This is a genomic window from Aquimarina celericrescens, assembly GCF_042682765.1.
GTDB classification, from domain to species: domain Bacteria; phylum Bacteroidota; class Bacteroidia; order Flavobacteriales; family Flavobacteriaceae; genus Aquimarina; species Aquimarina celericrescens.
The window spans coordinates 1-57,671 of the sequence record NZ_JBHUHY010000009.1; the positions used below are offsets into that span (position 1 = coordinate 1).

General features: G+C 34.1%; 54 protein-coding genes and 1 tRNA gene (1 of these 55 running past the window's edge). 23 read left to right on the top strand and 32 right to left on the bottom strand.

The features are described from left to right. Positions 1 to 433: 433 nt before the first annotated feature. From ACFSJT_RS10320 to ACFSJT_RS10330, 3 genes are read right to left on the bottom strand one after another with little or no spacing between them, the layout of a single operon-like run. Entirely contained in the window at positions 434 to 784 is a 351-nt protein-coding gene (locus ACFSJT_RS10320) for a hypothetical protein (RefSeq protein WP_378320180.1), read from the bottom strand. Between the two features lie 10 nt (positions 785 to 794). Beyond that, a complete protein-coding gene (locus ACFSJT_RS10325) occupies positions 795 to 3,485 on the bottom strand; it encodes a hypothetical protein (protein ID WP_378320181.1) in 2,691 nt (896 codons plus the stop codon). Positions 3,486 to 3,509: 24 nt separating this feature from the next. Further along, positions 3,510 to 5,102, bottom strand: coding sequence for a T9SS type A sorting domain-containing protein (locus ACFSJT_RS10330; protein ID WP_378320182.1), 1,593 nt, complete (start codon positions 5,100 to 5,102; stop codon positions 3,510 to 3,512). 1,427 nt (positions 5,103 to 6,529) lie between these two features. On the opposite strand from ACFSJT_RS10330, the gene dnaG reads away from it, so the two are divergent. Continuing rightward, positions 6,530 to 8,491 (top strand): DNA primase, encoded by a 1,962-nt coding sequence (gene dnaG, locus ACFSJT_RS10335; RefSeq protein ID WP_378320183.1) that lies wholly within the window; start codon positions 6,530 to 6,532, stop codon positions 8,489 to 8,491. Here the strand turns inward: dnaG and ACFSJT_RS10340 are convergent. Together ACFSJT_RS10340 and nadE are read right to left on the bottom strand one after the other, a co-directional pair. Further along, complete coding sequence (locus ACFSJT_RS10340) at positions 8,488 to 9,120, bottom strand: response regulator (protein ID WP_378320184.1); 633 nt, start codon at positions 9,118 to 9,120, stop codon at positions 8,488 to 8,490. The two genes, dnaG and ACFSJT_RS10340, sit on opposite strands and share 4 nt — an antisense overlap. 141 nt (positions 9,121 to 9,261) lie before the next feature. Then, positions 9,262 to 10,050, bottom strand: a complete 789-nt coding sequence (gene nadE, locus ACFSJT_RS10345) for an NAD(+) synthase (protein WP_378320185.1) — start codon at positions 10,048 to 10,050, stop codon at positions 9,262 to 9,264. A gap of 173 nt (positions 10,051 to 10,223) precedes the next feature. Here nadE and gldB point away from each other — a divergent pair, with 173 nt between their 5' ends. Next, complete coding sequence (gldB, locus tag ACFSJT_RS10350) at positions 10,224 to 11,192, top strand: gliding motility lipoprotein GldB (protein WP_465252807.1); 969 nt, start codon at positions 10,224 to 10,226, stop codon at positions 11,190 to 11,192. Further along, positions 11,192 to 11,530, top strand: coding sequence for a gliding motility protein GldC (gldC, locus tag ACFSJT_RS10355; RefSeq protein ID WP_378320187.1), 339 nt, complete (start codon positions 11,192 to 11,194; stop codon positions 11,528 to 11,530). Before gldB ends, gldC begins: the two co-directional genes overlap by 1 nt. Positions 11,531 to 11,723: 193 nt before the next feature. Here gldC and yihA read toward each other — a convergent pair whose 3' ends face one another. Together yihA and ACFSJT_RS10365 are read right to left on the bottom strand one after the other, a co-directional pair. Then, entirely contained in the window at positions 11,724 to 12,329 is a 606-nt protein-coding gene (yihA, locus tag ACFSJT_RS10360) for a ribosome biogenesis GTP-binding protein YihA/YsxC (RefSeq protein ID WP_378320188.1), read from the bottom strand. A gap of 12 nt (positions 12,330 to 12,341) precedes the next feature. Further along, positions 12,342 to 13,112, bottom strand: a complete 771-nt coding sequence (locus ACFSJT_RS10365) for an alpha/beta fold hydrolase (RefSeq protein WP_378320189.1) — start codon at positions 13,110 to 13,112, stop codon at positions 12,342 to 12,344. 302 nt (positions 13,113 to 13,414) lie between these two features. Between ACFSJT_RS10365 and mraZ the strand changes: the two genes are divergently transcribed. The 17 genes from mraZ to ACFSJT_RS10450 all read left to right on the top strand — a co-directional run bounded on the left by mraZ (position 13,415) and on the right by ACFSJT_RS10450 (position 31,502). After that, a complete protein-coding gene (gene mraZ / locus ACFSJT_RS10370; protein ID WP_378320190.1) occupies positions 13,415 to 13,882 on the top strand; it encodes a division/cell wall cluster transcriptional repressor MraZ in 468 nt (155 codons plus the stop codon). 66 nt (positions 13,883 to 13,948) lie between these two features. Next, positions 13,949 to 14,854 (top strand): 16S rRNA (cytosine(1402)-N(4))-methyltransferase RsmH, encoded by a 906-nt coding sequence (rsmH, locus tag ACFSJT_RS10375; RefSeq protein WP_378320191.1) that lies wholly within the window; start codon positions 13,949 to 13,951, stop codon positions 14,852 to 14,854. Between the two features lie 83 nt (positions 14,855 to 14,937). Beyond that, the gene (locus tag ACFSJT_RS10380) at positions 14,938 to 15,249 is read left to right on the top strand and encodes an FtsL-like putative cell division protein (RefSeq protein ID WP_378320192.1); all 312 of its coding nucleotides are present in this window, start codon (positions 14,938 to 14,940) and stop codon (positions 15,247 to 15,249) included. Between the two features lie 5 nt (positions 15,250 to 15,254). Further along, the gene (locus ACFSJT_RS10385) at positions 15,255 to 17,249 is read left to right on the top strand and encodes a penicillin-binding protein (RefSeq protein ID WP_378320193.1); all 1,995 of its coding nucleotides are present in this window, start codon (positions 15,255 to 15,257) and stop codon (positions 17,247 to 17,249) included. Further along, positions 17,246 to 18,709, top strand: a complete 1,464-nt coding sequence (locus tag ACFSJT_RS10390; protein WP_378320194.1) for a UDP-N-acetylmuramoyl-L-alanyl-D-glutamate--2,6-diaminopimelate ligase — start codon at positions 17,246 to 17,248, stop codon at positions 18,707 to 18,709. Before ACFSJT_RS10385 ends, ACFSJT_RS10390 begins: the two co-directional genes overlap by 4 nt. Before the next feature lie 44 nt (positions 18,710 to 18,753). Further along, positions 18,754 to 19,986, top strand: coding sequence for a phospho-N-acetylmuramoyl-pentapeptide-transferase (gene mraY, locus ACFSJT_RS10395; protein WP_378320195.1), 1,233 nt, complete (start codon positions 18,754 to 18,756; stop codon positions 19,984 to 19,986). Positions 19,987 to 20,020: 34 nt separating this feature from the next. Further along, positions 20,021 to 20,374, top strand: coding sequence for a four helix bundle protein (locus tag ACFSJT_RS10400; RefSeq protein ID WP_378320196.1), 354 nt, complete (start codon positions 20,021 to 20,023; stop codon positions 20,372 to 20,374). Then, complete coding sequence (murD, locus tag ACFSJT_RS10405) at positions 20,371 to 21,726, top strand: UDP-N-acetylmuramoyl-L-alanine--D-glutamate ligase (RefSeq protein WP_378320197.1); 1,356 nt, start codon at positions 20,371 to 20,373, stop codon at positions 21,724 to 21,726. Before ACFSJT_RS10400 ends, murD begins: the two co-directional genes overlap by 4 nt. A 74-nt stretch (positions 21,727 to 21,800) precedes the next feature. Continuing rightward, on the top strand, positions 21,801 to 23,003 hold the full coding sequence (locus ACFSJT_RS10410) for an FtsW/RodA/SpoVE family cell cycle protein (protein WP_378320198.1): 1,203 nt from the start codon (positions 21,801 to 21,803) through the stop codon (positions 23,001 to 23,003). Further along, the gene (murG, locus tag ACFSJT_RS10415) at positions 23,000 to 24,100 is read left to right on the top strand and encodes an undecaprenyldiphospho-muramoylpentapeptide beta-N-acetylglucosaminyltransferase (protein ID WP_378320199.1); all 1,101 of its coding nucleotides are present in this window, start codon (positions 23,000 to 23,002) and stop codon (positions 24,098 to 24,100) included. Before ACFSJT_RS10410 ends, murG begins: the two co-directional genes overlap by 4 nt. A 14-nt stretch (positions 24,101 to 24,114) precedes the next feature. Then, positions 24,115 to 25,461 (top strand): UDP-N-acetylmuramate--L-alanine ligase, encoded by a 1,347-nt coding sequence (gene murC / locus ACFSJT_RS10420; protein ID WP_378320200.1) that lies wholly within the window; start codon positions 24,115 to 24,117, stop codon positions 25,459 to 25,461. Then, a complete protein-coding gene (locus ACFSJT_RS10425; RefSeq protein ID WP_378320201.1) occupies positions 25,458 to 26,177 on the top strand; it encodes a cell division protein FtsQ/DivIB in 720 nt (239 codons plus the stop codon). Before murC ends, ACFSJT_RS10425 begins: the two co-directional genes overlap by 4 nt. 7 nt (positions 26,178 to 26,184) lie before the next feature. Then, positions 26,185 to 27,534 carry a cell division protein FtsA gene (gene ftsA, locus ACFSJT_RS10430; RefSeq protein ID WP_378320202.1) on the top strand — a complete coding sequence of 450 codons (1,350 nt, stop codon included), beginning with the start codon at positions 26,185 to 26,187 and terminating at the stop codon, positions 27,532 to 27,534. Positions 27,535 to 27,611: 77 nt separating this feature from the next. Beyond that, positions 27,612 to 29,579, top strand: coding sequence for a cell division protein FtsZ (gene ftsZ, locus ACFSJT_RS10435; protein WP_378320203.1), 1,968 nt, complete (start codon positions 27,612 to 27,614; stop codon positions 29,577 to 29,579). 100 nt (positions 29,580 to 29,679) lie between these two features. Then, positions 29,680 to 30,129, top strand: a complete 450-nt coding sequence (locus ACFSJT_RS10440) for a GatB/YqeY domain-containing protein (RefSeq protein WP_378320204.1) — start codon at positions 29,680 to 29,682, stop codon at positions 30,127 to 30,129. A gap of 181 nt (positions 30,130 to 30,310) precedes the next feature. Further along, positions 30,311 to 30,384 (top strand) — tRNA-Arg (locus tag ACFSJT_RS10445). Between the two features lie 962 nt (positions 30,385 to 31,346). Further along, positions 31,347 to 31,502, top strand: coding sequence for a hypothetical protein (locus ACFSJT_RS10450; RefSeq protein ID WP_378320205.1), 156 nt, complete (start codon positions 31,347 to 31,349; stop codon positions 31,500 to 31,502). A 544-nt stretch (positions 31,503 to 32,046) separates the two neighbouring features. Here ACFSJT_RS10450 and ACFSJT_RS10455 read toward each other — a convergent pair. The 11 genes from ACFSJT_RS10455 to ACFSJT_RS10505 form a co-directional block, all read right to left on the bottom strand. After that, complete coding sequence (locus ACFSJT_RS10455) at positions 32,047 to 32,247, bottom strand: hypothetical protein (RefSeq protein ID WP_378320206.1); 201 nt, start codon at positions 32,245 to 32,247, stop codon at positions 32,047 to 32,049. Between the two features lie 61 nt (positions 32,248 to 32,308). Next, a complete protein-coding gene (locus ACFSJT_RS10460) occupies positions 32,309 to 32,665 on the bottom strand; it encodes a DUF4160 domain-containing protein (protein WP_378320207.1) in 357 nt (118 codons plus the stop codon). Between the two features lie 11 nt (positions 32,666 to 32,676). Continuing rightward, the gene (locus tag ACFSJT_RS10465; protein ID WP_378320208.1) at positions 32,677 to 33,345 is read right to left on the bottom strand and encodes a hypothetical protein; all 669 of its coding nucleotides are present in this window, start codon (positions 33,343 to 33,345) and stop codon (positions 32,677 to 32,679) included. 22 nt (positions 33,346 to 33,367) lie between these two features. Then, entirely contained in the window at positions 33,368 to 33,697 is a 330-nt protein-coding gene (locus ACFSJT_RS10470; protein WP_378320209.1) for a hypothetical protein, read from the bottom strand. A 69-nt stretch (positions 33,698 to 33,766) separates the two neighbouring features. Beyond that, a complete protein-coding gene (locus tag ACFSJT_RS10475) occupies positions 33,767 to 34,549 on the bottom strand; it encodes a Swt1 family HEPN domain-containing protein (protein ID WP_378320210.1) in 783 nt (260 codons plus the stop codon). A 52-nt stretch (positions 34,550 to 34,601) separates the two neighbouring features. Next, entirely contained in the window at positions 34,602 to 35,060 is a 459-nt protein-coding gene (locus tag ACFSJT_RS10480) for a hypothetical protein (RefSeq protein ID WP_378320211.1), read from the bottom strand. A 4-nt stretch (positions 35,061 to 35,064) separates the two neighbouring features. Next, positions 35,065 to 35,334, bottom strand: coding sequence for a hypothetical protein (locus ACFSJT_RS10485; RefSeq protein WP_378320212.1), 270 nt, complete (start codon positions 35,332 to 35,334; stop codon positions 35,065 to 35,067). 44 nt (positions 35,335 to 35,378) lie between these two features. After that, a complete protein-coding gene (locus tag ACFSJT_RS10490) occupies positions 35,379 to 35,735 on the bottom strand; it encodes a hypothetical protein (RefSeq protein WP_378320213.1) in 357 nt (118 codons plus the stop codon). Between the two features lie 86 nt (positions 35,736 to 35,821). Continuing rightward, the gene (locus tag ACFSJT_RS10495; RefSeq protein ID WP_378320214.1) at positions 35,822 to 36,772 is read right to left on the bottom strand and encodes a tetratricopeptide repeat protein; all 951 of its coding nucleotides are present in this window, start codon (positions 36,770 to 36,772) and stop codon (positions 35,822 to 35,824) included. A 7-nt stretch (positions 36,773 to 36,779) separates the two neighbouring features. Continuing rightward, positions 36,780 to 37,034, bottom strand: a complete 255-nt coding sequence (locus tag ACFSJT_RS10500) for a hypothetical protein (protein ID WP_378320215.1) — start codon at positions 37,032 to 37,034, stop codon at positions 36,780 to 36,782. Positions 37,035 to 37,055: 21 nt separating this feature from the next. Continuing rightward, entirely contained in the window at positions 37,056 to 37,325 is a 270-nt protein-coding gene (locus tag ACFSJT_RS10505) for a hypothetical protein (RefSeq protein WP_378320216.1), read from the bottom strand. Between the two features lie 971 nt (positions 37,326 to 38,296). On the opposite strand from ACFSJT_RS10505, the gene ACFSJT_RS10510 reads away from it, so the two are divergent. Both ACFSJT_RS10510 and ACFSJT_RS10515 read left to right on the top strand, forming a co-directional pair. Then, complete coding sequence (locus tag ACFSJT_RS10510) at positions 38,297 to 38,974, top strand: zinc-dependent peptidase (RefSeq protein WP_378320217.1); 678 nt, start codon at positions 38,297 to 38,299, stop codon at positions 38,972 to 38,974. Positions 38,975 to 39,177: 203 nt separating this feature from the next. After that, positions 39,178 to 39,879, top strand: a complete 702-nt coding sequence (locus ACFSJT_RS10515) for a Bax inhibitor-1/YccA family protein (RefSeq protein WP_378320218.1) — start codon at positions 39,178 to 39,180, stop codon at positions 39,877 to 39,879. A 36-nt stretch (positions 39,880 to 39,915) separates the two neighbouring features. Here ACFSJT_RS10515 and ACFSJT_RS10520 read toward each other — a convergent pair whose 3' ends face one another. From ACFSJT_RS10520 to rpsO, 11 genes are all read right to left on the bottom strand, one after another. Then, complete coding sequence (locus tag ACFSJT_RS10520; protein ID WP_378320219.1) at positions 39,916 to 40,908, bottom strand: YpdA family putative bacillithiol disulfide reductase; 993 nt, start codon at positions 40,906 to 40,908, stop codon at positions 39,916 to 39,918. 151 nt (positions 40,909 to 41,059) lie between these two features. Then, positions 41,060 to 42,820, bottom strand: coding sequence for a T9SS type A sorting domain-containing protein (locus tag ACFSJT_RS10525; protein ID WP_378320220.1), 1,761 nt, complete (start codon positions 42,818 to 42,820; stop codon positions 41,060 to 41,062). A 177-nt stretch (positions 42,821 to 42,997) separates the two neighbouring features. Continuing rightward, positions 42,998 to 44,131 carry a helix-turn-helix domain-containing protein gene (locus tag ACFSJT_RS10530; RefSeq protein WP_378320221.1) on the bottom strand — a complete coding sequence of 378 codons (1,134 nt, stop codon included), beginning with the start codon at positions 44,129 to 44,131 and terminating at the stop codon, positions 42,998 to 43,000. Between the two features lie 9 nt (positions 44,132 to 44,140). Then, on the bottom strand, positions 44,141 to 44,803 hold the full coding sequence (gene rpe, locus ACFSJT_RS10535; protein WP_378320222.1) for a ribulose-phosphate 3-epimerase: 663 nt from the start codon (positions 44,801 to 44,803) through the stop codon (positions 44,141 to 44,143). Between the two features lie 50 nt (positions 44,804 to 44,853). Next, positions 44,854 to 45,261 carry a BLUF domain-containing protein gene (locus ACFSJT_RS10540; protein WP_378320223.1) on the bottom strand — a complete coding sequence of 136 codons (408 nt, stop codon included), beginning with the start codon at positions 45,259 to 45,261 and terminating at the stop codon, positions 44,854 to 44,856. 236 nt (positions 45,262 to 45,497) lie between these two features. Beyond that, on the bottom strand, positions 45,498 to 46,361 hold the full coding sequence (locus ACFSJT_RS10545; RefSeq protein WP_024772554.1) for a sigma-70 family RNA polymerase sigma factor: 864 nt from the start codon (positions 46,359 to 46,361) through the stop codon (positions 45,498 to 45,500). A 243-nt stretch (positions 46,362 to 46,604) separates the two neighbouring features. Continuing rightward, the gene (locus tag ACFSJT_RS10550; protein ID WP_378320224.1) at positions 46,605 to 48,026 is read right to left on the bottom strand and encodes a hypothetical protein; all 1,422 of its coding nucleotides are present in this window, start codon (positions 48,024 to 48,026) and stop codon (positions 46,605 to 46,607) included. Next, positions 48,019 to 48,573 (bottom strand): RNA polymerase sigma factor, encoded by a 555-nt coding sequence (locus ACFSJT_RS10555; protein WP_378320225.1) that lies wholly within the window; start codon positions 48,571 to 48,573, stop codon positions 48,019 to 48,021. The genes ACFSJT_RS10550 and ACFSJT_RS10555 overlap by 8 nt, the downstream gene beginning before the upstream one ends. Positions 48,574 to 48,841: 268 nt before the next feature. Continuing rightward, positions 48,842 to 49,897 (bottom strand): hypothetical protein, encoded by a 1,056-nt coding sequence (locus tag ACFSJT_RS10560; protein ID WP_378320226.1) that lies wholly within the window; start codon positions 49,895 to 49,897, stop codon positions 48,842 to 48,844. 162 nt (positions 49,898 to 50,059) lie between these two features. Next, positions 50,060 to 52,246, bottom strand: coding sequence for a polyribonucleotide nucleotidyltransferase (locus ACFSJT_RS10565; RefSeq protein ID WP_378320227.1), 2,187 nt, complete (start codon positions 52,244 to 52,246; stop codon positions 50,060 to 50,062). Positions 52,247 to 52,468: 222 nt separating this feature from the next. Continuing rightward, a complete protein-coding gene (rpsO, locus tag ACFSJT_RS10570; RefSeq protein WP_201918398.1) occupies positions 52,469 to 52,738 on the bottom strand; it encodes a 30S ribosomal protein S15 in 270 nt (89 codons plus the stop codon). 166 nt (positions 52,739 to 52,904) lie between these two features. Between rpsO and ACFSJT_RS10575 the strand changes: the two genes are divergently transcribed. Next, positions 52,905 to 53,732 (top strand): hypothetical protein, encoded by an 828-nt coding sequence (locus tag ACFSJT_RS10575; protein ID WP_378320228.1) that lies wholly within the window; start codon positions 52,905 to 52,907, stop codon positions 53,730 to 53,732. An 81-nt stretch (positions 53,733 to 53,813) separates the two neighbouring features. On the opposite strand, the gene accD is transcribed toward ACFSJT_RS10575, so the two are convergent. The 3 genes from accD to tamL form a co-directional block, all read right to left on the bottom strand. After that, a complete protein-coding gene (gene accD / locus ACFSJT_RS10580) occupies positions 53,814 to 54,671 on the bottom strand; it encodes an acetyl-CoA carboxylase, carboxyltransferase subunit beta (RefSeq protein WP_378320229.1) in 858 nt (285 codons plus the stop codon). Between the two features lie 62 nt (positions 54,672 to 54,733). Next, on the bottom strand, positions 54,734 to 55,801 hold the full coding sequence (gene fbaA, locus ACFSJT_RS10585; protein WP_378320230.1) for a class II fructose-bisphosphate aldolase: 1,068 nt from the start codon (positions 55,799 to 55,801) through the stop codon (positions 54,734 to 54,736). 196 nt (positions 55,802 to 55,997) lie between these two features. After that, a protein-coding gene (gene tamL / locus ACFSJT_RS10590; RefSeq protein ID WP_378320231.1) for a translocation and assembly module lipoprotein TamL crosses the window boundary here: on the bottom strand, positions 55,998 to 57,671 show its 3' portion. The gene runs 906 nt beyond the window's last position; 1,674 of the gene's 2,580 nt are visible here — the last part of the coding sequence; its start codon lies off the right edge, out of view; it ends in the stop codon at positions 55,998 to 56,000.

The window sequence follows — 57,671 nt, forward strand, 5'->3', positions numbered from 1 at the left end:
TGAAAAAAAATCTAAGGATCATCTCTAGAAACTTAAAAATCTTAGGTAATTTCTCTTAAATAAGTAGAAACAAATCTAAATTTACTTAGACCTACGGATTTAAGGCATAGACTAGCGGGAGCGCGGGAGCGGGGCATAAAACAATAGGCATAGGGTTCCATTCCTTTTTTTGCTCTGCAATACTCAATACTACTAGCAAGAATGGATAGGTATCGCTCTCTGGTAAATACATCTATCCAATACACTATAGCAAAGCTAACAAAGTATAAACCAGATTTGTTGTGAAATTTATAATTCCTGCTCATCGTATAGCAAAAATACAACAAGCCAATTTCATTTTTTGAAACTGGCTTGTTGTTCTCTTTCTTACTCTTACCGCCACTAGTCATAGACTAGCGGGAGCGGGGCGAAGTAGAGCTCAGCTTATTTAAAATTATGAAAATTTTAATGGTTCATTTTTCCATTCACTTAATATAATACGTGCATCAAAAGAACAGTGAGGAATATTTTTCTTCCCGATTTCTTCTAAGATAGTAATAGCGATATCTTCATAAATTGGTAACAAAGATTTTGCCACCCAAACCCTCACTTTTTCATTTTTGTGATCGAGTAAATCTTTCATTTCTTCAAATCCATAGTTTTTATCAATAAAATCTAGAGTTGATAAAATGATATCCGAATTTTTATTACCCTTTTTATGATCACCAGCCAAAGCCGCTTCATGATGTTTCTCAATAGCACTGATCAATTTTTTTTTTGCTTCTGTGACATTTTTGAATTTCATATTGATAATTTTAATCAAATATACCTAATATTCCATCCCATCCATTATCTCTTAACACTTGAAGTCCAAATTCATACTGCTCCTGAAAACTTTTATCACTTAACCATTCTCTCACAGTTTTTCCATTCGTAAATGCAGGTTTTGATTGATAATAACTAGTAACTTTTTGATGTAAACTTCCTGAGCCTGTAGGAATATCTATGATATTCTTGGTGTTGTGAATATTTGATTTACCAAACTTTTGTTGATTTAAACCCCTATGACCGCCTTGCTCAACTATATGATGAAGTGCGTTGCCTGAAGAAGCGTTACCTTCTATTCTCTTAAACGCATCAAAAGATCTATATCCTCTACCACCTGCCAAAGTTGTTCTTGCAATATCTTTCAATCTTGCTAAATATGACCTCATGGTAGCAGCTGTTATACGACCACCACCATTTACTGCCAAATAAGCTCCACCACCTCTGGATGGTGATAAAATAATCATAACATCTAAGGTTGCAAAACCTAGATCAATCAGATTTTCGACAAAACCACTTTGGTACTCAATAACCAATCTTCTATCTCTTTTTCTTAACTGATATAATTCTCCTAAAGTTTTATTATCAATATCGCTACCAACATCGACCCCCATCTTTTCTAACATTTTTCGTATGAGTTCTCCCTCAGACCCATCTCCAACACCATAATCTATAAAGGCAATCACTAAATTACCAAACCCATCAATCAAGGCATTTACAAGATCGATACCTAATTCACGACCATAAAGAGGGTCATTCATTATAAAAGGGTCATCAGGACAACAAGAGCCTTCCACCGTAAATCCCGTCTCTAAGAATTGCTCATTTTGAATAAATGGAGCTATGTCAAAATCTGAACTAGAATTTAATGAGGTTAGCATTGTGCTAACTATCTGCTGAGCTAAATCCACATCAACATTAGCAACACCAAAATTTGCAATTTCGGTGGCCAAAGTACTTACATTTGCAGGCACTTGGTTGTTATCCAAATTATTTTGAATAAGAATATTTAACAACTCTGCTTGATCTTTATGCCCAACCAACCAATCCTCCTGTGCTTGACTTAAGTTAAGAGTGTTAACAAGGTTATATACTCGAATATAGTGTTCTGCTGTAGGTAGATCACTATCAGCCATTGATAATGCACTTTGAAATAACAGTTCACTCTGAAAAAATTCAGTTTGGCTAAAACCATTATTTTTTAATTCCTGCCCAATATTATCTTCAAAAGCTAGCTGCCCAAAGGGATAAATGCCAGATAGATCAAAACCACTGAGATCAAAAATATTGGCTAAATTTTCATTCGTATATAAAGAATCATCCCAAGTTATATTTTCTCTATATAAAGCTCGCCGTATAAGGCTGCCTTCCGTATTTGGGTGTAGTGTTCCTTCAAACGCATCTGTAACATCAAAAAAACTATCCATTGGGTCTTCTGAGATTTCGTTAGATATATTCCATGTTCTGACAATACTCCCATCTAAACTGGCACCCGTGTGCCATAAAAGAATAGGATGGCCTGGTGGATATCCACCAAAATGAGAAAAAACTAATCTATCATTAACCATTGGACTACCCTGTACATGAGCGGTCATTAGATCCTTAACCATATCCATAGCCTCCTGAGAATATTTATTCTCTTCAAAATACTTTTTTACTACAGACTTAAATTGATTACTTTCTCTATAAATAAAATCACGTGCTATTGTTGGTAAAGAATTTAATGCTAGATCAAACAATACTTTGTTGTCATCTGGATCGGGGAAAGTACGTGGAGTATATCCTTCCATCAAAGGGCCATCACCCATGGCTCTAAACATCAAACTAGAGATGTCTTCAACTTCATCTTCTTCAAGGGTATAAATATTATCGGGATTACCAAATGGAAGAGATAATATGTGTCTATCTTGTTCATTAACCCAGACCATATACCGGGTCATAAATCGTATAGATCCTTCGTAACTTAGGGAGACATAATGCCTTACATGATTATTTGCTAATCGTCTGGCGATATATCCATCGGTAAGCATTCGTTCTAGACGGCTGTGTCTTTCACCATACAAAACGGCAGTCCCTCGATTGGCGTCTCTTATATTCAATTGTTCATTTAATAAATTGTCGATTTCTGAATTGGATATATCTCGAAGATATCTTCCCTGATATTTCAGATCGCCATACGAAGAAGTATTGGTAGTACCTTCACGTTGTCTTATGCTTAAAATGTCAGCGTTTCTGGTCGCGCTTTGTAAAGCTACTTCATCATATCCATCTGTTTTAAGAAGCTCGTCTACTTTATCAAAATAATCAAAAGCTAAGGCATTAGTCTCTACGTTTTGAAAATAATTTAATTGTATTTCAGTAAAATTATAATCACTTGGTAATCCAAAAGGACTATTATACATATCAAAATATGCTATTCCCGTTATGGCAGTAGCTAACAAGAGCTCTTGTTCATATAGCCATTTGTCTTTTAGCGATCCCCCAAAGTTTGATATTTCATTATTAAATATTCCTAACTGAAAAGGGGCGAAACATAAACATGATCTTTCACCTCCTGCTTTCTCGTCGCAATCTATACAACTTTTTGTTCCATCCTCAGAATATTGTACGATCTGGGCGTGGTTCAAGTTTGATACCAGGCATAATAAGCCAAGCATTATTATTTTATATATGGTTTTCATATTTTCTTAATTTGTGTGGTTAGTTTACTCTTTGATGACCATTTTACTATAGTGGGCACCGTTTACTGTCATCTGTATGATATAGGTGCCGCTAGACAACCCAGAACTATTCACTGTAATAGTTTGTGTAGCCTCTGCAGTACTTTTTTGGGTAGGAACCTGTATCCTTTGCTGCCCAAAGAAATCGTAAATCCCTACTTGTACCTCTGCTTCTTGATCCAGGGTATAGGTAATGGTAAATTGATCACTAATGGGGTTTGGTGCTATGGTGGCAAAGTTTTTGTCTATCTCTGATCCAGTACTTTGAGTATTGTTGATCATCAAGTTTTGTTCTGTTAAACTCGTTGGAACTTCTGGATAAAGAATCATAGAGAAAGGACTGCGAAGTTGCTCATGAAAATCAGTTATTAAAAGACCGGACTGCCAGGTTGTGCGGGCTACTAGTGCAGATTTTCCATCTATGACCGCCTGTTTAAGTTGCATTGATTTTATGGAATAGGTGAGTGAATCCAGATCGTTATGATCTCGCATTAAATTTTTTACCGGCAAATCAAGTTCTTTATAATTATTGCTGAATACAGCAAAGCTTATTGTCTCAAAATCGGAATTAGTATTACTTATCCATCCGGTTCCTGAACTTATTTTTTCATTCATAATAAGTTCATATACAAATTCGTCTTTATTGTACAATTCATTCGTTCTTGTAATAGAAAATGTAATAGGGATAAGCCTTTTGACACCTTTGACGAGCCAATCAAACTCTAAAAAATAGCCATTAAAAGTAGTTTTTATATTCCTGTCTCCAATAAGGGTTGTTGCAGGATCAAGCATATTAAAATTTTCTACAGTAGCTAGACGCTCCTCTGCAGAGATAGGAATCCAGTTGTTATTTTGATTTTGAAGATTTTGTAATAAATTTCTGCTGTTGTATATATCACTAGCAGATAACATTTGTAACCCTTTGGCTCGGTCTAGAGGAACACCATAGCCGAAGTAATGCATAATAGCCAACCAGTGTTTCGCCATAGGATGGTTACTACTTTCAAAATGCATTTTAGCTTTATTAGCTTGCGTTCCGCTAGTAAAATCCTCTCTTGTAGCCAAATTTTTCAGGCTCAAATAGCCTAAAATATAATGTACAATATCACTTTCGAAGCCTTGTGTAAGTAACTCCTCGAAATCTTCCGCAACATCTTGGTATTTGGGTGTTTTCTTTATACGATAAACGTTAGATAATTCATTTATGCCTCGGGCTAACATTCCTGGAGGATATTTATAATATGCTGATCTATTAAAGTAAAATGAAGACGCATCTTGAGGGTTACTATTAGGGTAAGGGTAAAAAACATCTCCTTTTTGTAAGTGAAGTAAGGCTTTGGCGTACGCGGACTTCGGACTTACTCGAGAATAATCAAGATCTGCACATGGAGTAATATAATTAATCATCGCATCAATATCTGCCCTGGGTATATGTGGCAAATATTGTTCGGCTTGTAAGATAAAATCTGCCTTTTGATCGCAGATCTCTTTGGTAAGTTCTTCCTCTTGTGAATACCCCGAGGTATACACCATACAAAGGGCCATAAATAATAAACCCCAAAAATTTGATTTGTTCATAGTTATATATATTAAATGGTTATTGATTTTTTAAAAAGTGTGGTTATCAAGCCTGCCAGAAAAAAGGCAAAACAGGTCTGGTTCACTACCTCTGGATAAGTCCATAAGGTGTGGGATTGAGATCATTTAGATTTCGAAACAAGCCTTTGGCTCACTTCAAATCTCTATTATCGGGTAAAAAGAAATCATTTTCTTTTTAAGTCATGTAGCCACAAGCTCAAAAAAGACAATGTTAGTGTACATACATGGGTGTCTCTCTTGATAAAAGTGTGTGGCTTATGTTACGGTGAAAGATGTTGGTTTGTAATCATAGTGCTATAGTTAGGTTTTAAAAATTGATATTTAGAGCTGTAAAAGTATAACACACCAGTTTCATTTTTCGGGACTGAGCTCACTTTTTTGTTAAAGTTTTACTAATGAACTATTGAACGTAAAGAAGTACTACGTTTATGTAGGAAATGAATATTCAAAAGAAAAACAGACGTTAAGCAAGAAAAAATAATAACAATCATAGGTTAGGTTTAAGAATTTATTATGGTTTGTTTAGTTTAAAAATACAAGTATCTCTCCAAGAAAAAAATTGTCTTACATAAAAAATTTGTTAATAACATTTGATAATCATGTGGTTACGGTTTCCCGTAGTTCTGGTTTAATAGAACGCTGATGTTTTTAACTATACATCTTTCATCCCATCCCAATCCTTCCCAAAGGGCTACCGTGTGTAAACAAAATTAAATACTTCAAAATAACTATATACCCCTCTCCTAAATCCCTGCCTGACGGCAAGGCAGGCTCTCCCCAACGGGGAAGAGGACTTTAAGCTTCCCTCCTTAGGAGGGATTGAGGGAGGATAGCATACAAAATAAAACTCATAAAGGATGTGTACACACGGTAGACCAAAGGGAAGATAGCAAAAAGTCCTTCCTTCTGGAAAGGATTTAGGGTAGGAGATATATTCCTATTGATCAAGTAAATAAACATCTTACAATTAGCAACGCCACGTTAAACTACAGCCTTTTCCGTAAGGTTTTTTCTTTATAATCAGCGGGCTATAATTTTAAGAGTTATTTTATTGTTTTAATCATGAAGTCTTTTAGTTTTGTCCATTGAACATAGGATCGACCTCAACTTATAGAGGCTTTATGTAAAAAAAGAAAGAGCCATTGGTACTCTAACATATTGTGCTACAAATCACAAAAACCGAAGCTTGGGTAAGAGGCTTCGGTTTTTGGTTATAGCGACCAATAAAAAACCGAAAATAATAAAAGAGAAATCGCAATTTGTACTTCAAAAAACATCGCTTACCAATCAAATGTTTAAGAATATCTTATTTTAGCATAAAAAATCAAGTAAAAGCAAATTTTAGTGTTTAATCGAGCAATCGAGTCATCCAAAAATCTAATAATCCAACAATCCAAGAACGACAAATGATCCATAAATCCACCATAGATGCTGTTTTTGATGCCGCTCGGTTAGAAGAGGTTATTGGTGATTTTGTACAGTTAAAAAAGGCGGGTAGTAATTTTAAAGGCCTTAGTCCGTTTAGCGACGAGAAGACACCTTCATTTATGGTGTCGCCAGTCAAACAGATCTGGAAAGATTTCTCGAGTGGAAAAGGGGGTAATGTCGTTGCTTTTTTAATGGAGCATGAGCATTTTACCTATCCCGAAGCCATAAAATATTTGGCCAAGAAGTATAATATCGAAGTTCAGGAAACCGAACAAACAGACGAACAAAAACAACAGGCAGATGAGCGCGAAAGTATGTATTTGGTAAGCGAATTTGCCAATACATTCTTTCAGAATTCGTTACACAAAACAGAACAAGGTAAAGCCATAGGATTATCTTATTTTAAAGAACGTGGATTTACAGAGGAGACTATCAAAAAATTTGGATTAGGATATTCTCCAGACTCCTGGGATGCGTTTACAACCGAGGCCATAAAGAAAGGATACCAATTAAAATATCTTGAAAAAACAGGCCTCACTATTGTAAAAGAAGAAAAACAATTTGATCGATTCAAAGGTAGAGTTATGTTTCCTATACAGTCGATGTCTGGTCGTGTACTTGGTTTTGGCGGAAGGATATTAACGAATGAGAAAAAAGCGGCAAAGTATCTTAATTCTCCAGAAAGCGATATCTATCATAAGAGTAAAGTCTTATACGGAATTTATCATGCAAAACAATCCATAGCCAAGGAAGACAATTGTTATCTTGTAGAGGGATATACAGATGTTATTCAGTTTAACCAGACGGGCGTGAATAATGTAGTTTCTTCTTCGGGAACTGCATTAACCTCAGATCAAATTCGACTTATAAGTAGGCTTACCAAAAATATCACGGTACTTTTCGACAGTGATGCGGCAGGTATGAGAGCCTCAATAAGGGGGATAGATTTGATTCTGGAGCAGGGAATGAATGTTAAAGTGTGTAGCTTTCCAGAAGGTGAGGACCCCGATAGCTTTGCAAAGCAAAATACGCTGGAAGAGTTAACCTTGTATCTCGAAGAAAATGTACAAGACTTCATTAGTTTTAAAGCTTCTCTATTACAAAAGGAATCTAAGAACGACCCCATAAAAAAAGCAGAACTTATTCGGGATATGGTGACCAGTATTTCTAAAATCCCAGATGTGATCAAACGTGAAATATACGTAAGAGAGTGTTCGCGAATTATGGATATTTCAGAAGATGTACTTTTTGATACCTTGGCACAAATACGCAATATTGATGTAAAAGATCAGCGCAAACAACAAAAGCAAGAAAAGAAATCTCTTGAGATAGTTACATCAGATGCTGCCAAATCACCAAAGGTTGATGAGCAATATGAGCTGGAGCGTAAAATCATAGAGATATTGTTGCTTTATGGTCAACGAGAAGAAGAGTTTGAAGATTTAATTCTTAAAGAAAATGACGACGGCGAACTTGTTTTAGAACCAGAGATTTATACGACAAAGGTTTTTGAGAAAATCTATCTTGATTTGCAAGACGACGAAATTGAGTTTACCAGTAACGTTTTTATGCAGGCATATTCTATTTTGATAGAGCGATTGCATCAGGAGGAAGATTTTAAGATAGAAAGTTTTATTAATCACATTCCTTCTGAAATGGCTTCAGAGATTACTGCAATTATGATGAATGAAGAGCGATATTCTTTACATCGTTGGCACGATATGGAAATTCACGTAAAGCAAAAAGAGTATACGGTTTCTCAATATGTAAGTGATATTATCTTGAATTTAAGAAGGTTTTTAATCTCCCAAAAAGTAGAAGAGCTCTCACAAGAAGTGAAAGCTCAGAATACCGATGATAACCAAGAATCCATTCAGGATATAATGGATTATCTTTCTTTAAAAAGGATTTTATCTGAAAAGCTTAATAGGGTTGTTTAGCTAATATGCAAAAGTCTTGACTGATGTATTAGATCAGCAAGGTTGTCTACTTTTAGTTTCTTAAGTAATCTCGTTTTATAAGTACTTACCGTCTTTTCGTTAATAGACAGTGTAGTAGCAATGTCTTTATTTCGCTTGCCAGATGATAAAAGATTAAGAACTTCAATTTCTCTTGATGATAGTTTTTTATACTTCACAACCATATTATTCTCACTAGCATTTCCGTTTGCTAATTGTTGTGTGAGGTTGTCGTTTAGATAAATTCCTCCGCGTGCAACACGTTCGATAGCTTTTTTTAAGGTTTTGGTAGCTACGGTTTTAGATAAATATGCAGAAGCTCCAGCTTTTATGGCGCTCAAGGCATACATTTCTTCTGGATGTGAGCTAAAGATAATCACTTTTATTCCGGCGAATTCTTTTTTTATGGTTCTTAAAGCCATTATCCCGTTAATTTGGGGAAGATCCAACTCCATAATAAGTACATCTGGAGTGTTAGCTTTCAAAACGTCATACATTTCGTTTCCATTACTTACTTTGCCTATAATCTCATAATCTTCAGAGTGGCGAAATAAAGAAACGATCCCTTTCCTAGTAATTGGATGATGATCAGCGATTAATACGGTTGTCATTCTTGTTTACGATTGTTAATATTAGTTTAAATTTTAGATTTTAACATCTGTTAGGCTAGGGGTAACTTTTATCTTGATGCAAAATTACTAAGAACTAGCCGTCGTAAACTTTTTTTTATTCGATTATCGATAAAGTGTTGATTATAATAGATTAACGGGTATTTTACACACTGGAATCGGGTTCATTTTATGTTGGTTTACGGTATTTAGACGGATAAAAATTTCAAATACCTTTTGTTGTCTTCCTACAAAATCATCGATATTCTTACCTTGGTCTTTCATTTTCATAGCCCATTCTAATTCATCATAACTAGCCCCGATTTGATCCTCGTCGCTTCTACTGTCTCCAAATAATCCATCGGTTGGTGCTGCAATTAGTATAGAATGTGGTACTTCAAGTGCTTTTCCTAAAGCATAAACCTCACTTTTCATTAAATCTGCTATTGGACTTAAATCTACACCACCGTCTCCATATTTAGTATAAAAACCAACTCCAAAATCTTCTACTTTGTTTCCAGTCCCTACTACCAGATATTTGTGCAAACCCGCAAAATAATAAAGTGTGGACATTCTTAATCGTGCCCTGGTATTTGCCAGAGACAAATCCAACTGTTCACTAGATGGTGTTTTGGGAACAGCTAATTTGAATTCTTCAAAAACCGGAGTAAGATTAACACGAACATCAGTAACATTAGCAAATCGCTTTTTTAATTGCAAGATATGCTCTTGTGCTCTTGTGACTTGACTTTGAGCCTGATGTATTGGCATTTCTACACAAAGAGTTCGTAAACCAGTATTTGCACATAACGAAGAAGTAACAGCGCTATCTATTCCTCCACTTACCCCCACCACAAAACCTTCTATATTGGCTTTAATTGCATAATCTTTTAGCCAATTTGTAATGTGATCTATTACTTTTTTCGTTTGCATATTCTAGTGTTTATTATTTCAGTTGAAAAGAATAACCTTAATTCTTTCGATTATGTTATTTTTAAATTCACGATTCGTAATTCGTTGCATTATCTTTGCGACCATAAAATTAATAAAAAAAGATGGCGTTCTGTAGCAATAGAAATTATTTGAACATATATTGTAATTTAATGATGAATAGTGCTAAATTGTTAAAATGTGTAGTGATTTTTTGCCTTTTATTTTCTTGTAAGAATGAAAGTAGCGTAGAAAAAGAAATAGCTAACATTCCTGTTGAAATAGAAATTGAACGGTTTGATCAACTATTTGCCAGATTGACTCAGGAAAACCTACCCGATCTAAAAACCAAGTATCCCTTTTTGTTTTCAGAGAAATATGCAGACAGTATATGGGTTAAAAAAGCTAAAGACACTATTCAGGTTGAATTGAACGAAGAAGTAGGAAAAGTTTTTGCAGATCTTTCTAAAGAAAAAAAACAATTAGAATCTCTCTTTCAACATATAAAGTTTTATTTCCCTGAAATTAAAGAGCCAAGGGTGGTTACCATTACTTCTGATGTAGATTATAGAAATAAAGTAGTAATCGCAAAAGATCTGCTGATAATTTCACTGGATACATATTTGGGCGAGGACCATCACTTTTATGAAAGCATTCAAAAGTATTTAAGACAAAATTTTAAAAGAGAACAAATACTGCCCGATGTAGCTTCAATGTATGCAAAGAATCTAGTTGGACCCATACGAGAACGAACGTTTTTGGGTAATCTTGTTTCTTTTGGAAAAGAGCTATATTTCAAGGATTTATTCTTGCCAAATTTTAGTAAAGCTCAAAAAATAGGATACACACAGGATCAATATACATGGGCCGAAGCCAACGAAGAACAAATCTGGAGATATTTTGTAGATAGACAATTATTGTACAGTACAGATAGCGATCTTTTGCCTAGATTTTTGTATCCTGCACCTTTTTCGAAGTTTTACCTTGAAGAAATTGATAAAGAAGCACCCGATAGAATAGGTCAATTTATAGGATGGCAAATTGTAGCTTCCTATATGAAAAATAACAATGTATCTTTGCGGCAATTATTATTGGCAGATGCTGAAACAATTTTTAATAAATCAAAATATAAACCCGCGCGATAATGGCAATTGAACATAAATCTGAAATTAAAATAGATATAGCACTAGACGAAAACCGTATTCCTGAGCAATTAAAATGGACAGCAAAAGACGGCGGCGTTGAAAATGAAGAAACAAAGGCAATGCTTTTGTCTGTTTGGGATAGCAAAAATAAGGAAAGTCTTCGTATAGATTTATGGACCAAGGATATGCCTGTAGACGAAATGAAGATCTTTTTTCATCAAACGCTGGTGGCTATGAGTGATACCTTTTATCGTGCTACACAGGACGAAAAAATGTCTGCAACCATGAAAGATTTTTGTGACTACTTTGCCGAAAAATTAGAGTTGAAGCAACAGTAACCAAAAAGTTTTTACAGTTCTTGGAACAAATTTTGAAAACAGGAATTATGAGTAAAATATTAATTTTTATATATAATACCAGTACTAATATTTGGAGTAAATGCTTAGGCTATATAAAAATGATAATCATATCTACTTATACTTATTGACTTTGTGGTCATCAAATTAATTAAAGAGCTCCAAAGCCAATGACTTAAGAGTTTTTTAACTGAGAGTTTATTTCATTGATATAATTAAGTAAATCATCTTTACCTAAACCCGTTGACGATGAAGTAATAAAGTAATTAGGCATTTCTTCCCAATATTTCAACATTTCCTCAATGTAACTATTAATTTGGATGGGTAACTTGTTTTTAGAAAGCTTATCTGCTTTAGTAAATATGATAGAAAAAGGTATTTGATTTTCGCCAAGCCATTGCATAAACTCGAGGTCTATTTTTTGAGGTTCGTGCCGGCAATCTACCAATACAAATGCAGAAACTAATTGCGTACGTTTAGAAAAATAAGCAGTGATAAATTTCTGAAATACTTTTTTTGCGGATTTCGATACCCGGGCATAACCATATCCTGGTAAATCGACCAGAAACCACGTTTTATTAATGATAAAATGGTTGATTAATTGTGTTTTTCCGGGTCGTCCAGAGGTTTTTGCCAGACTCTTACGACTAGTAAGCATATTGATTAATGAAGATTTGCCAACATTTGATCTTCCTATAAAAGCATATTCAGGTAGTTTATCCTTAGGACATTTGGTAACATCGCTGTTACTCATGACAAACTCAGCGCTGCTAATTTTCATGATAAATTATGATTAGAAATTACGTTCTTGTAGCCAGTTATGAAGTAAATTATTGAACTCTTCAGGATGTTCCATCATAGCGGCATGGCCACATTTATCGATCCAATACAAATCAGAATCTGGTAATAAACGGTCAAAATCATCTGCTACTTCTGGCGGCGTAACATTGTCATTTTTACCCCATATAATACATGTTGGAGTATGCATTTTCGGGAGATCTTTTGCCATATTATGACGTATTGCGCTTTTCGCAATGGCCAAAGTTCTTATCAATTTATTGCGATCATTAACAGTGGCGTATACTTCATCCACAATTTCTTTGGTGGCTATTGCTGGGTCATAAAATACATTCTCTGCTTTGGCTTTGATATAATCATAGTCACCACGTTTGGGATAACTTTCACCCATAGCACTTTCATAAAGTCCAGAACTACCAGTTATTACAAGTCCTTTTATTTTGTCAGGATACAATTTGGTACTTAAAAGAGCAATATGTCCTCCCAGTGAATTTCCCAGAAGAATTACTTCTTTGTTTCCATATCCTAAGTGATCAATAAAGTCTTTGAGGTATTTGGCATAGGTACTAACCTTAGTTTTTATTAATGGTAAAGTGTAGACAGGAAGTTCAGGAATCAATACTTTGTATCCATGTTCTGGGAAATAAGAACTTACACCTTCAAAGTTGCTTAAGCCACCCATCAATCCATGTAAAATGATGATTGGTGTACCGTCTCCTATATCTAGATAACTAAATTTTCCGTCTTTTTTTAATTCGTGCTCCATTAATACTTCTTACAAGAATTAAAAGCAAATATAGCATTTTCATAATAAGTTTTAAGATTTTTTATCAATACTACAGAATGATTTTTTATAATTCTTTTCCCTACAGATTATTTGATGCTCAAAGTGTTCGAACCATGGATTTTACAAGCTTTAGGTTAGCGCGCTGATAAACAATTTTTTAAAGTTTTTAAGTATTCGAGGTGTGTTTTTTGAATTACAACTTATTAACAATGTGGTAAATTGTGGTAAATTGTGGTAAATTTTTCAATATATTTGGCTAATTAAACGTTTAGGGAAACGAAGTGGTAAATCTAATCGGGACATATGAATGTAAGGCAGACGCAAAGGGGCGTCTCATGATGCCTGTGGCTTTTAAAAAGCAACTTTCACCTGTGCTACAAGATGGTTTTGTATTAAAAAGATCAGTATTCCAGACATGTTTGGAGCTGTATCCAATGGAAGAATGGAATCTTTTGATGCAAAAAATCAACAAACTTAACCGCTTTAAGAAAAAGAACAATGATTTTATTAGAAGATTTACTGCGGGTGTAAAAGTTGTAGAAATAGACAGTGCTGGCCGTCTTTTGATACCTAAAGATTTAATCAGCTTCGCAGGTATTACCAAAGAACTGGTGTTATCCTCTGCTGTTAATATTGTTGAGATTTGGGACAAAAATCAATATGAAAAGGCAATTGATGATGTTACCGTAGATTTTGCAGATCTCGCAGAAGAGGTTATGGGGTTTGATGAAGATATTAATCAAGGGTAGAGAAGAAGCAATAGTGAATCATTCTTATTGTTTTAAAACAGTTTGAGTAAGATTAGAAAGTAATAAATGGAACAAACCGAATATCATAATCCAGTTTTGCTGAAGGAAACCGTAGATGGTCTTGCTATTAAGCCAGATGGGGTGTATGTCGATGTTACTTTTGGTGGAGGTGGGCATTCAAGAGAGATTTTGAAAAGATTGGGTCCAGAAGGTAAGCTGTTCGCTTTTGACCAGGATCAGGATGCCTTGGATAATGTGATAGATGATGATAGGTTTACGTTGATCAATGAAAATTTCAGATTCATCAAGCGCTTTCTTAGATTTCACGGAGTAAGAAAAGTAGATGGAATTCTTGGGGATTTTGGGGTTTCGTCTCATCAGTTTGATGTAGCGGAAAGAGGGTTTTCTACACGGTTTGAAGCAGATTTAGACATGAGGATGGATCAAAAAGGTGCGCTTTCGGCGTATGAGGTAATCAACAAATATGAAGAAGCAGATCTTCGAACAGTGTTTTTAGAATATGGTGAATTGCGAAATGCTCCGAAACTGGCACGAGCTATAGTAGAGGTAAGAAAAGAAAAACCTATAAAAACAAGTGTAGGGCTAAAAGAGGTGTTAAGTCCTTTTTTACCCAAGCATAAAGAGCACAAAATATTGGCTCAAATATATCAGGCGATACGGATTGAGGTGAATCAAGAGATCGATGTTTTGAAGGAGTTCCTGATGCAAACGTCAGAGTTGCTGGAAAAAGGAGGAAGGATAAGTTTGATCTCATACCATTCTTTAGAAGACAGGCTGGTCAAAAGATTTATACGAAGTGGGATGTTTGAGGGTGAGCCAGAGAAAGATTTATATGGTAATGTGTCAGTACCGTTCAGGAAAGTTGGTGGTTTAATAGTTCCAACTCAGAAGGAGATTAAAGAGAATAATAGAGCGCGTAGCGCTAAGCTTAGAATAGCTGAAAGAATATAATTGAGTAATAATATTCAAGATGATATCAATCAATATGAATAGTAGCAAATTCTAATTGGCGCTTGAAAATGTTAAGATAAAAGATGAAACAAACAGTGTATGACATATTAAAAGGAAAGTTTCTTATCGCTGATGATGCGATGAAAAACTGGAGGATGTTGTTGTTTCTTTCTTTTTTGGCAATCATCATGATTGCAAGCTCTCATAATGCTGAAAGTAAGGTGCATGAGATTGCCAGATTAAATGATGAAGTAAGAGAATTAAGAACACAATTTGTAGATGGAAAAACAGAATTGATGAGGCTTAAAATGGAGTCTTCTATTATAAAAAAGATGACTCGTGAAGGATTAAAACGTCCCACAACCCCACCACAAAAGATAATAGTAAAAAACTAAGCAGTTTGGCAATAAAAGAAAGAAACATATTAAACCGGTTGTATTTTATAGCAGCATGTATGTTCATTTTTGCCGTTGCGGTATTAATAAAGTTGGTGAATATACAATTTGTAGAAGGTGACATGTATCGGCAAAAGGCTCAGGAAAGAGTTTTTAAGACCTTTGATATTCCTGCAAATCGAGGAAACCTTTATGACAGTAAAGGGAACCTGTTAGCAACGTCAGTTCCAAAGTATAATATTAGGTTTGACGCCCTTACAGTAACTGATAAAGATTTTAGAGAATATGTAAAACCACTATGTGAAGCACTTTCTAAAGAATTTGGAAAGCCGGTTACATATTACGATAAGATGATAAGAACGGCACGAGCAAATAAGAATAGGTACTTGCTGATTCGTAGAAATCTTGGCTATTCTCAGTACATGAGAGTTAAAGAGTTTCCTTTGTTTGAGTTTGGTTCTAATCGAGGTGGTTTAATAGTAGAACAAAGTACAGTAAGAGAACATCCAATAGGTAAAATTGCAGAACGTACTGTGGGGTACGAAAGAAGGGATGAAAATGGGTATTATACCAGAGTAGGATTAGAAGGAGCTTACGGGCCTTTTTTAAGAGGTAAAGAAGGAAAACGCAAAAAACAAAAAATAGCAAAAAATCAATGGAAACCAATCGGAGATGCTAATGAAGTAGAACCGCAAGATGGTTATGATGTTGTTTCTACAATTGATGTGAATATACAGGATATTGCACATCATGCATTACTGGGTCAATTAGAAAGATTTGAAGCAGAACACGGCACTGTGGTGGTCATGGAAACCAAAACAGGAGAGATAAAGGCAATCTCTAATCTTGGTCGAACCAAAGCCGGTAAATATTATGAAAAACTGAACTATGCAGTTGGTGAATCTCATGAACCTGGATCTACTTTCAAATTAATGACCATGGTGGCCGCATTGGAAGATAGGGTGATTGATTCAAGTTATGTAGTTGATACTGAAAACGGAAGAGTAAAATTTTATGATAGAATCGTAAGAGATTCTAAATGGGGCGGGTACGGAAAAATATCTGCTGCAAAGGCTTTTGAACTTTCTTCAAATACTGCTTTTGCAAAAATGATTAATAATAATTATAAAGATAATCCTAGAAAGTTCGTCGATCGTCTGATCAACATGGGTCTAGGAGAGACTCTTGGTTTATCCATCAAAGGAGAAGGAATTCCTAAAATTCCATATCCCGGAGATAAAGACTGGTATGGGACCACTTTACCGTGGATGGCTCACGGTTATGGCGTTGCTCTTACCCCTCTACAAACATTGGCTTTTTATAACGCAATTGCTAATGACGGCGAAATGGTGAAGCCTAGATTTATTAAAGAAGTAAAGACCTGGGATAAAACCAGGGAAAGATTCGATAAAGAAATTATTAACCCTACGATTTGTTCTAAGAAGACAGCCAAAATTGTACAAGAGATGATGAAGAATGTGGTAAGAAGAGGAACGGCTGATAATATTCGGAGTGATAATTTTCTTATCGCAGGAAAAACAGGAACCTGTTGGGGTAATTACGGGAAAGATAAAGAGCGGGAGTATATATCATCTTTTGCAGGATATTTTCCTGCAGATAAACCCATTTACTCATGTATTGTAGTAATTCATAAGCCCAATAAAGAAAAAGGCTATTATGGTAGCGAGGTAGCAGCACCTGTATTTAAAACTATTGCTACAAAAATATATAATGATATACCGGTTATCGATGAGGTGTCTTATACAGTGGTTGAAAGCAATTCTGTAGTGAATAGCTATAAAAAATATTTTCATAATGCTCAGAAGTATAAAACTATTATGCCCAATGTAAAAGGAATGCCCGCAATGGATGTAATTTCTCTTTTAGAAAATATGGGGCTTAAAGTAGAGTTGAAAGGGGCAGGTAAGGTTGATAAGCAATCTATAGAGCCTGGTGCCAAAGTCAAAGAAAATGAAATTGTTAGACTAGAATTATCGTGACACAGTTAAAAGACATATTGTATAAGGTTTCTATCAATGCAGTAGTAGGTAATACAACTACCAGTATTGACAAGATTGAATTTGATTCTCGAAAAATATCTCAGGATGATGTTTTTGTGGCGATTCGCGGTAATGTTTCAGATGGACATGATTTTATAGCAAAAGCAATTGATCTAGGTGCTAAAGCTATCATTTGTGAAGAAATTCCCGATATCCAGGTAAATGGGATTACTTACATAGTTGTTCAGGATACTAAGTCAGCATTAGCCATTATGGCATCTAATTATTATAATGCTCCTTCAGAAAACTTAAAGCTGGTAGGCGTAACTGGTACAAATGGCAAAACCACCATAGCTTCATTGTTATACCAACTTTTTAAGAAGGCAGGTTTTAAGGTAGGTTTGCTCTCGACGGTTAAAATTCTGGTAGATACCAAGAAATACCAAGCTACGCATACAACACCTGATTCTTTAACAATTAATTACTATCTCAAAGAAATGAATGAAGAGGGAGTAGAATATTGTTTTATGGAGGTTAGTTCGCACGGGATTCATCAAAAACGTACAGAAGGGCTTGTGTTTGCAGGAGGTATTTTTACAAATCTATCTCATGATCATCTTGATTATCACAATACCTTCAAAGAGTACAGAGATGTAAAAAAGGCCTTTTTTGATGAATTATCATCGAATGCGTTCGCTTTGACAAATAAAGATGATAAAAACGGAGCTTTTATGCTTCAGAATACCAAGGCAAAACAATATACCTATGCTTTAAAGTCATACGCAGATTATCGAGGGCAGATTTTGGAGAATAATTTAGAAGGATTGTTACTCAAATTAAATGAACATGAGGTTTGGACAAAACTTATTGGGAGTTTTAATGCCTACAATGTATTAGCAATTTTTGCGACTGCAGAACTACTTGGTTTAGAAACATTAGAGACACTTCGGCTATTAAGTGATTTGCAAAGTGTAAGCGGTAGATTTCAATATTTGATTTCAGAAGAAAAAATAACAGCCATTGTAGATTATGCGCATACCCCCGATGCCTTAAAAAATGTCCTAGAAACCATAAATGATATACGTACTAATAACGAGACATTAATTACAGTAGTTGGATGTGGTGGAGATAGGGATAAAATGAAACGCCCGGTCATGGGTAATATTGCAGCAAAATTGAGCAATAAAGCCATTTTTACCAGTGATAATCCTAGAACAGAAAATCCTGATCAGATTATTGAAGATATTGAGAAAGGAGTAGAGCCACAGGATTATAAAAAGACATTGTCAATAACCGATAGGAAACAAGCAATAAAAACAGCTTGTCAATTAGCCGAGAAAGATGATATCATTCTCATTGCAGGTAAAGGCCATGAAACCTATCAAGAAATTAATGGTGAACGAATTGATTTTGATGATTTTAAAATAGTGAAAGAAGAATTAGAAAAACTAAACAAATAAAATCCTTTTCGCACTCTGGATCAGAGTACGAAAGGTAGTGACCTATGCTATACTATTTATTTGAATATTTGGAAAGCGAGTACCAGTTCCCGGGGGCAACGTTGTTTCGATTCATCACTTTTAGAGCAGCAATTGCGATCATATTATCATTGTTGCTTTCTACAATTTATGGTAGACGAATTATAAGATTTCTAAGGAAAAAGCAGATGGGAGAAAGTATTCGTGAATTAGGTCTAGAAGGTCAATCAGAAAAAGCGGGGACGCCAACAATGGGAGGAGTAATTATTATTTTATCCACTTTGGTTCCCGTTTTGTTGTTTGCCAAGCTTGATAACATTTATGTGATCCTGCTCATCATAACCACATTGTGGATGGGGATTATTGGCTTTACTGATGATTTTTTAAAAATTAAAAAGAAAGATAAAGAAGGTTTAGCAGGAAAATTTAAGGTGATTGGTCAAGTAGGACTGGGACTCATAGTGGGATGTATCATGTATTTTCATAATGACATCACGGTTAGACAGGAAAAAGCGAATGCAGACACTGTAGCGGTAGAACGTTCGAATAATGAAAGTGATGATTTTAATCCGGCTATCAAATCTACCAAAACGACAATTCCATTTTTCAAAAATAACGAATTTGACTATTCAGATCTAATAACATGGATAGGTCCTGAAATGGAAAAATATGCTTGGTTAATTTTTATTCCAATAGTCATATTTATCGTAACGGCAGTATCAAATGGGGCTAATCTTACCGATGGGATAGATGGGTTAGCTGCTGGATCCTCTGCAATTATAGTACTTACGTTAGCACTTTTTGCTTGGGTTTCGGGTAATATCATTTTTTCAGACTACCTCAATGTAATGTACATCCCTAATTCTGGTGAGATGACCATTTTTATCACGGCATTTGCAGGATCGCTAGTAGGTTTCTTATGGTATAATACATATCCTGCTCAGGTTTTTATGGGGGATACGGGTAGTTTGACAATAGGCGGGATTATAGCAGTGATAGCAATCGCGATTCGTAAAGAGTTCTTAATACCTATTCTTTGCGGAATATTTTTCATAGAAACCCTATCGGTGATGATGCAGGTAAGTTGGTTTAAGTATACAAGGAAGAAATATGGGGAAGGAAGAAGGATATTTTTAATGTCTCCTTTACACCATCATTATCAGAAAAAGGGAATACATGAGAGTAAGATCGTTGCAAGATTTTGGATTGTGGGAATTTTTCTGGCAATTATAGCAGTAATCACATTAAAAGTAAGATAAAATTTAAGATATACGATTTTGGATTGACGAATTTATGAAAGAAGTATTAAAAGATAGAACTAAAACATTTGCAATTGATTGCTGGAATTTATGCGGAAAGTTTCCTGTTACTAGAGAGTATGATGCCTATTGCAGACAATTAATTGGATGTTCCAGTTCTGTTGGCGTAAATTATCGTGCAGCTTGTCGAGCCAAATCCAATGACGATTTCATTAATAAGTTAAAAATAGTTGAAGAAGAGGCTGATGAAAGCATGTATTTCTTGGACATTTTTTTAAAAGTTTCTGATAAAGAACATCAGGAAATAAAAAGATTGTCGAAAGAAGCGAATGAATTATTATCAATAACTGTGGCTTCAATTAAAACAATAAGAAATCGTAAATCGTGAATCATAATTCAAAAATACAAAAACGACTAGTGGTTTTAGGTGCAGGAGAAAGCGGGGTAGGTACTGCTATTCTGGGAAAAAAAGAAGGATATGACGTTTTTGTTTCTGATAAGGGAACAATTACAGACCACTATAAAGAAGTTCTTAGAAATTTTGAAATCGAATGGGAAGAGCAGCAGCATACAGAGAATAAAATTCTGAATGCTGATATCGTGATGAAGAGTCCTGGAATTCCTGATAAGGTTGATTTGGTGCAAAAACTCAAGGGAAAAGAAATTCTAGTAGTGTCAGAGATAGAGTTTGCCTCAAAATATACTAAGGCAACAATAGTAGGAGTAACCGGAAGTAATGGAAAAACCACTACCACAATGCTTACTCATTATATATTGAAGCATGGCGGACTTGAGGTAGCTATGGCGGGAAATATTGGAGATAGCTTTGCCAGACAAGTTGCAGAATATGATGCTCCTTTTTATGTGTTAGAACTTAGTAGTTTTCAGTTAGACGGAATTAGAGATTTTGCTCCGCATATAGCTGTTTTAACCAATATTACACCTGATCATCTGGATCGATACGAAGATAAGTTTGAAAATTATATCGCATCAAAATTCAGAATTACAATGAATCAAAATGAAGATGATTATTTCATTTATGATGCAGATGATGAAGTGATAACGAACAACCTGAAAAAACATCCCATTCGATCAAGATTACTACCATTTTCATTAAAAAGAAAACTGGAAAACGGGGCTTATTTAGAAGAAGGAAATATAAAAATAACTATAGATAACAACAAATTCATCATGCCAACAACAGATTTATCATTAAAGGGGAATCACAACGTGAAAAACGCAATGGCCGCGGCTACTGTATCACAATTATTGAAAATACGAAAGGTTACTATTAGGGAGTGCCTCGAAAACTTCCACGGTGTGGAACATAGACTGGAGAATGTATTAAAAATAAATAATGTACAATATATTAATGATTCTAAAGCTACGAATGTTAATGCTACTTTTTATGCGCTAGATGCTATGAAATCTGCCACAGTATGGATCGTTGGCGGCGTAGATAAGGGTAATGATTACTCAGAATTGTATTCACTTGTTAATGAAAAAGTGAAAGCAATTATCTGTCTTGGTGTTGATAACACTAAGATTATTAATGCTTTTGGTAACTGTGTTGATAATATTTCCGAAACGCAATCCATGAAAGAGGCGGTAAATATGGCTTATAAAATAGCCGAGCGAAATGAAAATGTTTTATTGTCTCCGGCCTGCGCAAGTTTTGACTTATTCAAAAATTATGAAGAAAGAGGAAGACAGTTTAAAGAAGCGGTAAGAGAATTATAAATAAACAGAGAATACATAAAATTATACAAAGAAGGGTGGATAGATAACTACGATAATAAAAACTAGTAATAAGAATGACCAAAATACTCAGAAATATTAAAGGTGATAAAGTGATATGGGCAGTAGCTGCCTTGTTGGCATTATTCTCTTTTTTACCAGTGTATAGTGCGAGTAGTAATTTGGCATATTTATATGGCGATGGGGATACCTTTAGTTTTTTAGTTAAACATTTTGCACATCTGGTCTTAGGTTTCTTGATTATGTATGGAGTACATAAAATACCCTATCATTATTTCAAGGGACTTTCTATTATTATGATCCCCGTAGTTTTAGTGTTATTATTGGTGACGATGGCTCAAAATAACACCATAGAAGGAGCTAATGCAAGCAGATGGATTCGTTTACCTTTTGTAGGAGTAACGTTTCAGACTTCTACCTTGGCAGCTGTGGTTCTCATGGCCTATGTTGCCAGATACCTTTCAAAAATTAAAGATCAAAAAGTATCGTTTAAAGAAACTTTACTGCCACTTTGGTTACCAGTATTTTTGGTGCTCATGCTCATTTTACCTGCAAATTTCTCTACGGCAGCAATTATATTTTCAATGGTAATTATGTTGGTATTTCTTGGTGGATACCCATTAAAATATATTTCAGCAATTCTGGGGTCTGGTTTTATTGTATTAGTATTTTTTATGCTATTCGCCAAAGCCTTTCCAGGAATGTTTCCCAATAGAGTTGATACCTGGGTAAGCAGAATCGAGAATTTTACTGATAATAAAGATACACAGGAGGACTATCAAATCGAACGTGCAAAAATAGCTATTGCAAGAGGTGGAATTATTGGCACTGGTCCTGGCAAAAGTGTACAGAGAAACTTTTTACCACAATCATCCTCAGATTTTATTTATGCTATTATCATAGAAGAATGGGGGTTTTTAGGCGGTGTATTTCTAATGCTATTGTACATGTTTCTTCTTTTTAGATTAGTAGTTGTTGCACATAAGAGTGAAGATGTCTTTGGGAAACTGTTGGTCATTGGAGTCGGACTTCCTATCGTGTTTCAGGCATTGATTAATATGGCAGTAGCGGTAGAATTATTTCCGGTTACGGGTCAAACACTTCCTTTAATTAGTAGTGGAGGAACATCTATTTGGATGACTTGTCTGGCTATAGGAATCGTACTGAGTGTAAGTAGTAAACGAGAAGCAATCATTGAACAAGAATTAGATAAAGAAAAAGAAGAAAATCCTCTAGAGGTGTTACGAGAAGCTGTATGAGCAAAGGATTGAAAATCATATTATCTGGCGGAGGAACAGGAGGACATATCTATCCTGCGATAGCTATTGCAAACGAGTTGAGCAACAGGTACCCAGATGCCTCATTTTTGTTTGTGGGTGCAAAGGATCGTATGGAAATGCAAAAAGTACCACAAGAAGGGTATGAGATTGTTGGACTTTGGATTAGTGGAATTCAAAGAAAATTGACATTGAGTAATCTCTTGTTTCCAATTAAATTGCTGAGTAGTCTGTGGAAATCAAGAAAAATAATTAAAAGTTTTAAGCCTGATGTTGTTATTGGTACTGGTGGTTTTGCCAGTGGCCCTTTGCTGAAAGTAGCAGGTTCTAAAAAAATACCTACAGTACTTCAGGAACAAAACTCATTTCCTGGAATAACTAATAAATGGTTGGCCAAAGAAGCTAGTAAAATCTGTGTGGCTTATGATGATATGGATCAGTTTTTTCCAAAAGATAAAATTATCAAAACAGGTAATCCCGTTCGCCAGGATCTGTTAGAAATTGATGGTAAAAGAGAAATAGCTTTGTCAAAATATAACCTTGATCCCGATAAGAAAACGATTTTGGTCTTAGGAGGAAGTTTAGGAGCACGAAAAATTAATCAATTCATTGAGAAAGAACTTGATTTCTTTGCTCGGCAAGGCGTTCAGGTAATCTGGCAGTGTGGCAAATTGTATTATTCAGAATATAAAAAACATGATAATCAAAATTCTGTACAAGTACATCAGTTTCTGGATGCCATGGATCTGGCTTATGCAGCGGCAGATATTATCATTTCTAGAGCTGGAGCAAGTTCAGTTTCAGAATTATGCATTGTGGCTAAACCAGTATTGTTCATCCCATCACCCAATGTAGCCGAAGATCATCAAACGAAAAATGCAAAGGCTGTTGTCGATAAAGGTGGGGCAATTATGTTAAAAGAAGGTGAGTTGGATTCAAAATTTGAGAGTACGTTTTCTAAAATATTAGCGTCTGAAGAAAAGCAAAAGGAACTTTCGAAAAATATAAAAAATCTGGCGTTACCTAATGCAACATCAGATATAGTCAATGAAATTGAAAAATTAATAAAAGAATACTAGTGTATAGCATATAAATGAACAAGGAGTTAGAGAACATAAAGAATATTTATTTTATCGGTATCGGCGGTATTGGTATGAGTGCGCTTGCTCGATATTTTAAGTTTTTAGGCAAGAATGTTGCTGGATATGATAAAACTCCTAGCCAAATCACTACAGATTTAAGTAAAATCGGTATTGAAATTCATTTTGAAGACGAAGTAAGTGCTATACCTGATGTGTTTTTGAATAAAGAAGAAACACTTATAGTGTACACACCAGCTATTCCTGTGGATCATAAAGAGCTTAACTATGTGCGTGATCATGGATATGACCTAAAAAAGAGAGCTGAAGTTCTGGGGATAATTACAAAAAATACATATACACTTGCTGTAGCAGGGACTCATGGAAAAACAACCACAACAGCAATTTTGGCACATTTGCTGAAAGAAAGTGGGGCAAAAGTGACTGCGTTTCTAGGTGGCATTAGCGAGAATTATAACTCTAATCTAATTTTAGAAGGTAATGAAGTGGTGGTAGTTGAGGCTGATGAATTTGACAGGTCTTTTTTGCAATTGTACCCAGATATCGTAGCGGTAACTTCTATGGATGCAGATCATTTGGATATATATGAAGAAGCCAACGCCCTAGAAGAATCTTTTGTTGAATTCTCGTCAAGAGCAAAAGATCATCTTTTGGTCTGTAATGGACTTCCGATTTCTGGGATAACTTTTGGAATAGAAGACAATTCTGATTACTGTGCTCAACATATTAGAATAGATAATGGAACATACATTTTTGATTTAAAAACCCCCAACAAACTCATTAGGGATTTGCATTTAAACCTGCCAGGTAGACATAACTTGTTAAATGCCATTACAGCCTTTGCTATTGCGATGCTATACGGCTCCCCGACCACATCACTAGCAAAGGCTTTATTATCATTTAAAGGAGTTCAGCGTAGGTTTAGTTATCAAATCAAAACTCCAGATATCGTTTATGTAGATGATTATGCGCATCACCCAACAGAGATTAATGCTTTACATCAGGCGGTACGAGAAATGCATCCTGACAGAAAGGTATTGGCTGTTTTTCAGCCTCATTTGTATAGCAGAACCAGGGATTTTGCATCAGATTTTGCAGCTAGCCTTAGTCAATTTGATCAATTATTGCTGTTAGACATTTATCCTGCAAGAGAATTACCTATAGAAGGAATAACATCGCAATGGTTATTAGAAATGATTACAAGTGAAGATAAAAAGCTAGTGTCAAAAGATAATTTGGTCGATGAAATATTAAAAAGTGAACCTGAAGTTGTAGTTACCATAGGAGCTGGAGATATAGGAGAAGAAGTAAATAGTATTAAAGAGGCATTATTAGTATGAAGAAGAGGGTATTGACATATCTAAAATTTAGTAGCTTGATCTTATTAGTGATTGTTCTTTTTGCATTTACTAGTAAACGTAATAAGCAAAGAAAGATTAGTGAAGTGCTTATAGAATTCATCGAAGAGCAGGATCCTTACGTAAACGAACTCATGGTTAATAAATTGTTAATACAAAATGACGGAAGGGTTACGAACGTGGGTAAAGAAATTTTAGTTTTGAATACTGTAGAGCAAAAGCTGGATTCACACAAAATGATCGAGCATTCTGATGTGTATCTTACTGTAAGTGGGGAGCTTAGGGCTAGAATTAAACAACGCACCCCAATTGCAAGAGTGAACGCAGTTACTCCTTTTTATGTAGATATTACAGGAAATACGATGCCTCTGTCTGATAGTTATTCGGCACATGTGCCTTTAGTACATAACGTATCAGAGAGAGAAATTCCAGAAGTTTTTCCATTACTGAAGAAAATTCAGGAGGATGAATTTTTGAAAAAGCATGTAGTTGGGGTATATCTGAACGTAAAAGGGCAATACGAATTAGAGCTTAGAGTATACTCTTTTAGAGTAGTAATTGGGGAAGTAGAAAATCTTACTGGTAAGATCAAGAATTTTAAGGCATTTTATCAAAAGGCACTTAGAGATAAGAGCCTTGATAAGTACAAAAAAGTCAGTTTACAATTTAGTAATCAAGTGGTGTGCACAATAAAATAATACCATTATGGAAAGAGAAAGAAATGATATAGCGGTAGGATTAGATATAGGGACAACAAAGATTGTCGCTATGGTCGGGAAGTATAATGAATATGGAAAGATGGAAGTCCTGGGAGTAGGTAAGTCCAAAAGTTTGGGTGTGCATCGTGGGGTAGTTAATAATATCACGCAAACTATACAATCAATACAACAAGCTGTTCAAGAAGCAGAGAGTGTTTCAGGTATTAAAATCACCGATGTGACAGTAGGGATTGCAGGTCAACATATTCGAAGTTTGCAACATAGCGATTACATCACTAGACCTAATGCAGATGCCGTTATCGATGAGGACGATATCGAGAAATTATGTAATCAGGTACACAAACTGGTGATGTTACCGGGAGAAGAGATCCTGCATGTACTTCCTCAGGAATATAAAGTAGACGGTCAAGCCGAAATAAAAGAACCCGTGGGAATGTATGGAGGAAGACTAGAAGCTAATTTTCATGTTGTTGTTGGTCAGGTAACTTCTATTAGAAATATTGGGCGATGTGTAAAAAGTTCTGGGTTAGAATTATCTGATGTTACCCTAGAACCTCTGGCTTCTGCAAATGCAGTATTAAGTCAGGAAGAGAAAGAGGCAGGGGTCGCACTTATCGATATTGGAGGGGGTACTACTGATCTGGCAATCTTTAAAGATGGCATTATTCGTCATACTGCTGTGATTCCGTTTGGAGGAAATGTGATTACAGAAGATATTAAAGAAGGATGTTCTATTATTGAAAAGCAAGCAGAGTTACTGAAAATAAAATTTGGATCTGCCTGGCCCGGAGAAAATAAGGATAATGAGATTGTATCAATTCCAGGTCTGCGGGGTAGAGAACCTAAGGAAATTACCCTTAAAAATTTGTCCAAAATTATTCATGCACGTGTAGTTGAGATTGTCGAACAAGTGTTTTTAGAGATAAAAAACTATGGGCATGAATCTCCAAAGAAGAAATTGATCGCCGGGATCGTCTTGACAGGCGGGGGGTCACAGCTCAAGCACCTTAAGCAATTGGTAGAATATATCACTGGCATGGATACCCGTATAGGATACCCAAACGAGCATTTGGCAGGCAATAGTGATGCAGAAACAACTAGCCCAATGTATGCAACGGCAGTTGGATTGGTAATGGATAGTCTGGTACATATTAAAAAACAAAAAAAGTCGACCCAAAAAGAAGCTTTGGCAAATGCTGAAGCGACACAACAGGTTGAGGCAACAGATACCAATGTTATTGAAGAAGAAAACCCTAGAGTTGATCTTAAGCCAAGAAAGAATATTCTTGAAAAATGGACAGAAAAATTCAAAGAATTTTTGGATAACGCAGAATAGTTTAGGAAGGAAAAAGTTCAGATTTGAACGGTAAAAAATAGAGTAAGAAAAGCAGGAGAACCAGAAAATTAGCAATTATGAGTAATAACGAAGAATTCGAAAACATTTCGTTTGATTTACCCAAAAATCAATCTAATGTGATCAAAGTGATCGGAGTAGGAGGAGGAGGTAGTAATGCCATCAACCACATGTTTCAACAAGGAATAAAAGGGGTTGATTTTGTCATCTGTAATACAGATTCACAGGCATTAGAGAATAGTTCGATTCCTAATAAAATTCAGTTAGGAGTTTCATTAACTGAAGGTTTAGGGGCAGGGGCCAATCCAGAAGTTGGCGAGCAATCCGCTGTAGAAAGTTACGAAGAAATAAAAACCATGTTGGATACCAATACCAAAATGATTTTTATCACTGCAGGTATGGGTGGTGGTACTGGTACCGGAGCAGCTCCTATTATTGCAAAAATGGCTAAAGAATTGGATATTCTTACCGTGGGAATAGTGACTATTCCTTTCCAGTTTGAAGGTCGTATGCGTAATGAGCAGGCACAATTGGGTGTAGAACGTCTTCGTGCCCATGTGGATTCTTTGATTGTGATCAATAATAATAAACTACGCGAAGTATATGGTAACCTTGGGTTTAAAGCTGGTTTCTCTAAGGCAGACGAGGTTCTTGCCACTGCTTCTCGAGGTATCGCCGAAGTTATTACACACCACTATACGCAAAACATAGATTTACGTGACGCAAAAACGGTTCTAAGTAATAGTGGTACGGCAATTATGGGGTCTGCTAATGCCTCTGGTAATAAACGTGCTCACGATGCTATTGTAAAGGCACTAGATTCTCCGCTACTTAATGATAATAAGATTACCGGAGCCAAAAATGTACTGCTGCTAATTGTATCTGGTAGAGAAGAGATAACTATCGACGAGATTGGTGAGATCAATGATCACATTCAACAAGAAGCGGGACATGGTGCTAATATTATTATGGGTGTAGGAGAAGATGAGTCGTTAGAAGACGCCATCTCTGTAACAGTAATCGCAACAGGATTCGATGTCGAACAGCAAGACGAGATTGTAAATACAGAAACCAAGAAAATTATTCATACCCTTGAAGATGAGCAGCGTACTGCAGTGCAAGATTTAACTCCAAAATCTACAGGTAAGGTTACGCCAATACTTTCTCCGTTGCCTAAGAAGGAAGAGGCAGAAGAATCTTCAATAATAAAGCATGAATTGATTGAAGATGCAGAAGAAGTCGATGAGCCTTTGATTCCTACTACAGATCTCTTGAAAAATATTGATGTTAACTATGAAATAGTGGATGCTTTTTCTACCGATAATGATTTTGTGATTATTAATGCACAAGATATTATTAAAGAAATAGAAGTTAATGATGCAAAAGAAATAGCAGAACAAGAGAAAGAAGATCAATTTTCATTGGCATTCGATATGCCTGTTGGAGCAGGTAAAGAAGAAACGGTTAATGAAATTGCTTCTGAAAATTCTGTAACTGAAAAAATCGAAGAAGAAGAACAATCTATAATTTTTGATCTAAGTGATGATATCTTGGATATGGAGGTTAACGAACCTATAGAGGTTGTACCAACAAGCGAAACTATATCAGGAGGTGTTCGAAAATACAGTCTAGAAGACTATATGGAAGAAGAAAAAAGGTTAACTGAAGCACAACCAGAAGTTATGGAAGAAGATGAAGAGGTTCTTTTTGAAAAGAAAACGGTTGCTCCAGCTCCGGAAACAGAGCCAACCGAAGATGTAGATCCTATAAATCAACCTATTTCTGAAACACTAAAGGCCAGAGCGGCAGAACGTCGTGAAAAGATGAAAGAATTTAATTATAAATTCAGGAACAGTTCTAATAAGATTGATGATATCGAAAAAGAACCGGCCTATAAGCGTGCTGGGATAGATGTAGATGCAAAACCTGATGATTCTGGATTGTCACGTACTTCACTAGGAACCGATGGTAATGATGATATACAATTAAGAAAAAATAATTCATTTCTACATGATAATGTAGACTAAAAGATTTTAATAACTAAAATTGCGAGATAACCGATAATCTAACGATAGATTATCGGTTTATTTTTTATCTTCGCAATCCGTAAGAATAAAATTTATACCCATGAGTTTACAAGCAAAAGTAATGACCGCAATGAAAGAGGCTATGAAGGCCAAAGATACCAATGCGTTAACCTCATTACGAGCTATTAAATCGGCTATTTTGTTAGCTCAAACAGAAAGCGGAGCTAAAGAAGAACTTACAGAGGATCAGGAGGTAAAATTGCTGCAAAAATTGGTAAAACAACGTAAAGACAGTGCTGTAATTTTTGCAGAGCAGGGTAGAGATGACCTGGCGCAACCAGAACTAGATCAAGCCAAGGTGATCGAGCAATTTTTACCGGCACAGTTAAGCGAAGAAGAAATTGAAAAAGTAGTGGTAGATATTATTGCCAAAACAGGAGCAGAAGGTATGAAGGATATGGGAAAAGTAATGGGAATGGCTTCTTCTCAACTGGCAGGTAAGGCAGATGGTAAAACCATTTCTACGATAGTAAAAAGTAAATTGTCTTAGAAATTTTATATCGGTCGTGTGGCGCAACTGAATACCTGCCTGCCGGCAGGCAGGGCGTAAAATTTGAGTTATGATTTTTTATACTTATGGTTTAAGGAGCGAAATTGATGGTAGATTATATAAAGGACATACTCATAGGTTAAAAAAAAGAGTGGAAGAGATTATTTAAAACAAAAAATTAGGCCGTGTGGCGCAACTGAATAGCGCATCAGATTTCGGCTCTGAGGGTTGGGGGTTTGAATCCCTCCACGGTCACGTCAAGCACAAAACCTGCAATGTAATTGCAGGTTTTTGTTATTCGGAAAAGATCAAAACGTAGTTTTGTGAATCTTTGGAGAATAACAAAACCTGTAAAGCGTTAGCTTTGCTAGTTTTGTATTTGCAGTAGTGAGTGTATTGAGGATCATAAAATAATCCTCCCTAGGTCACTTTTAAGACAAAATTTATCAAAGCGAGACAATATTGTCTCGCTTTTTTGTTGGATATTGTTACTTTTGTAATTGATCACAAACAGTGAGATTTAGTAATACACAACAGTTATTATAAGCGAAATATTAAAAATTTGGTCGATGGGAAAAATTTGGATAATAACAATAGCTATAGCAATTTTTTTAATAATAAATTTTCTTCATTATATAAGTCTTAGAAGTTATGTTAAAAAAGAATTTGGCAAAAAGTGGTTGAACCTTTGGGGAAACAAAGTTTATTTCTGGCAAAGCTCAATACTTATTAGTACAGCTGGTACACTTTTAATTATCTATCTTTTGAAATGGACTAATGTTTTGAGTTTTTAGTAGTCAAAAACATGAACTAATGATATTGTAACATGGCAAAAACGACTATAAAACATTGTTTGTATTAAATGCTATTTCAACAAGCAGTTTTCAAAATATATTCTTCTTCATAATAATTGTTAACATTATCTAAAAATTCAGTAGAAAAGTTCGAACTCTGGAAGCCTGGGGTCACGTCAAGCACAAAAACTGTAAAGCGTTAGCTTTGCTAGTTTTGTATTTGCATTAGTGAAGCATATAAAGGATCATAACATAATCCTAATCCTCCCTGGGTCACTTTTAAGACAAAATTAACCGAAGCGAGACAATATTGTTTCGCTTTTTTTTGTTCATTTATAATCAAGAAACAATAGTATACCAACTTAGACAAAACCTCGATTGTCTTTAAATGTTCGAGTTATAAATAACTAAATTATCATTATTATGTTACACAAAATTTTAGAAAACGCAAAAGTACTAAGTAAAAACCAACAGAAATTTATAAATGGAGGAGCAGTTTGTCATGACCCCCTTGGAGACCCTTGTGCTGGAGAGATTGTAAATTGTGAATGTGTCGTCAATATAGATGGTCTTCCATAGAGAAAAGCGGTTTTTAATAAAGAAGGGCATTCATCAAAAATGCCCTTTTTTATTTTAGAATTAAAAATTAATAAATCTTCCCATCTCTCCAAAAGCTATTAATATTAACAAGCTGTTTTCAGCATATATTCCTTTTCAAAATAACTGTTAACATTATCTAAAAATTCAGTCAAAAAGTTCGAACTCTGGAAGCTTGGGGTCACATCAAGCAAAAGAGGGTGTCTAAAAAGTAGTCATTCCGAGAGAAACGAAGGAATCTGTTGAGCTTAAGTTACTGATAAACAGATTACTTAAAAATTAAAATTTTTCGTAATGACATTTTCTAAACTTTTTAGACAGCCTCTTTTGTTATTTGTAAAAAATCGAAGCCAAAAGCTTTGAAATCTTTGGAGAATAACAAAAAGCACCTCTAGCATTATTTTCTATCACTGAATTGAATATTTAGCTACCAATATACCTTTGGATATGTAAAAAAGGATACCATACACCGTAACATATATATCGAATCCATCTATACCAACAGCCGTTCTTCTTTTTTATCGTTTTATTGAACTTTAGTTATTTCAAAATATTCATTTCCAGCTTGAATTTTTAAATCAATAGAACCTTTATCATCTTCGTAGAGATGTAAAATTGAAAGTATCTCCAAAGGAATTACTCTTTCCAAATCTGTAATACTTCCAGTTCCTTCTTCTTTCGTTCCACCTGGAGAACTATCTATCAATTGATATTTATATCTTATCATCGTTTAATTGAACTTTTAATTTACTATTCTACAAGATAAAACTTTCTGCGCTATCGGGTTTTTATACATTATCTCCGTGATATTTTTTCCAAATGGTTTCCAACACCATCTTACCTTTCATTCCTTGATAAAATGCATTAATTTTTTTGAGGTTTTTCGAACTCATATTTCCAGAAATTAGGTCACATTTTTCAATCGTAAATTTTGCATCTATTTCTTTATTCTTAGAAACTACGTGAAAATGTGGTGGATTATGATCGTTTGGGTAAATTTTTACTTGAAGGTCATCAATAGTAGCAACACGTTCTTTTATTGCCCAAGTAGGATCATTCAAGTGCTTTTGTAATGAAACATCATCTAATACTAAATAATATTCAAGCAAATCTTGTAATATTGTTTCAAATATTTTTAGGCTCATTTTTTAATCGGTTATTTAGACTTTTTGTTCTTTTCAATTTCAATAAATAATTGAAACATCTCAAAAACATTCGATGTAATTAATGCAATAAATCCAAAGATGACAGTTGAAACTATCACTTGCACGATATCATATCCGTTTTCAATCCAAGATTGATAAGCTGTAAAAAGTATTAAGATTAAAATCAGGGGTATTAATAGCAAGGATATTATCGCTAAAGATAAAATTGGCAGAGTAATGAATAATGATTTAATACATCCAGATTTGTTACTATTGTTATCTGATTCTATGGGAATTGGATTAGAAAGAGAAATTGTATTTAATAAATAATTACCATTTAAGGAGGGGTGTTTAATTTGATATAGTTCTATGAGATATCTATCTGTTCTAATTATGTTGTTTATATTACTAATTACCATTGAAAAAGTATAAGCAATAAAGACTGGAAGAAATCGCAATGCTAACTGCACATCGTTTATTTTAAAAGGACCAGCTTTGATATCACTAATAATTTGATTTTTTAGAAGAAAATATCCTAGAAATCCTATTAAAAATAATATAGAGTTTTTATTAATTCTTTTAGTTAAGAGGTTTTCTTTGAATTTATACTCTTGGATAAAAAAATCAACCTCACTTGGTGATAGTTTTTGTAATTGATACAGAATTTCTGAATATTTCATGGGTTATTGAAATTTAGATCGTTTAGTTAAACTTTTTAGAAATAACACTAACTGATCTATATCTAAACCCTTTATTTTTTCCAAAGCAGGTTGATTTGTTAAAGCCTATATAGGATTTACTTCTTTTCCCTACATATATTTTTTTAATTTCGGATATTGTTTTAGCGTCACATCCTGTTAGGGTAACTTTTATTTCTAAATTAACGCCTTTATCAGTATTATTGACTGCATACCAATTTGCTGTTCTACCGTCAGAAGAATTATATACATTTTGTTGTTCCACTCCTACGTCGTTTTGTGATAAACATATTGTGCTTAAGAATAAAAATGAAGTAAATATTATAGATTTCATATTTTAGAAAATTTAGTTAATTATTTTTATAAGTTATCGTTTTATTGAACTCCTTTTTTAAAATTTTACTCATTTGATTTCCTGAGCTTTTTTTGGTAAAATAACATAACTCAAATGTACTTCTCCATCTCTATCAACTTGACTGTGATAAGGTCTTGTGCTTCTCATTAGAACATTAAATACTTTCCTTAAACAAACGTGTTTATTTTCTATGAATAGCTTAATTGTATTTTCTCTCTGCCAAGGAGTAGTATTCTGTATACGGAACTCTAGTGGCTGATCTTCAGGATCTGTTGCATTAATAGTTATTTCCAAAATATCCCCAGGGAATAATGTAGTTTTAGGGTGCAAACTATTGAATCCTGGCCAAACGTTGCCAAAATTATCGGCCACTCTTTCAATTCTGGGAAAAATATCTACATTATATTCCATTTTACTCTGATATCTAATTATTTTATTTCGTATTTCTCCACAAATTCCTTCAAGTAAGTTACTTTGATGTAATAAAAGTAATCTACCATGTGCAAGGGTATTGCGATATTCTTCCATTTTTTTAAAGTAGACATCAAACTCCTTTTTGTCTTCAAAAACGGATTTAAAAAGAGCTGCCCAATTTTTACTTATAATAGTAGACAAATCATAAAAGTCCGAATAATAGATTAGTCTACTTTCAACTATTCCTGTCTTTAGAGATTTTTTAAGAGCTATATCCCTTTTTTCCTCCCATTTTTTAATTCGATCAACAGATATACCATAGTACTTTTGCCAATCTCCATTATATTTTTTTCTTAGTTGATATAATATAAAATCCCTAAGTGTATTTTCAATTTCAATAATTCTATTAAATGACATATTTATAATTTAATCGAGTAAAGAATGTATAGTTGACTTAACAGCTAATCGTTTATTTAGACTTTCTTTTCTTAATAAAGTATTTTTCATCATTGTAAATATCCTGATATAAGTAATTACAGGATTTAGATAATGCCTCTAAGCTATTATTAGAAGTAAATAATAACTTATCGTTTAAAGAGAATACAAAAAAGGAATAGTTGATATCTTTTGCTCCAAATGAATTATTGGATCTATACTTGACTTCAATCATTTTACCTAATACTGTTTTGTCTTTGTCTAAAACTAATAAGTTATCGTTTTCTGTTTTAAACCTATATTCAGAACTCCTTTCCCCCATACAATGGGCAGCTATTCTAGATACCGTTATATCATTTTCTTTTTGTTCAATAATTTCTAAACTTGAAGGATCTTTCAGGTTATCTCCAAAATAAGAATTGATTTGGCTGCTCTTTTTATCACAACCATATGTTATAACTATAAGCATTGATAATATATAGAGTTTCTTCATCGTTTTATTGAACTTTTTCGTCGAAGTACATTATATTTTTTTCTAAATCAATTACTTTTAAAATTTCAAGTAATCCATTATTGGCTTTGTAATGCCAAATAGAATACCCTGTTTTTGTTGTAGGATCTGTAAGAGTTTTAATTATATCAACACCCGAAAAATCTCTATTCCCATACTTCATTTGTTTGTTAGATTCATTTAGCTCCATCGTTTCTTGTAATTCATCATTTTTTACTCTTTTTAAGAGTTCTTCGTATTTTTGAAAAGCATCCATACTTTAAGGTTTTAAAGAGTTGTAATTTATCGTTTTATTGAACTTTAATTGCTTATTCCTTTAGACATTTTTAGTATAAGCTTAAGCTGAGTTTCTTGAGAAGCAAAAAAAAATTCTGATGATAGAGTAGTATGAGCTCCAGTAATTAAATAACTCTTAATATGTGTTCCATCAGAAAGTTCTACTAGAGTTTCATTATACTCTTCAAGTTCTTCTTTATCTTTTAAAAAGCTTTTTGGCAAACCATCTTCAATTGGGATAGTTATTATATATCCAGCCATTTCGGTAAAACTTTTAATTACACCCTTTTCCATACCTTGCTCAATGTTCTCGATTTTATTTCTTTTGAAATAATTCAATATTAATATCAAAGTTTGATTGCTTAAAATATCTTGATTCATTTATTATAATTTATCGTTTTATTGAACTTTTAGTTTACTATTCCGCACTATCGGATTTTGAATAATATTTAAGAATTTATTATAAACTACCACTTCCATGTGAGTAGATTATGATATCCTTGTATGTAATATTTTTTAATTACGCCAAAACCCTGGCAAACTTCGCATTTAAAATATCCTGTATTACAATGATTGCAATGCCCTATATCTGAACCAGACCAAGAATACCTTCTTGCTGTTCCATCACAGTGTGAACAAGGTACAATTAATTCACCATGACATATATTGCAAGTTTTTTTATAACCCAAATCTTCAAGTATTGTTCTTGCCAATTTCCTGTTTTTTTGGGTGCCTTTTCCATAAAAATGTAATCTAGCCAAGTATTTCCCACAAGATTCTTCACCTTGTTCATAACATTTTTCCCATAATTTTAAAGCATCCTCATTTTTTCCTTTTGAGTATAGAAGGTATCCTAACCAAAATTGACCAACCTTATTTCCTTCCATTGCGGATTTTTCAAACCAGTAAAAAGCTTTTTTGTAATTTCCACTAAGACGATATAACTCTCCAGCAGCATTCTGACCCTCTATTGATCCTTTTTCTCCACATTTTACAAAATATTTTAAGGCAAGAGAATCATTTTTTTTATAATATCGACCCTTTAAATAATCTATACCTAAAATGTACATAGCACTTATATTTCCTTGTTCGGCACTTTTCTCGAACCAAAAAAAAGCAGTGTTTAGATTTCGTTTTACACCACGTCCTTTAGCAAAAGTAAATCCATAATGGTATTGACCTTCATCATTTCCTTGTTCGGCACTTTTTTTAAACCAAAGCACTGCTTGAGTATGATCTTTTTCCACCCCTTCTTTACCATAACCATAAAAAATCCCTAACTCCTTTTGCGCAATAGGATCGTTAGCTTCTGCTTTTTTTCTGGTTTCGCGAAAAAGATCGGTTTGTGCACTTAATGTTGAACTTAAAAACATTAAGAGAAATCGTATTGCCATTAAAATATGGAATTTATTTTTCATCGTTTATTTAGACTTTCGATTTCAATTTTGTCGCATGCTTTATAGATATTTCTGCTAGACTCTTTATAAGAGTATTTCTATCGTAAACATTATTAATAATAGCTTTATGTATTATTTTTGGCGTTTCGTCCGCAACAGACTTTTGAAAATCATCAAATATTTCGAGAATATTGTTATTGGGGTTCTCTAACTTAGTTAAGCACCTATTTGTAATTTCATTTACAGTAGCTTCGAATTCTTGTATTAAACTTTCTTTATTCATTTTTATCGGTTTATTGGACTTTTAAATTTCTTCTTCTTCTAACTTTTGTTGAATATCAATTAAGAGCCTTATATAATCTGCAGCTAAACCATTTCCAATTTCACTTAACTCTGGAGGATCTATTTCTAATAGTTCATTAAACTGATTTTGGTATTCTTTTGGGATTTCCGTTTTAGAAAGACATACTACTTGAAGTTCATCTTTCTTACTAGCCAATCGAGTACTAGCATCTCCTTTATGTATTGCCATTCCATAATTTAGATTGGACAATTTGGATAATAAATGCGACATAGTTTAATTTTGTATTGATTTGTTAATTTTATCGATTATTTTATATATTTTCAATAAACAACCCCATAGCCGAAGAAAACTTCAGTTATGGGGTGTTTATAAATTTTTACGTTGTCTCTAAAATACTAAAAAACTTTTAATAGGCTACTTTTTCCCTCAAATTTTCAAATGTTTTTTGTAATATGACTTTCGCATATCCAGTTTTGAGAAGGAGTACTAAAGGGCGCATATCTAAATAACATACTAGTTCATTTAAGTGTCAAATCGTTAACTCAGGAAATGAACCGCGTTATTGAACTTTGTAGGTTTTATTCACTGGTTTTTCACCAAAAGTTCAATTAAACCACCATATCTATAAATTAAAAAACCCGATCTAGAGACCGGGTTCTTACTAACAACAAAAGTGCTAAAATGAGCTAACGACCAGTTTAGCGGAAGAATCAGTAGGGGTAGCAGAATGACTTTTGTTTTTGGGGTAGGCTCTCTTGATCCTGATCCATAATCTTTTGGTGGTAGATAGCGTATTTAAGATCGGGTTCCTCACTATATCTGTTTTTTCGCGCAACCACATAATGATCCCGGTAATCATGTTTTGAAGATAAAAAAGCTATAGTAGAATAATTTTACTGAATCGAACTAGCCCTAGATCAGATCTAATTTGAGTATCTTTATATGCTACAGTAATAGTTAACGTAGACTCTATTAATGTTAAAATATCATTTTAACAAGGTTTTTATTTCTAAAACACTATTTTTAAAGGCCTTAACCTACATTTTCTTTTTTTGATTTTTTTGACAGCATATTTATTAATTCAAGAAGGTGAACCTACAAACTCGATATTTCAGATCGTTTTGGGATTTGCAATTACGTTGGGTATTGTATCCATTTGTGTGTATTACGTTTTACGATATCTAGAATCTATCTACGTAAAATATAATAGCAAACCGTATTACATTCATTTCTATCCAAAAATGAAAAAACTACCCGATAATTTACAGGTTTTTGCTGGGGAGAATGATTTTTATAATAAGTTGGATAAAAAACGAAAGCGATATTTTGCGCATAGAACTGCACGGTTTTTAGAAGACACAAATTTTGTGGGAAGAGATGGTTTGGTTATAGATGATTTTATGCGCATGCAAATCGCAATGATGGTAACACAACTTACTTTTGGAATGCGTCATTATTTACTAGAATATTTGAACACTATCATCGTATATCCTTCGTCTTTTTATTCTGTTTTGAATCAAACTGAAAACATTGGAGAATTCAATCCCAGATCCAAAGCACTGGCACTTTCATGGAAAGATTTTCAGAAAGGAAACCTACACCAGGATAAAGGAAAAAGTTTGGGAATTCACGAGATTACACATGCGATTCACTATAATTCGATAAAAAATAATGATATAAGCTCTGAAATTTTTTATGATACCTTTTTGCAATTAGAGCAATATTTGGGTGCAGTAGAAATAAGAAAGAAAATTGTAGAGACCAAAATTTTGAGAGATTATGCGTATACAGATAAGTTTGAATTTATCGCTGTATTAGTTGAAGTTTTTATGGAATCCCCACAAGAATTAAAAGAGAAATTTCCTGAAATCTATATGTATGTAATGCGAATGCTTAATTTTCGATATTTTGAGGAGTAGTAATAATCCTATTTTAAGAAAACTATTATATTTATCATTCTAATACCATTTCTCACATGAAATTACCGTATAAAATTGTCTCTTTTGACTTGATGCTTCGTTATAAAATTGATCGATAGCTATGGCTATCCATAAATTTTTTGCCTTGCCTNTAGTAACTTCATATAAGAACTGGTAGAAACAACCTTAATTATTAAAAACTTATGGAAGAATTTCAACAAGTAATGCCGGTAAGTGCTCTTACAGATGAAAAAAGAGTTGCATTTTACAAGAAGACATATACCCACCTTGCCATGGCTGTTTTACTTTTTGTTATTGTAGAATGGATCTTTTTTCAATCTGAGACCATTGTAAATTTTGCATTTTCTATGACTCAAGGTTGGAGATGGTTACTCATGCTTGGTGGATTTATGTTGGCGACCACTTATGCAGAGAAAATGGCACACAAAAATCACAATATTAATCAGCAGTATCTGGGCCTTCTAGTATACGTAATAGCCGAAGCCTTTATTTTTATTCCATTGATCGGAATCGCTATGATGATGGCTGAAAGTGGAGGCGCAAATATTTTAAATCAAGCCGCGATTTTGACCTTGGCCTTGTTTACAGGATTGTCTGCAATTGTTTTACTTACCAAAAAAGACTTTTCTTTTCTTCGTTCTATTTTGACCATTGGATTTTTTATAGCTCTTGGATTGATTGTAGCGGGATTGTTATTTGGATTTAATCTGGGACTTTGGTTTAGTGTAGGGATGGTTATACTGGCATCTGGATCAATTTTGTACCAAACTTCTAATATGGTTCATAAATATTCTGAAGATCAATACGTAGGAGCTTCTTTAGGATTATTTGCTTCGCTGATGTTATTATTTTGGTACATCTTGAGTATTTTATCAAGGGAATAATAAACTATAGTAGTAATATGTATATCAAAAGCTGAACTATGTTGTTTGGCTTTTTGTTTGTGCGAACTGTTTTTCTGTAATAGAATTTAGTATTGCTGTTGCATGAATTCTGGAGTTTTCTATATACCATACATGCGTATCCATTCCGCCACAAATCACTCCTGCCAGGTAAAGATTCTCTACATTAGACTCCATGGTTTCTTCGTTATACTCGGGATACAGTTTCTCGTCATCTGAAAGTGTAATTCCTATTTTTTTAAGAAACTCAAAATTGGGCTTGTATCCGGTTAATGCCAGTACATAATCGTTTTCTATATCAATATCTCCGTTTGGGGTCGTAATACTAATTTTGTCTTCGAATATTTCTTTTACCGTAGCATTATAATGCGCCTTTATACTTTCTTCTTTTATTCTATTCATAATATCTGGACGCACCCAATATTTTACCCGTTTACCAATTTCGTGGCCTCGTACGATCATGGTAACGTCTGCTCCTTTACGATAGCACTCCAAGGCGGCATCTACTGCCGAATTACTTGCACCAACCACTGCTAATTTCTGTTTAGCATAAAAATGTGGATCCTTATAATAATGAGATACTTTTGGTAAATCTTCGCCAGGCACGTTCATAGTGTTGGGAATGTCATAAAATCCCGTAGCGACAATAACGAACGAAGCCGTATAGTGTTGTTTTTCAGTTTCAATTTTGAAAAGACCATTCTCTTTTTTAACGGTATTTACTTTTTCAAATAAAGTGATGTTTAAGTTATTAGAAGTAACTATCCTGCGATAATATTCTAATGCCTCATTTCGTTTGGGCTTAGCTTCTTTGCTAATAAAGGGAATATCATCAATTTCAAGTTTTTCTGAAGATGAAAAGAACTGCATGTTTATGGGATAATTAAACAAAGAATTAACGATAGGACCTTTTTCTATAATAAGATAATCGATTCCTTTTTTCTTTGCTGCTAACCCACAGGCGATACCTATGGGGCCTCCTCCTATAATGATTAAATCTGTATGCTTCATTTTAAAACGCTATCGGGATAAATTGTCATATGTACGGGTAGATACTTACAACATAAATAATATATAAAGCTACTAATTTTTAAGGTCCCAAAATGATAAAAGGCAAGCTTCTATTGAGAAACCTGCCTTTTTAGACGAAAAAAGTAACAGTTTATTTTATCACCAACTTTTTTATAATACTTTCTCCATCTATGTAAATATTTAAAAAATAATTCCCCTTAGATAAGAAAGATGTATCTATTTCGATTTCCTGATTATAATTAAAGCTGTTTTCTGAAATGACAAGCCCGGAAATATCTACTGTTTTGATTAAAATGGGATTTGTACTTTGAAGATTTTTGATTTTAATTTTTACTAGATTTTTTGACGGATTAGGGTATACAATTACTTTGGCTTCGATGTTTTTAATAGGTGGCCCGACTGGTTTTTCTTTGCCTTCTTCGATAGTGTAAAATTGATTTACCCTGAGGTTTTTAAATGTATCTACGTTTCCGGAAGGCCAATAAATAGTTAGTTTATCAATTTTAGGAGCTTTGGCTAACCCAAAATGTACTCTAAGACTGTTATGTCCCATGAAGGTATTCGAAGCAGAAACCTCTCTTTTTTGAGTAATTATTTTCCCCTTTATTTTTGAGGTTAATTCTAACCTGGCACCTAGTGCTGCTTTATTTGAAAGGTTTCCAATGAGTTTAATATTTACGAAGTGGTTTTTTATCCTAAAATCATTTCTGAAAAGCCCTTTAATGCCTCTACCCACAACAAAGAAATCTAAATCGCCGTCATTGTCATAATCCCCAATAGTTGCTCCTGTAGAGTTCCCGGAAGTTGCTGTGTTGATAAGATTAGAACCACTTTCAGTAAAGGTTCCGTCTCCATTATTAATATAATAACCACTTCCGGTAGGATTCGAACCAGTAATAATTACGTCCAGATCGCCATCGTTGTCAAAATCTCCCCAAGCGTTGGATAGGTTTTGGTTATTTGTCATTGTAAATGGAACTGCGGTTTCTACATACGTACCTGCATTATTGATATAGAATTTGTTTTCAATACCAGAATAGTTCGTAAGGCAAATATCAAGATCTCCATCATTATCATAGTCTATAGCGTTGTAGCATTGCCCATCTTGAGGATCTTCGGCAAATGAAAGCTCAGCAGTACTGATCTTCTCAAAACCTTCATTTCCTGTTTCCATTTGCAAGTTTTTGAATAAGAAATCTTGTTTGATACCGGCGGGACCAGATGCGGGACCACTCGCAATAAATAAATCAGTGTCTCCATCTTGATCATAATCAGTCCAGTTGGATACGGTATAAGCTTCTTTATTCGTTAGAAATTCGTAGGACTGAGTAACTTCGGTAAACGTGCCATCTGCATTTCCTCGATATAATCTGTTGGGGAAAGACGATGCACCCAAGAAACCATTGGCAAAGGTCAATATGAAATCTACATAACTATCATTATTGTAATCACACCATTGTACACTCCAAGTGGCAGAATTAATAGTATTCAGGACAGTATTTACCTCTGTAAATTTTCCTGCACCGTTATTAGCATAGATTCGAGTTTGTAGGGTAGAGGGGGCTGAGAAACGAGAATAAATAAGGTCAAGGTCCCCGTCATTTTGATAATCTGCCCAGCTGCATCCTACTAATGCTGTAGCGATAGGAATTGTACCACTGCTTTGGGCTACCTCAAATTTTCCCTTCCCAAGATTTCGATAAATAGTTCCTCCATAGAACAGGTCTATATTATTATCGTTGTCTATGTCTGTCCATGAGGTTCCAAAATATGTCCCTCCAATGGCCGGGTCTGAGATAATAGGATTAACGGAATCCTTAACCAAGGTGAAATTTTGAGAAAAAGAAGTACATGTAAAGCTAAAAAAGAGTAAAAAGAATAGAGTTCTCATAAGCCTGGATTTTAAGATTTATAAGAATAAAATTCTGTAAAATCCTTTTAGAAACGGTTTAGAATTATAATTCTTTACTCGATAATCGAGATTTAAATGCTCCGATGCTTGCCTCGAAATCTGAATTATTTTTTCAATCCAATGCCTCATGGGCTTGCCCTGAGGTAGTTTACTTTTTTAGGTGTCCTGAACGACGAAGTGTCTTTTCTTATATTCTGAAGGGGTGCATTTGAACTTATTTTTAAAAGCGCTATTAAAGGTAGCTTTGTTATTGAATCCAACATCAAAATATATTGTTTTTATGCTTGTTTCAGAATCTTCAATGAGCATTTTTTTTGCTTCCTCTAATCGATATTCATTAATGAATTGATTGAAATTTTTCCTGGCTTTTTCGTTTATAAGTTTGGAAAGGATGTGGGTAGATAATCCTGTCATATCAGCCAAATGGACTAATCTAAGATTGTTGTTTAAATAAGGTTTGTTGTTTTTAATATACAGAAGTAATTCAGTGTAAAATTCGTCTTTGGTGGCTTGCGTTAATTCTCTCCCATTGGTCTCTTTCAGAAATAAATTTGACAGCAATTCGCCATTAAAGATAGAAGGTTCTTTGTAGACCATATACCCTATGGCATAGATCGAGATAGCCATGGAGAAAGAAATGGCATAGTCCCAACTAGAATTAAAAAATGAAAATTTAACCAACACATAATAGCTGATATAGGAAACTGTAAACATCAAAAATAGGTTCATTAGAAGATTTACCCATTTTTTTCTTATGGCTTGATATTGTGTTGTGCTACTGATATTTTCATGAAATGCAATAAAATCCTTTGTTGTGATCCAGTAAATGATTAGTGATAATGCAGCAAGCCATGGAGATCTTAAAGAACCAAATAAATTAAATAAAACCTCATTTTCATGATGTTCAAAGTTTTGGAAACCATCAGATCTAATAAAATAATATCCCGTGAGTATAAAAGATATAACCGAGGGTAAAAAATGAAACCACCGTACTTTGAATGTCTTGCTATAAAATTTGGCGATATAGATATATAGAAGTGGACCAAAAGCCAGGTACCAACTGGAATCAAAAAAATATAAATAAGGATAAATCGATCCATAATTAGTCCAATATAATACGTATTGAACTAATATAAGTGAGAACCCAAATACAAATAAGATAACAGGTAGATTGTTAATCCTACTATTTTTATGAAGCCCTAAAATTATACTCAAAAAGAATCCTAACGAACTCACCAACAAAAAAAAAGACGTCCAGGTATCAAAAGATGGTGTTAGGTTCTGTCCCATATTATCTATTTACATTCCTACAATCTCTTTTAACCGTTTAATTGTTTTAGTTGGATTTTCACTTTTAAAAACATGGCTGCCAGCCACCAATACGTCTGCACCTTTATCTATAAAAATTTTTGCATTTTTATCAGTAACACCACCATCCACTTCTATAAGAGTATTGGATCCGTTGCTGTCAATCATTTCTCTAAGTTTTTCTACCTTTTTATAGGTGTTTTCTATAAAGGATTGTCCGCCAAATCCTGGATTTACGCTCATTACACAAACCAAATCAATATCGTGGATAATATCTTCTAAAGCATTTACACTCGTGTGTGGATTTATAGCTACACCGGCTTTCATTCCTTCATCTTTTATAGCTTGCAAAGTTCTATGAAGATGTGTACACGCTTCGTAATGTACTGTAAGAATGTTACTTCCTAAATCTGCAAAAGTTTTTATGTAACGGTCTGGATCAATGATCATCAGATGTACATCGATTGTTTTGGTAGCATGTTTGGCAATGTCTCTTAAAACTGGCATTCCAAAAGAAATATTTGGAACAAAAACACCATCCATGATATCAATATGAAACCAATCTGCATCACTATTGTTGATCATTTCTATATCGCGCTGTAAATTAGCAAAGTCAGCCGCTAATATTGAAGGGGCAATTAATTTTGAAGCCATAAAATTGTGTTGTTTTGGGCAAAAATACTATTTAAGTTTCAAATAATGAGCTAGAGGAGCTTCATAAATTTTTGTGTCAAATACAAGATGCTTTTGTAGTGCTCTGGATTATAATCTTTTTCTTTATTCAAGAATTCTTGTAATTCGGTTTGACTGTAATGATCTGAAATCACTGTGAAAGAAGAATGATATTCTGAGAAAGAATGATCATTCATCTCTTTATCTAACATTTTGATAATGTTATAATGCCTTGAATCTTTTTTGATTCTTTCAAACATTCTTTTAACGATTTCTTCTTCACCTTCAAGAACCTGGAAGAAATTACCTTCAGAATATATGAGTATGCCTGTAAGACCAATAGTATTGTTATGAACATTAACATGATCCATAAGCTTAGCGATATCAGTATTTGATAGATCTGGATTGACCGTACTTACATAGCTTATAATATACCTCATGGCGCATATATTGTGAGGGGTACTTAAAGATACAAATTTTGAGTTTGATAATAAAGATATTACTTTGTCAATTAGAATAAAGAACCTCAATATTTCACTATAGTGACGCTTACATTTTGCTATAAATGTCGTTAAAATACAATAAAAAAAACCTCCGGTAATCAGCCGGAGGTCATTCATCAATCAAAAAACGAACAGTTATATTATAAAACTGTTTGTAACCGCAATTTAGGAATTTATCCTAAATAAGTCTTTAGTATTTTACTTCTAGACGTATGTTTTAGTCTACGAATTGCTTTTTCTTTTATTTGACGTACACGTTCACGAGTAAGATCAAATGTTTCACCAATTTCTTCTAGAGTCATAGGGTGTTGATCACCCAATCCAAAATATAATCTAATAACATCAGCTTCTCTTGGAGTAAGAGTTTCTAGAGCACGTTCTATTTCCGTTCTAAGTGATTCATGCAGTAATGTTCTATCGGGATTTGGTGATTCTCCAGAATTTAATACATCATAAAGATTAGAATCTTCTCCTTCTACAAGAGGTGCATCCATACTTACATGACGTCCTGAGTTTTTCATAGATTCTTTCACGTCATTGATAGTCATATCCAGCTCTTTTGCAATTTCCTCTGCACTTGGTGGTCGCTCGTGAGATTGCTCTAAAAAAGCATATGTTTTATTGATCTTGTTGATCGAACCAATTTTATTTAATGGCAGACGAACAATACGAGATTGTTCTGCTAATGCTTGTAGGATAGATTGACGAATCCACCATACTGCATATGAAATGAATTTAAATCCACGAGTTTCATCAAAACGCTTGGCAGCTTTAATTAATCCAAGATTACCTTCGTTAATAAGGTCTGGAAGTGTAAGTCCTTGATTTTGATATTGTTTTGCAACAGATACTACGAATCTTAAATTTGCTTTGGTTAGTTTTTCAAGTGCTCTCTCGTCACCAGCTTTTATACGCTGAGCCAATTCCACCTCTTCATCTGCAGTAATAAGATCTACTTTACCTATTTCCTGTAAATATTTATCCAGCGATGCAGTTTCACGATTCGTTACCTGCTTCGTAATTTTAAGTTGTCTCATCTATGTTCTCCTTGAAATTTAATATGTGAATATTTAGGGCCTTTTATCTTTTATACGTAAGATGTTATCAAAATGTTACAAAAATGTTGATTTTTTATAGAAATTAGTATTTATAATTTTATTAGTCGGTAATGAAACGTGTCACTAACACTAGTCTGAAAGGTTTTTTTAAATTATATCTAAAGTAGTTGAGTTTCTAAAAATTTAAAATAGATCAATTTTGAAATAATAAAAAATATGGAATTAAAACTCAAAAGATAATCCTGACTGAATAGTAAAATAGAATAAATTATAACTTTCTAAGTTTTTACTTGCTTCTTGCAACTGATAATTAATTAACGGATCAAAATTTACAAACAGGTTGTCTGATAATTTATATTTTAGATTTGAACCTAAATACAAGCCAAGCCCTATTTTTTTTATGTTATCCTCACCTCTAATTGTGAAATCTCCAGCCGAAGCTTTTATAACAATATTATTTTTTGCGTAAAATAAAAGATTTAGTCCTCCAACTAGCGAAGTAGTGATTTGTCGTTTATCTGAGAGTTGATATTGTAAACCTACAGAGATTTCATCATAGATTAATTTCTGGATGAGGTCTATTTGTGATTCGTTTTCAATTATTTCATTTGAAGCCTGAAGTGACCATTCATTTTGGATGTAAGCAGGTAGTTCTGTTAGAATGCGATTTTTGGTTTTGTTGCTTAGCTTTAAATGATTATAACCCACTCTTAATGCCATTTTTTTGGAAAAATAGGATTTAACCGTAATACCATAACCCAAACTTATTTTTCCAGTACTAGTATTATCTGATAAACGATCACTTATCAAGGACCCATTAGAAGTTATATTGTAGGTGGGAGCAATATGCAATCCAAAGCTGAATTTTTGATACACTTTCTTTTTTTTAGGATGCATAAAAATCAGAGTATCCTTTTTCTTGCGGTTAGTTATTCGTGTATCCTTTTCAGAAGTTGATTTATTTTCTGCTTCTTCGCCTATGTTCTTTTCTTCATCTTCAACCTGTTTTATTCTCGTAGCATTATCCTCTAGTGTCGATAAAGCTTTTGAGTTTTTAAGACCAATTTGCCTATCAAACTTTGAAGTAGTTAGTTTATTTTTTTCTTGTTTTGTAATTTTTTCTTTCTGGTTTACTAATTCGAGTTGACTACTTTTTTCTGGATTCCTCTCAACTTTTGCTTTAGACTGTAGTTTAGATGTATTTATAACAGAAGATGTATTATTGTTATGAATTGGTTTTACGTTTACTATAGAATTACTGTTTTTGTTTGAATTATTATCATTTGCGTTTAACACTATTTTTTCAATGGTATCTGTGATAGTGATATGAGTATTAGGTATAGGTCTTTGATTGTTTTCTTCTTCATCGCTTTCTACACAATTATCTTCGGTTAAAGAGGTTTCTAATACAATAAGGCTTGGATCGTCTTTGGACAGGGTATTTTCGTAAGCATTAAATATGATATAGGTTAATAATAGTAGAGGAATTACAATACTCGAAGTTCTTCCCCAATACGAAAGTCTATTTCTTTCTTTTTGAGGTAGTTTTGGCTCGATATCCTCCCAAGTTAAATGACTTTGAGATCGATCAAAATTCTTCAACTTTTCTTTAAAAGCTTTTCCTATGTCTTTTGGGTTAGCCATTACTTATCACTTTTTTTTTAAAACAATCTTTATCAGATAGTATTTTAGTTTTTAATATACTTTTTGCCCTATGTAAATTTGATTTAGAAGTTCCTTCAGAAATAGTAAGCATTGTAGCGATCTCTTTGTGTGAGTATCCATCAAGTTCATATAAATTAAATACCAATCGATATCTGTCTGGTAACCCTTGTATGTATACGAGTAATTCGTCTAATGATAGCTGTAATTCTTCTGTGTCAATTATAACATCCTCAATAGTATCTTCTCTAATAAGATTATCTACATAAGGTGTTTTTTTGTATTTGTCAATTGCCTTATTAATGGTTATTCTTTTCATCCAACCTTCAAAAGAACCTTTGAAATTATATTGGTTTATTTTGCTGAAAATTGTGATAAAAGCATCTTGTAAGTTGTCTTCGGCTTCGCTATAATTTTTGCAATATTTTAGACTCAAAGCAAAAAGTACATCTCTATAGAGATAAAACAATTCACTTTGTGCTTTACGATTGTTTTTTTGGCACTTTTTGATTAGTTTTTTTATGTCCAATTGATTGTAAGCTTTGTAAAGACTACTGTTTTGATTTTATACATCATTGTTAATAAGCAAAAAAGATTTCAATATATGGTAACACTTATTCTAAATACTTTTTTTAAAATAGCATATAAATTATTGAGGTATCTATTTTCTTCAGACTGAGTTGTTTTTAAAGGTTGCGTCAAAAAGAATAAAATTTTAATAATTTAAACGAAATGCTAAAAGTAAAGTAGTTTTAAAAGCATTCTTCCTATACGAGGAAAGATGGCCAATCATAAAATTAAGACGCGTCGGTATTGTTACAGGCTTCGACAAATAATACAATTCTAATAATTTTAGAAACATTAGTTTCTGAATTCTTAATTTTAGCAAAAACTAGTTGGGGATTGGTAGTGTTTGTATATGCAGATGAACCTAAAATGTTTTGTTCTTCTTCTGCATCAGAATACGTGTTGAAAAATGTTACTTCTGCACCCGTATTTATATTTTCTTGAAGTGACACTATACATTCTTTATATTCATCAAGCATGAATTCTGCTTTATCATCAAAACCTTTAAGTGCACATTTTCTGAATTCTACATAATCACATGAGTTTTCAACCGCACATTGTTTCTTAATGGTGTGTTTTTTGTCTTGATTAGTTATTTCTATAGTAGCGTCGTCGATAATAGTAGCTTCCCAGTCAAAATTCCAATCCTGTGCAGTTTGAGACTCTCCTTCTAAGTGAATATTGATATGTAATTTTTCTTCAATAAATAAGGACACCCAAGACGTTCTGTACGCATCACCTTCATGATAAAAAATGCCTGTGCCGTCTTGGTAAAAGTCAAGTAAAGAATTGTTATATTCCTTGTTTTCGGTTAAAGAATTAATTGTCCATATACAGTTTTCTTCTTCTAGTATGTCATTGCAATTACCAATAATTTCGGTTTCTATGCATGCTTCAATTGTTTCTTTAAGTTCTGCATTATCACCAATAATTAATGTACTGCCATCTTCTAATTTACTTGAAATAGGATAGCTAAGCCCAATTGCTCCATTAATTTCTTCAGTTTGACCAAGTAAGTTTACAAACTCTACATTATTATTGACGATTTTCCTGTCAACTACTTCTGAATTATCATCAAAGGTATAAATATTAAATGGATAGATAAAAATGACACAAACGGGCTCGGTTTTATCATCATTTGTAGAAATCGTTTTTATAGAATTAAACAACGAAGAATCAGAGTCGATTTTTTGTAGATTACTAAATAGGTCATAAGGTTCATTTTCACATGAAATCAAAAAAAATGTTGTGAAAAAAATTAAAGAATTTTTTTTGAATAGTGTCATAACTCTGTTTTTTTAAAGTATTTGTCTTATAGACTGATGACTTTAAAAAGGTTGCGTATACGTTATCGCTAAACTCTGATTTGTAAAACTTAGAAGTAATACAAATGAAAACGCCTTCAAAATTTTGAAGGCGCCCTTTGTAATATCAAAAACTAATTAAAATTAATTTTCATTTTTCTCATTTCTAGGTTTTCTATCACCTCTTGGTTTGTCTCCTTCCGCTTTTGGAGGTCTTGGCAATAATGCTTTTCGAGAAACTTTTTCTTTACGCGTTCTGGAATCAATACCAAAGTATTTTACGTCCATCACATCGCCGATATTTACGACATCGGTTACATTATTGGTGCGCTCCCAAGCTAGCTCAGAAATATGTAGTAAAACCTCATTACCTGGAGCTTCAACATACTCTACTACAGCTCCAAAATCAAGTATCTTAATCACTTTTACTTCGTAAACGCTCCCAACTTGAGGTTTAAAAGTGATAGAATCGATTTTGGCTAGCACTTTATCAATTCCTTCCTGGCTTGTACCCAAAATTTCTACGTTACCTTCTTCAGTAACCGGATCTTCATTAATTACAATAGTAGTTCCTGTTTCTTTCTGTAATTCTTGAATTACTTTTCCACCAGGGCCGATTAGTGCTCCGATATATTCTCCAGGAATCGTTTTGGTAACCATTTTAGGTGCGTGTGCTTTTACATCAGCATTTGGAGTAGCTATAGTTTCTGTCAATTTGCCAAGGATATGCAAACGGCCATCTGCAGCTTGTTTTAATGCATTAACCAAAATTTCATATGAAAGTCCTTTTACCTTAATATCCATCTGGCAAGCTGTAATACCATCTGCAGTACCGGTAACTTTAAAGTCCATATCCCCTAAATGATCTTCATCACCTAAAATATCAGATAAAACTGCATACTTTCCTGTTTCACTATCAGAAATCAATCCCATAGCAATACCAGAAACTGGTTTTTTCAATTGCACACCTGCATCCATTAGTGCCATGGTACCAGAACATACGGTTGCCATAGAAGAAGAACCATTTGATTCTAGTACTTCTGATACAACACGAACTGTATATGGGCAATCTTCAGGAATCATCCCTTTTAAAGCACGTTGTGCTAAATTACCATGTCCCACTTCTCTACGAGATGTACCCCTGATAGGTCTTGCTTCACCAGTTGAGAAAGGAGGGAAGTTATAATGCAGATAGAAAGTTTCTTCACCTTCGTATGAAGGCATATCTATTTGATTTGCTTCTCTTGATGTTCCTAAAGTGACTGTGGCCAAAGCTTGCGTTTCTCCTCTTGTAAAAATAGAAGACCCATGTGTAGATGGTAAATAATCAACTTCACACCAGATTGGTCGTATCTCGGTAGTTTTGCGACCGTCAAGACGAAGTCCTTCATTTAAGGTTAAATCACGTACTGCTGCTTTTTCGGCTTTGTAATAATATTTAGAGATCAAATCTCCAAAGTCTTCTAATTCTTCTTCAGAGAAAGTAGCTTTTATTTCTTCTTTTATTTCTGAAAAGGCTGTACTTCTTTCATGTTTTGCAGATCCTGCTTTTGCAACGGCGTATACTTTGTCATATGCCATATCATGAATTTTCTTAGCCAACTCTTCGTCTTCACGCTCTGGATCGTATTCACGAACTTCCTTTTTCCCGAATGCTTCAGCCAATCTCAATTGAGCAGCACATTGTACTTTAATGGCTTCATGAGCAAATTTAATAGCTTCTACCATTTCTTCTTCAGAAATCTCGTCCATTTCACCTTCAACCATCATCACAGAATCTGCAGATGCCCCAATTACCATATCGATATCAGATTCATCTAATTGCGCTCTTGTTGGATTTACGATAAACTCTCCATTGATTCTTCCAACGCGAACTTCTGAAATTGCACATTCAAAAGGGAAGTCTGATAACTGTATCGCTGCCGATGCTGCCAATCCAGCCATGGCGTCTGGCATTACGTTTTCATCATGAGACATTAATTGGATCATCACCTGTGTTTCTGCATGATAATCTTTTGGAAAAAGTGGACGTAATACTCGGTCTACCAAACGCATCGTTAGTACTTCGCCATCACTTGGTCTAGCTTCTCTTTTGAAAAAACCTCCAGGGTAACGACCTGATGCAGCAAATTTTTCTCTATAATCTACCGTTAAGGGTAGAAAATCTACATCACTCTGTTTGTAATTTGAAACAACTGTACATAATAACATACACTTGCCTGATTGCACAACAACAGAACCATGTGCTTGCTTTGCTAATTTTCCGGTTTCAATAGAAATCTCTCTACCGTCACCAAGGTCAATGACCTCTCTATAAACTTTTGGAATCATAATTTTTTTTGATTCATATCCATCAATTCACCTATCTCAATAACAGAGAATGATAGATTTAATTAAACATTGGTTTTCCGTCTAACTCGGACGGACAAGGTTGTGTTGTTGTAGTAATTGCTCGACCAATGAAAAACTAAGGCGTACATCTGCATTTTTTGTACAAATGCTTTTTTTAAAAATAGTTATAATTAAAAAAAGAGGCACAAAGCCCCTCTTTTATTATTTTCTTAATCCTAATTCTTTCACAATTGCACGATATCTCATGATATCTTTTTTCTTCAGGTAATCTAATAAATCCCTACGCTTACCTACCAGCTTTACCAAAGAACGCTCTGTATTAAAATCTTTACGATTATTTTTTAAGTGTTCTGTAAGATGTGTAATTCTGTGAGTGAATAATGCAATTTGACCTTCTGCAGAACCGCTATCATTTTTTCCTTTACCGTGTTTTGCGAAGATTTCTTCTTTAATCTCTTTTGTTAAATACATTCCAATATTATTTAAATGATTTTTATGTATCGATAACGCTTTGCTATCAGCGTGCAAATATAGTCTTTTTTGAATTAGAAAAATATTTTATGCAAAAAAAACATATTCAAATTAAACGTTTCAGGAAATATATAGTCATAGTAAGGTAACGTTAAAATTAGATATTATGAAAAACAACATTTTAAAGTTTGGTTTTACAGCATTTTTATCTGTGATTTTGTTTTCTTGTGACAAAGAAGATTCTAATGATGAAATAATCCAATCTTTTAACCAGGAAGAAGCAAGACTCACTGCAAAAGTAGACAATGCAACCGAAGTAATAAGTGATACATTTTTACAAGTGTATGAAGAGGAGGAAAGTCTCCAAAAAGGTCCTATTCACCGTTTTCTGCCTGACTGTGCAACAATTATCACAGAAATTACAGATACTTCAAAAGAGGTAACAGTAAATTTTGGTTCTGAAGGATGTGAGTTACGCAACGGACATATTGTAAAAGGAAAAATAAATATGTCGTATGCGGTAGATGTTGACGCCATGATCCTTACCATTAATTATGATCTTGAAGATTTTTTTGTTGATGATATCCAATTCGAAGGCTCCAGAACGGTAACGCGACAAAGAGCTAATGATAATGGGAATCCACAATATAGTATGAATCTTAATTTGGCTGTAACATTTGTAGATGGTACGCAAGCTTCAAGAACAGGTTCAAAGACCAGAGAATGGGTAGAAGGATCATTTAATGGTAATTGGGGAGACAATGTGTTTTTAATCACTGGGGCTTGGGAGACTAATTTTGCTAATGGCAATACACATAGCACTACGATTACGACTGCCTTACGTAGAGAAGCCAGCTGTAGATTTTTGGTTAGTGGAGTAGTGGATCTTGTAAGAACTAATTATAGTGGAACCCTGAATTATGGCAATGGTGAGTGTGATAATAAAGCTACGTTCACCAATGCAGATGGAGAAGAACGAGAAATCTTATTGTAGATTTTTTCTGGTTAGTGAGTTGAAAAAGGCTGTCTGGAATACATTTTCCAGACAGCCTTTTCTATATTCTTGCTCTTTAATTTAGTTAGGCAGAGGTCGATTTAAAATTAAATCAAGATATAAATTTATTTTCTGTTTTAATTCTTGCCTTGGTGTAATGAAATCTAGGAATCCATGCTCTAGTAAAAATTCTGAGGTCTGAAAGCCTTCGGGCAATTCTTTTCCGGTAGTATCTCTTACGACACGAGGGCCCGCAAAACCAATCAAAGCTCCTGGTTCTGCAATATTAATATCTCCTAGCATTGCGAATGAGGCCGTTGTGCCTCCGGTTGTAGGATCAGTACATAATGAAATATAAGGAATTTTTGCATCTGCCAATTGAGCTAATTTCGCTGAGGTTTTGGCTAACTGCATCAGTGACAAAGCAGCTTCCATCATGCGCGCTCCACCAGATTTGGAAATAATCATAAAAGGTATTTTATGTTCTAGAGAATAGTCAGCAGCACGTGCGATCTTTTCACCTACAACACTACCCATGGATCCACCTATGAATGCAAAATCCATACAGGCAATTACGAGATCATTTCCATTAGATTTTCCTACGGCTGTTCTAACTGCATCTTTTAGGTTTGTTTTTTCTTCTGCTTCTTTAAGACGATCTACATATTTCTTTTTGTCTTCGAATTTAAGAGGGTCTTTTGAGGAAAGATTTTTATCCAGTTCCTTAAATTTATTATCGTCAAATAAAATCTCAAAATATTCTTTACTGCCAATCCTTACGTGGTATCCATCTTCAGGACTGACATAGAAGTTTTTTTCTAATTGTTCGGCATCTACAATTTTTCCTGTTGGAGACTTATACCACAGTCCTTTTGGGACATCTTTTTTATCTTCGGTAGCCGTTTGTATACCTTTTTGTGTTCTCTTAAACCAAGCCATAAATTAGTGTATTAAAAAAGCTGAAACTCCTAGGGTGTAGTTTCAGCTTGGTTTTTCTTGTTCTATAATGTATTTACATTATTTAAATCCTCGAATGCCTTTTTAAGACGGTTTTTAAAGGTGATTTCACCTTCTCTTAACCATTTTCTTGGATCATAATATTTCTTATTAGGTTCTTCAGCACCTTCAGGGTTACCTATTTGCGTTTTCAGATATTCGATATTATTGATCATATAGTCTCTAATACCTTCGTTAAAAGCAAATTGAAGATCAGTATCGATATTCATTTTGATTACACCATATCCTATAGCTTCTCTTATTTCTTCTAATGAAGAACCGCTACCTCCATGAAATACAAAATCGATGTGGTTATGGCCAACTCCATATTTTTTAGAGATAAACTCTTGTGAATTCTTAAGAATTTTAGGGGTGAGCTTTACGTTACCGGGTTTGTATACCCCATGAACATTACCAAAAGCCGCTGCAACAGTAAATTTGTCACTTACTTTACTTAGTTCTTCATAGGCATAGGCAACTTCCTCGGGCTGTGTATATAATTTAGAATCATCTACATCGCTATTATCAACACCATCTTCTTCGCCGCCGGTGATTCCTAGTTCAATTTCTAATGTCATTCCCATTTTACTCATACGAGCGAGGTATTGCTTACAGATCTCTATGTTTTCTTCGATAGGCTCTTCAGAAAGGTCTATCATGTGAGAGCTATATAAAGGTTTTCCGGTCTCTTTATAAAATTGTTCACCGGCATCTAATAATCCGTCAATCCAGGGAAGTAGTTTTTTTGCACAGTGGTCAGTATGCAAAATTACGGGTACGCCATAAGCTTCAGCTAATAGATGCACGTGTTTTGCACCTGCAACTGCTCCTGCAATAGCAGCTTTCTGACCCTCATTAGAAAGTCCTTTTCCGGCATTGAATTGTGCCCCTCCATTAGAGAATTGTATAATTACAGGGGAATTTAATTCCGCAGCAGTTTCTAAAACTCCATTTATAGAGTTAGACCCAATTACATTTACTGCGGGCAATGCAAAAGCCTTTTCTTTTGCATACTTAAAAATTTCTTGTACTTCGTCCCCCGTAGCAACTCCTGGTTTGATGTTGTGACTCATAATTTAGTTTTGGTTTATAAGCATACAAAAATAGTAAAATTATATAGAAACAAACACGAATAAAATAATCTTTGCAGACTTAAAATCATGAATTAATAATTATGGAAAACTGCCTTATTTATAAGAGAAGATTTATTATAAATGGGTAGAGTTGCATGGGTACTATACAATATATGAAATAAGGACGAAAGATTTTCTAAAAAGGATAATTAATTCCAAAATTATAAACAGCTTCAGAAAATTTATACCCTTTAAACCATCGTTGGTCTTCGTCATTTGCTGGGTTAAAAGTTTTAAAGCCAATGTCTAATCGTATCACAAAGAATTCAAAATCATATCTAAACCCTATACCTGTACCCACGGCCATCTGTTGGATATCATCCAATTTGGAAAAAACTGCATCTTCATCTTCAACATTATCCAAGACATTCCAAATGTTACCAGCATCAATAAATAGAGCTCCGTTTAAGGCTCCCAGAATATTATATCTGTATTCTAAATTTAATGCAAGTTTTAAGTTAGCTTCATTAAATTCATTTCTACTTCTGGTACTGCCAGGTCCCAAATCATATGCAAGCCATGCTCTATTATCATTAGGGCCTCCACCAAAGAAACTACGTGCAAAAGGAATACTATTGGCATTTCCGTAAGGGATAGCTATTCCTCCAAAGGATCTGAAGGCAATCACATTTTTTCTTCCAAGATCCCAGTGCTTTATGTAGTCTAACTCTGTTTTTGCATACTGCGAAAATTCTACTCCAAATATTTCAAAGCGATCTCTAGAGTTTTCCTTCAATCCGGCAATTTTGGAGATGGTATTCAGAACATTGCCGGCAAGTTCTACTTTTGCTCTAAATCTTGAGTAATTCTCATCATATAGGTTTTCTCTGTTGTTTTTTGTAAAGGTATAGCTTGAAGCAAAGATCAAATTATCTTCGGTAAGTCTTGTTTTTCTTTCGTCGATGTTTTGAATTTCCTGTAGTTGATTAGATGTAAGATCTGTATCTGGATTTAAGCCAAGTGACTCTGTTATAAACCCATCGGCCCCGTCTGGAATAGCAAGTTCAGCATCCGCTATAGAAGGAGTTCCGCTTTCAGGTTGAACAAAGAATGGAGATGTAGGTTCCAGAACTTGTTGAGCAATATCATTTAGTTCATTATACGAAGTATTATAGATATTAAAGTAATTGTTCGTATTTAGATTTCGTACATATTGGACATTTACTATGTCTATTTGGTTGGTAATGGTTTTACTAGGTCGCCATTGGTAATTGAATATTCCAGTGGCATTTTGTCTATCAAGTCCTATATTTTGTTGGACATTTATTCCAAAAATTAAATTTGTTGTAGGTGACATCCGTTTTGGGATAATTTTATTCGTCCTTAACGGGAAAATTATTTTTGGGAACGATAAACGCACATCTGTTCCTACTTCAGAAATATTAAAAAATCTTTCCCCTCCGTCAACTGCATCACTAGACGAACCAATACTACCTCTTGCCGAGATCTCAAGAATTTCGGCACCACCAAATACGTTTCGAATTAATAGCGAACCTCCGAAACCGATCCCAAACGCTTGAATTTGAGAAGTAGAAACATCAAATTGTGCGTTAACACTGTATTTTTTCTTTGGTGTCAGCCTGATATTGGCAATTAGACTTTTTCCTGTAGGATCATTTTGATCAATATCATAAGTAATATTTGGATATTTGAAAGTTCTAAGGTTGTTAATTTGATTATTTGTAATGGTTCGATCACTTTCTTTGAAAATTTCTCCGGGAGTAATTAAAATAGAATTCGCAATTGCTTTGCGTGTGTACTTAATTTCATCATAACCATAAATTTTATATCCATTATATGAAGTACTGTC

What these genes read in the sequence shown, in the direction of transcription:
- ACFSJT_RS10320 (WP_378320180.1), bottom strand. Translation starts at nt 784, where the DNA reads ATGAAATTCAAAAATGTCACAGAAGCAAAAAAAAAATTGATCAGTGCT.
- ACFSJT_RS10325 (WP_378320181.1), bottom strand. Translation starts at nt 3,485, where the DNA reads ATGAAAACCATATATAAAATAATAATGCTTGGCTTATTATGCCTGGTA.
- ACFSJT_RS10330 (WP_378320182.1), bottom strand. Translation starts at nt 5,102, where the DNA reads ATGAACAAATCAAATTTTTGGGGTTTATTATTTATGGCCCTTTGTATG.
- dnaG (WP_378320183.1), top strand. Translation starts at nt 6,530, where the DNA reads ATGATCCATAAATCCACCATAGATGCTGTTTTTGATGCCGCTCGGTTA.
- ACFSJT_RS10340 (WP_378320184.1), bottom strand. Translation starts at nt 9,120, where the DNA reads ATGACAACCGTATTAATCGCTGATCATCATCCAATTACTAGGAAAGGG.
- nadE (WP_378320185.1), bottom strand. Translation starts at nt 10,050, where the DNA reads ATGCAAACGAAAAAAGTAATAGATCACATTACAAATTGGCTAAAAGAT.
- gldB (WP_465252807.1), top strand. Translation starts at nt 10,224, where the DNA reads ATGAATAGTGCTAAATTGTTAAAATGTGTAGTGATTTTTTGCCTTTTA.
- gldC (WP_378320187.1), top strand. Translation starts at nt 11,192, where the DNA reads ATGGCAATTGAACATAAATCTGAAATTAAAATAGATATAGCACTAGAC.
- yihA (WP_378320188.1), bottom strand. Translation starts at nt 12,329, where the DNA reads ATGAAAATTAGCAGCGCTGAGTTTGTCATGAGTAACAGCGATGTTACC.
- ACFSJT_RS10365 (WP_378320189.1), bottom strand. Translation starts at nt 13,112, where the DNA reads ATGGAGCACGAATTAAAAAAAGACGGAAAATTTAGTTATCTAGATATA.
- rsmH (WP_378320191.1), top strand. Translation starts at nt 13,949, where the DNA reads ATGGAACAAACCGAATATCATAATCCAGTTTTGCTGAAGGAAACCGTA.
- ACFSJT_RS10380 (WP_378320192.1), top strand. Translation starts at nt 14,938, where the DNA reads ATGAAACAAACAGTGTATGACATATTAAAAGGAAAGTTTCTTATCGCT.
- mraY (WP_378320195.1), top strand. Translation starts at nt 18,754, where the DNA reads ATGCTATACTATTTATTTGAATATTTGGAAAGCGAGTACCAGTTCCCG.
- ACFSJT_RS10400 (WP_378320196.1), top strand. Translation starts at nt 20,021, where the DNA reads ATGAAAGAAGTATTAAAAGATAGAACTAAAACATTTGCAATTGATTGC.
- ACFSJT_RS10410 (WP_378320198.1), top strand. Translation starts at nt 21,801, where the DNA reads ATGACCAAAATACTCAGAAATATTAAAGGTGATAAAGTGATATGGGCA.
- murG (WP_378320199.1), top strand. Translation starts at nt 23,000, where the DNA reads ATGAGCAAAGGATTGAAAATCATATTATCTGGCGGAGGAACAGGAGGA.
- murC (WP_378320200.1), top strand. Translation starts at nt 24,115, where the DNA reads ATGAACAAGGAGTTAGAGAACATAAAGAATATTTATTTTATCGGTATC.
- ACFSJT_RS10425 (WP_378320201.1), top strand. Translation starts at nt 25,458, where the DNA reads ATGAAGAAGAGGGTATTGACATATCTAAAATTTAGTAGCTTGATCTTA.
- ftsA (WP_378320202.1), top strand. Translation starts at nt 26,185, where the DNA reads ATGGAAAGAGAAAGAAATGATATAGCGGTAGGATTAGATATAGGGACA.
- ftsZ (WP_378320203.1), top strand. Translation starts at nt 27,612, where the DNA reads ATGAGTAATAACGAAGAATTCGAAAACATTTCGTTTGATTTACCCAAA.
- ACFSJT_RS10440 (WP_378320204.1), top strand. Translation starts at nt 29,680, where the DNA reads ATGAGTTTACAAGCAAAAGTAATGACCGCAATGAAAGAGGCTATGAAG.
- ACFSJT_RS10450 (WP_378320205.1), top strand. Translation starts at nt 31,347, where the DNA reads ATGTTACACAAAATTTTAGAAAACGCAAAAGTACTAAGTAAAAACCAA.
- ACFSJT_RS10455 (WP_378320206.1), bottom strand. Translation starts at nt 32,247, where the DNA reads ATGATAAGATATAAATATCAATTGATAGATAGTTCTCCAGGTGGAACG.
- ACFSJT_RS10460 (WP_378320207.1), bottom strand. Translation starts at nt 32,665, where the DNA reads ATGAGCCTAAAAATATTTGAAACAATATTACAAGATTTGCTTGAATAT.
- ACFSJT_RS10465 (WP_378320208.1), bottom strand. Translation starts at nt 33,345, where the DNA reads ATGAAATATTCAGAAATTCTGTATCAATTACAAAAACTATCACCAAGT.
- ACFSJT_RS10470 (WP_378320209.1), bottom strand. Translation starts at nt 33,697, where the DNA reads ATGAAATCTATAATATTTACTTCATTTTTATTCTTAAGCACAATATGT.
- ACFSJT_RS10475 (WP_378320210.1), bottom strand. Translation starts at nt 34,549, where the DNA reads ATGTCATTTAATAGAATTATTGAAATTGAAAATACACTTAGGGATTTT.
- ACFSJT_RS10480 (WP_378320211.1), bottom strand. Translation starts at nt 35,060, where the DNA reads ATGAAGAAACTCTATATATTATCAATGCTTATAGTTATAACATATGGT.
- ACFSJT_RS10485 (WP_378320212.1), bottom strand. Translation starts at nt 35,334, where the DNA reads ATGGATGCTTTTCAAAAATACGAAGAACTCTTAAAAAGAGTAAAAAAT.
- ACFSJT_RS10490 (WP_378320213.1), bottom strand. Translation starts at nt 35,735, where the DNA reads ATGAATCAAGATATTTTAAGCAATCAAACTTTGATATTAATATTGAAT.
- ACFSJT_RS10495 (WP_378320214.1), bottom strand. Translation starts at nt 36,772, where the DNA reads ATGAAAAATAAATTCCATATTTTAATGGCAATACGATTTCTCTTAATG.
- ACFSJT_RS10500 (WP_378320215.1), bottom strand. Translation starts at nt 37,034, where the DNA reads ATGAATAAAGAAAGTTTAATACAAGAATTCGAAGCTACTGTAAATGAA.
- ACFSJT_RS10505 (WP_378320216.1), bottom strand. Translation starts at nt 37,325, where the DNA reads ATGTCGCATTTATTATCCAAATTGTCCAATCTAAATTATGGAATGGCA.
- ACFSJT_RS10510 (WP_378320217.1), top strand. Translation starts at nt 38,297, where the DNA reads ATGAAAAAACTACCCGATAATTTACAGGTTTTTGCTGGGGAGAATGAT.
- ACFSJT_RS10515 (WP_378320218.1), top strand. Translation starts at nt 39,178, where the DNA reads ATGGAAGAATTTCAACAAGTAATGCCGGTAAGTGCTCTTACAGATGAA.
- ACFSJT_RS10520 (WP_378320219.1), bottom strand. Translation starts at nt 40,908, where the DNA reads ATGAAGCATACAGATTTAATCATTATAGGAGGAGGCCCCATAGGTATC.
- ACFSJT_RS10525 (WP_378320220.1), bottom strand. Translation starts at nt 42,820, where the DNA reads ATGAGAACTCTATTCTTTTTACTCTTTTTTAGCTTTACATGTACTTCT.
- ACFSJT_RS10530 (WP_378320221.1), bottom strand. Translation starts at nt 44,131, where the DNA reads ATGGGACAGAACCTAACACCATCTTTTGATACCTGGACGTCTTTTTTT.
- rpe (WP_378320222.1), bottom strand. Translation starts at nt 44,803, where the DNA reads ATGGCTTCAAAATTAATTGCCCCTTCAATATTAGCGGCTGACTTTGCT.
- ACFSJT_RS10540 (WP_378320223.1), bottom strand. Translation starts at nt 45,261, where the DNA reads ATGAGGTATATTATAAGCTATGTAAGTACGGTCAATCCAGATCTATCA.
- ACFSJT_RS10545 (WP_024772554.1), bottom strand. Translation starts at nt 46,361, where the DNA reads ATGAGACAACTTAAAATTACGAAGCAGGTAACGAATCGTGAAACTGCA.
- ACFSJT_RS10550 (WP_378320224.1), bottom strand. Translation starts at nt 48,026, where the DNA reads ATGGCTAACCCAAAAGACATAGGAAAAGCTTTTAAAGAAAAGTTGAAG.
- ACFSJT_RS10560 (WP_378320226.1), bottom strand. Translation starts at nt 49,897, where the DNA reads ATGACACTATTCAAAAAAAATTCTTTAATTTTTTTCACAACATTTTTT.
- ACFSJT_RS10565 (WP_378320227.1), bottom strand. Translation starts at nt 52,246, where the DNA reads ATGATTCCAAAAGTTTATAGAGAGGTCATTGACCTTGGTGACGGTAGA.
- rpsO (WP_201918398.1), bottom strand. Translation starts at nt 52,738, where the DNA reads ATGTATTTAACAAAAGAGATTAAAGAAGAAATCTTCGCAAAACACGGT.
- ACFSJT_RS10575 (WP_378320228.1), top strand. Translation starts at nt 52,905, where the DNA reads ATGAAAAACAACATTTTAAAGTTTGGTTTTACAGCATTTTTATCTGTG.
- accD (WP_378320229.1), bottom strand. Translation starts at nt 54,671, where the DNA reads ATGGCTTGGTTTAAGAGAACACAAAAAGGTATACAAACGGCTACCGAA.
- fbaA (WP_378320230.1), bottom strand. Translation starts at nt 55,801, where the DNA reads ATGAGTCACAACATCAAACCAGGAGTTGCTACGGGGGACGAAGTACAA.